49 protein-coding genes and 7 pseudogenes (2 of these 56 cut by a window edge) are annotated in these 56264 nt (G+C 70.6%); 23 read left to right on the forward strand and 33 right to left on the reverse strand.

Annotated features, from left to right (window positions below):
* The 4 genes in view from OHB56_RS04770 to OHB56_RS04785 are tightly spaced (at most 3 nt apart) and all read right to left on the reverse strand, a layout consistent with a single transcriptional unit that may run on beyond the window.
* Positions 1–2364: the 5' portion of a vWA domain-containing protein gene (locus tag OHB56_RS04770; protein WP_406351786.1), read on the reverse strand. 1452 nt of this gene lie to the left of the window's left edge; 2364 of the gene's 3816 nt are visible here — the first part of the coding sequence; it begins with the start codon at positions 2362–2364; its stop codon lies off the left edge, out of view.
* 3 nt (positions 2365–2367) lie between these two features.
* On the reverse strand, positions 2368–3591 hold the full coding sequence (locus OHB56_RS04775; protein ID WP_326756375.1) for an AAA family ATPase: 1224 nt from the start codon (positions 3589–3591) through the stop codon (positions 2368–2370).
* Positions 3588–8768: a hypothetical protein gene (locus tag OHB56_RS04780; RefSeq protein ID WP_406351788.1), complete on the reverse strand. Its 5181-nt coding sequence runs from the start codon at positions 8766–8768 to the stop codon at positions 3588–3590. Before OHB56_RS04780 ends, OHB56_RS04775 begins: the two co-directional genes overlap by 4 nt.
* The gene (locus OHB56_RS04785; protein ID WP_406351790.1) at positions 8765–9625 is read right to left on the reverse strand and encodes a DUF4132 domain-containing protein; all 861 of its coding nucleotides are present in this window, start codon (positions 9623–9625) and stop codon (positions 8765–8767) included. Before OHB56_RS04785 ends, OHB56_RS04780 begins: the two co-directional genes overlap by 4 nt.
* Positions 9626–10000: 375 nt before the next feature.
* Here OHB56_RS04785 and OHB56_RS04790 point away from each other — a divergent pair.
* A pseudogene (locus OHB56_RS04790) lies at positions 10001–10216 on the forward strand (transposase); the annotation flags it as partial.
* Between the two features lie 114 nt (positions 10217–10330).
* Positions 10331–11062 (forward strand): SDR family oxidoreductase, encoded by a 732-nt coding sequence (locus tag OHB56_RS04795; RefSeq protein WP_326756372.1) that lies wholly within the window; start codon positions 10331–10333, stop codon positions 11060–11062.
* Between the two features lie 139 nt (positions 11063–11201).
* Here OHB56_RS04795 and OHB56_RS04800 read toward each other — a convergent pair whose 3' ends face one another.
* From OHB56_RS04800 to OHB56_RS04815, 4 genes are all read right to left on the reverse strand, one after another.
* Positions 11202–11708 (reverse strand): isochorismatase family cysteine hydrolase, encoded by a 507-nt coding sequence (locus OHB56_RS04800; RefSeq protein WP_406351792.1) that lies wholly within the window; start codon positions 11706–11708, stop codon positions 11202–11204.
* Positions 11709–11784: 76 nt separating this feature from the next.
* On the reverse strand, positions 11785–11928 hold the full coding sequence (locus OHB56_RS04805) for a hypothetical protein (protein WP_326756370.1): 144 nt from the start codon (positions 11926–11928) through the stop codon (positions 11785–11787).
* A gap of 20 nt (positions 11929–11948) precedes the next feature.
* Positions 11949–12539 carry a VOC family protein gene (locus tag OHB56_RS04810; RefSeq protein WP_326756369.1) on the reverse strand — a complete coding sequence of 197 codons (591 nt, stop codon included), beginning with the start codon at positions 12537–12539 and terminating at the stop codon, positions 11949–11951.
* A gap of 84 nt (positions 12540–12623) precedes the next feature.
* Positions 12624–12953 carry a putative quinol monooxygenase gene (locus OHB56_RS04815; RefSeq protein ID WP_406351795.1) on the reverse strand — a complete coding sequence of 110 codons (330 nt, stop codon included), beginning with the start codon at positions 12951–12953 and terminating at the stop codon, positions 12624–12626.
* Positions 12954–13234: 281 nt separating this feature from the next.
* On the opposite strand from OHB56_RS04815, the gene OHB56_RS04820 reads away from it, so the two are divergent.
* On the forward strand, positions 13235–14371 hold the full coding sequence (locus OHB56_RS04820) for an alpha/beta fold hydrolase (protein ID WP_406351797.1): 1137 nt from the start codon (positions 13235–13237) through the stop codon (positions 14369–14371).
* Between the two features lie 18 nt (positions 14372–14389).
* Here OHB56_RS04820 and OHB56_RS04825 read toward each other — a convergent pair whose 3' ends face one another.
* On the reverse strand, positions 14390–15148 hold the full coding sequence (locus OHB56_RS04825) for an SDR family oxidoreductase (RefSeq protein WP_326756366.1): 759 nt from the start codon (positions 15146–15148) through the stop codon (positions 14390–14392).
* A gap of 21 nt (positions 15149–15169) precedes the next feature.
* The gene (locus tag OHB56_RS04830) at positions 15170–15880 is read right to left on the reverse strand and encodes an SDR family oxidoreductase (protein ID WP_406351799.1); all 711 of its coding nucleotides are present in this window, start codon (positions 15878–15880) and stop codon (positions 15170–15172) included.
* Between the two features lie 291 nt (positions 15881–16171).
* Here OHB56_RS04830 and OHB56_RS04835 point away from each other — a divergent pair.
* Positions 16172–16450, forward strand: a pseudogene (locus tag OHB56_RS04835) (transposase); the annotation flags it as partial.
* Between the two features lie 33 nt (positions 16451–16483).
* Here the strand turns inward: OHB56_RS04835 and OHB56_RS04840 are convergent.
* Positions 16484–17080, reverse strand: a complete 597-nt coding sequence (locus tag OHB56_RS04840; RefSeq protein WP_406351801.1) for a hypothetical protein — start codon at positions 17078–17080, stop codon at positions 16484–16486.
* 791 nt (positions 17081–17871) lie between these two features.
* Between OHB56_RS04840 and OHB56_RS04845 the strand changes: the two genes are divergently transcribed.
* The 5 genes from OHB56_RS04845 (at position 17872) to OHB56_RS04865 (ending at position 23442) form a co-directional block, all read left to right on the forward strand.
* Positions 17872–19302 carry a selenium-binding protein SBP56-related protein gene (locus OHB56_RS04845; protein ID WP_406351803.1) on the forward strand — a complete coding sequence of 477 codons (1431 nt, stop codon included), beginning with the start codon at positions 17872–17874 and terminating at the stop codon, positions 19300–19302.
* 65 nt (positions 19303–19367) lie between these two features.
* Complete coding sequence (locus tag OHB56_RS04850; protein ID WP_406351804.1) at positions 19368–20135, forward strand: hypothetical protein; 768 nt, start codon at positions 19368–19370, stop codon at positions 20133–20135.
* A gap of 1455 nt (positions 20136–21590) precedes the next feature.
* Complete coding sequence (locus OHB56_RS04855; RefSeq protein WP_406351806.1) at positions 21591–22793, forward strand: IS110 family transposase; 1203 nt, start codon at positions 21591–21593, stop codon at positions 22791–22793.
* A 44-nt stretch (positions 22794–22837) separates the two neighbouring features.
* Entirely contained in the window at positions 22838–23035 is a 198-nt protein-coding gene (locus OHB56_RS04860) for a hypothetical protein (protein ID WP_406351808.1), read from the forward strand.
* Positions 23036–23265: 230 nt separating this feature from the next.
* Positions 23266–23442: a hypothetical protein gene (locus OHB56_RS04865; protein ID WP_326756363.1), complete on the forward strand. Its 177-nt coding sequence runs from the start codon at positions 23266–23268 to the stop codon at positions 23440–23442.
* A gap of 63 nt (positions 23443–23505) precedes the next feature.
* Here the strand turns inward: OHB56_RS04865 and OHB56_RS04870 are convergent, their stop codons facing one another.
* On the reverse strand, positions 23506–24498 hold the full coding sequence (locus OHB56_RS04870; protein WP_406351810.1) for an LLM class flavin-dependent oxidoreductase: 993 nt from the start codon (positions 24496–24498) through the stop codon (positions 23506–23508).
* Between the two features lie 221 nt (positions 24499–24719).
* Here OHB56_RS04870 and OHB56_RS04875 point away from each other — a divergent pair, with 221 nt between their 5' ends.
* Entirely contained in the window at positions 24720–24896 is a 177-nt protein-coding gene (locus OHB56_RS04875; RefSeq protein WP_406351812.1) for a nitroreductase/quinone reductase family protein, read from the forward strand.
* Here the strand turns inward: OHB56_RS04875 and OHB56_RS04880 are convergent.
* Positions 24850–25263, reverse strand: a complete 414-nt coding sequence (locus tag OHB56_RS04880) for a pyridoxamine 5'-phosphate oxidase family protein (RefSeq protein ID WP_406351814.1) — start codon at positions 25261–25263, stop codon at positions 24850–24852. The two genes, OHB56_RS04875 and OHB56_RS04880, sit on opposite strands and share 47 nt — an antisense overlap.
* A gap of 1181 nt (positions 25264–26444) precedes the next feature.
* Here OHB56_RS04880 and OHB56_RS04885 point away from each other — a divergent pair.
* On the forward strand, positions 26445–27572 hold the full coding sequence (locus OHB56_RS04885; RefSeq protein ID WP_326756360.1) for a hypothetical protein: 1128 nt from the start codon (positions 26445–26447) through the stop codon (positions 27570–27572).
* A 110-nt stretch (positions 27573–27682) separates the two neighbouring features.
* Positions 27683–27880 (forward strand): hypothetical protein, encoded by a 198-nt coding sequence (locus OHB56_RS04890; protein WP_326756359.1) that lies wholly within the window; start codon positions 27683–27685, stop codon positions 27878–27880.
* Positions 27881–28309: 429 nt separating this feature from the next.
* On the opposite strand, the gene OHB56_RS04895 is transcribed toward OHB56_RS04890, so the two are convergent.
* Entirely contained in the window at positions 28310–28723 is a 414-nt protein-coding gene (locus OHB56_RS04895) for a hypothetical protein (protein ID WP_406351817.1), read from the reverse strand.
* 69 nt (positions 28724–28792) lie between these two features.
* Positions 28793–29254: pseudogene (locus tag OHB56_RS04900) on the reverse strand (ATP-binding protein).
* Positions 29255–29317: 63 nt separating this feature from the next.
* Here OHB56_RS04900 and OHB56_RS04905 point away from each other — a divergent pair.
* A pseudogene (locus tag OHB56_RS04905) lies at positions 29318–30497 on the forward strand (IS630 family transposase).
* Between the two features lie 19 nt (positions 30498–30516).
* Here the strand turns inward: OHB56_RS04905 and OHB56_RS04910 are convergent.
* Together OHB56_RS04910 and OHB56_RS04915 are read right to left on the reverse strand one after the other, a co-directional pair.
* Positions 30517–30848: pseudogene (locus OHB56_RS04910) on the reverse strand (alpha/beta hydrolase); the annotation flags it as partial.
* A gap of 88 nt (positions 30849–30936) precedes the next feature.
* Positions 30937–32445, reverse strand: a complete 1509-nt coding sequence (locus OHB56_RS04915) for a DUF4246 domain-containing protein (protein WP_406351819.1) — start codon at positions 32443–32445, stop codon at positions 30937–30939.
* A gap of 313 nt (positions 32446–32758) precedes the next feature.
* On the opposite strand from OHB56_RS04915, the gene OHB56_RS04920 reads away from it, so the two are divergent.
* Positions 32759–33475, forward strand: coding sequence for an IS6 family transposase (locus OHB56_RS04920; protein WP_406351821.1), 717 nt, complete (start codon positions 32759–32761; stop codon positions 33473–33475).
* 42 nt (positions 33476–33517) lie between these two features.
* Here the strand turns inward: OHB56_RS04920 and OHB56_RS04925 are convergent, their stop codons facing one another.
* From OHB56_RS04925 to OHB56_RS04940, 4 genes and pseudogenes are all read right to left on the reverse strand, one after another.
* Positions 33518–33814: a hypothetical protein gene (locus OHB56_RS04925; protein ID WP_326756356.1), complete on the reverse strand. Its 297-nt coding sequence runs from the start codon at positions 33812–33814 to the stop codon at positions 33518–33520.
* 71 nt (positions 33815–33885) lie between these two features.
* Positions 33886–34836: pseudogene (locus OHB56_RS04930) on the reverse strand (PAS domain S-box protein); the annotation flags it as partial.
* A gap of 117 nt (positions 34837–34953) precedes the next feature.
* A pseudogene (locus OHB56_RS04935) lies at positions 34954–35649 on the reverse strand (caspase, EACC1-associated type); the annotation flags it as partial.
* Positions 35646–35993, reverse strand: coding sequence for an effector-associated constant component EACC1 (locus tag OHB56_RS04940; protein ID WP_406351823.1), 348 nt, complete (start codon positions 35991–35993; stop codon positions 35646–35648). The pseudogene OHB56_RS04935 and the gene OHB56_RS04940, both read right to left, overlap by 4 nt.
* Positions 35994–36468: 475 nt before the next feature.
* On the opposite strand from OHB56_RS04940, the gene OHB56_RS04945 reads away from it, so the two are divergent.
* Positions 36469–36645 (forward strand): hypothetical protein, encoded by a 177-nt coding sequence (locus tag OHB56_RS04945; RefSeq protein ID WP_326756353.1) that lies wholly within the window; start codon positions 36469–36471, stop codon positions 36643–36645.
* A gap of 641 nt (positions 36646–37286) precedes the next feature.
* The gene (locus OHB56_RS04950) at positions 37287–38051 is read left to right on the forward strand and encodes a BlaI/MecI/CopY family transcriptional regulator (protein ID WP_406351824.1); all 765 of its coding nucleotides are present in this window, start codon (positions 37287–37289) and stop codon (positions 38049–38051) included.
* A gap of 259 nt (positions 38052–38310) precedes the next feature.
* Here OHB56_RS04950 and OHB56_RS04955 read toward each other — a convergent pair whose 3' ends face one another.
* The gene (locus OHB56_RS04955; protein ID WP_406351826.1) at positions 38311–38532 is read right to left on the reverse strand and encodes a hypothetical protein; all 222 of its coding nucleotides are present in this window, start codon (positions 38530–38532) and stop codon (positions 38311–38313) included.
* Between the two features lie 307 nt (positions 38533–38839).
* Between OHB56_RS04955 and OHB56_RS04960 the strand changes: the two genes are divergently transcribed.
* Together OHB56_RS04960 and OHB56_RS04965 are read left to right on the forward strand one after the other, a co-directional pair.
* Entirely contained in the window at positions 38840–39049 is a 210-nt protein-coding gene (locus OHB56_RS04960) for a hypothetical protein (RefSeq protein ID WP_326756350.1), read from the forward strand.
* Between the two features lie 237 nt (positions 39050–39286).
* On the forward strand, positions 39287–41581 hold the full coding sequence (locus OHB56_RS04965) for an FUSC family protein (RefSeq protein ID WP_326756349.1): 2295 nt from the start codon (positions 39287–39289) through the stop codon (positions 41579–41581).
* Between the two features lie 228 nt (positions 41582–41809).
* Here OHB56_RS04965 and OHB56_RS04970 read toward each other — a convergent pair whose 3' ends face one another.
* Positions 41810–42562 carry an IS6 family transposase gene (locus OHB56_RS04970; protein WP_406351828.1) on the reverse strand — a complete coding sequence of 251 codons (753 nt, stop codon included), beginning with the start codon at positions 42560–42562 and terminating at the stop codon, positions 41810–41812.
* A gap of 485 nt (positions 42563–43047) precedes the next feature.
* Between OHB56_RS04970 and OHB56_RS04975 the strand changes: the two genes are divergently transcribed.
* The gene (locus OHB56_RS04975; protein ID WP_406351830.1) at positions 43048–43731 is read left to right on the forward strand and encodes a haloacid dehalogenase type II; all 684 of its coding nucleotides are present in this window, start codon (positions 43048–43050) and stop codon (positions 43729–43731) included.
* 149 nt (positions 43732–43880) lie between these two features.
* On the opposite strand, the gene OHB56_RS04980 is transcribed toward OHB56_RS04975, so the two are convergent.
* Positions 43881–44129 (reverse strand): hypothetical protein, encoded by a 249-nt coding sequence (locus OHB56_RS04980; RefSeq protein WP_326756347.1) that lies wholly within the window; start codon positions 44127–44129, stop codon positions 43881–43883.
* Positions 44130–44262: 133 nt separating this feature from the next.
* Positions 44263–44973, reverse strand: a complete 711-nt coding sequence (locus OHB56_RS04985; protein ID WP_406351832.1) for an IS6 family transposase — start codon at positions 44971–44973, stop codon at positions 44263–44265.
* Positions 44974–45364: 391 nt separating this feature from the next.
* Here OHB56_RS04985 and OHB56_RS04990 point away from each other — a divergent pair, with 391 nt between their 5' ends.
* Together OHB56_RS04990 and OHB56_RS04995 are read left to right on the forward strand one after the other, a co-directional pair.
* On the forward strand, positions 45365–46729 hold the full coding sequence (locus OHB56_RS04990; protein ID WP_406351834.1) for an FAD-dependent oxidoreductase: 1365 nt from the start codon (positions 45365–45367) through the stop codon (positions 46727–46729).
* Positions 46730–46912: 183 nt separating this feature from the next.
* Entirely contained in the window at positions 46913–47671 is a 759-nt protein-coding gene (locus OHB56_RS04995; RefSeq protein ID WP_326756344.1) for an IS6 family transposase, read from the forward strand.
* 194 nt (positions 47672–47865) lie between these two features.
* Here OHB56_RS04995 and OHB56_RS05000 read toward each other — a convergent pair whose 3' ends face one another.
* The 4 genes from OHB56_RS05000 to OHB56_RS05015 all read right to left on the reverse strand — a co-directional run bounded on the left by OHB56_RS05000 (position 47866) and on the right by OHB56_RS05015 (position 50145).
* On the reverse strand, positions 47866–48930 hold the full coding sequence (locus OHB56_RS05000; RefSeq protein WP_326757261.1) for an NAD(+)/NADH kinase: 1065 nt from the start codon (positions 48928–48930) through the stop codon (positions 47866–47868).
* Positions 48931–49039: 109 nt separating this feature from the next.
* Complete coding sequence (ykgO, locus tag OHB56_RS05005; RefSeq protein ID WP_019525784.1) at positions 49040–49162, reverse strand: type B 50S ribosomal protein L36; 123 nt, start codon at positions 49160–49162, stop codon at positions 49040–49042.
* 46 nt (positions 49163–49208) lie between these two features.
* Positions 49209–49373, reverse strand: coding sequence for a 50S ribosomal protein L33 (rpmG, locus tag OHB56_RS05010; RefSeq protein WP_109383499.1), 165 nt, complete (start codon positions 49371–49373; stop codon positions 49209–49211).
* Between the two features lie 331 nt (positions 49374–49704).
* On the reverse strand, positions 49705–50145 hold the full coding sequence (locus OHB56_RS05015; protein ID WP_326756343.1) for an OsmC family protein: 441 nt from the start codon (positions 50143–50145) through the stop codon (positions 49705–49707).
* A 173-nt stretch (positions 50146–50318) separates the two neighbouring features.
* On the opposite strand from OHB56_RS05015, the gene OHB56_RS05020 reads away from it, so the two are divergent.
* Entirely contained in the window at positions 50319–51137 is an 819-nt protein-coding gene (locus tag OHB56_RS05020) for a methyltransferase (protein WP_326756342.1), read from the forward strand.
* Here the strand turns inward: OHB56_RS05020 and OHB56_RS05025 are convergent.
* Positions 51049–51642 (reverse strand): P1 family peptidase, encoded by a 594-nt coding sequence (locus tag OHB56_RS05025; RefSeq protein ID WP_406351838.1) that lies wholly within the window; start codon positions 51640–51642, stop codon positions 51049–51051. The two genes, OHB56_RS05020 and OHB56_RS05025, sit on opposite strands and share 89 nt — an antisense overlap.
* On the opposite strand from OHB56_RS05025, the gene OHB56_RS05030 reads away from it, so the two are divergent.
* Positions 51583–52287 (forward strand): IS6 family transposase, encoded by a 705-nt coding sequence (locus tag OHB56_RS05030; RefSeq protein ID WP_406351840.1) that lies wholly within the window; start codon positions 51583–51585, stop codon positions 52285–52287. The two genes, OHB56_RS05025 and OHB56_RS05030, sit on opposite strands and share 60 nt — an antisense overlap.
* 546 nt (positions 52288–52833) lie before the next feature.
* Here OHB56_RS05030 and OHB56_RS05035 read toward each other — a convergent pair.
* The 3 genes in view from OHB56_RS05035 to OHB56_RS05045 are tightly spaced (each overlapping or abutting the next) and all read right to left on the reverse strand, a layout consistent with a single transcriptional unit that may run on beyond the window.
* Entirely contained in the window at positions 52834–53583 is a 750-nt protein-coding gene (locus OHB56_RS05035; protein ID WP_326756341.1) for a hypothetical protein, read from the reverse strand.
* The gene (locus OHB56_RS05040) at positions 53570–55159 is read right to left on the reverse strand and encodes a vWA domain-containing protein (RefSeq protein WP_326756340.1); all 1590 of its coding nucleotides are present in this window, start codon (positions 55157–55159) and stop codon (positions 53570–53572) included. Before OHB56_RS05040 ends, OHB56_RS05035 begins: the two co-directional genes overlap by 14 nt.
* On the reverse strand, positions 55132–56264 hold the 3' portion of the coding sequence (locus OHB56_RS05045; RefSeq protein WP_406351842.1) for a hypothetical protein. It continues 73 nt past the right edge of the window; the window shows 1133 of its 1206 coding nt (coding positions 74–1206); its start codon lies beyond the right edge, outside the window; its stop codon occupies positions 55132–55134. Before OHB56_RS05045 ends, OHB56_RS05040 begins: the two co-directional genes overlap by 28 nt.

The following is a 56264-nucleotide window of genomic DNA, read 5'->3' on the forward strand; positions in this document are numbered from 1 at the left end:
CTCGACGACCCGGTGCAGCAAGGGGTCCAGGGCACCGACGCCGACGGTCAGGAGCGGGCCCGCCACCGTCAGGACGCCGGTGAGACGGGCGGTGAGCGCGGCCCGGGAGGTGCTGTCCACGGCTCCGTCCACCCAGGAGGCGACGCGCCCCCCGAAGGTCTCGGCCTCTTCGTGGCCCGTGAGCACCCTGACTGCTCCGGCGGCCGCGGCGATCAACGGGGTGCCGTCGGCGGCCAGCCGGGCGAGGGCGTCGGTGAGCCGGATGCCGCCCACCCGGTCGGCCCGCTGGGCCAGTTCGAGCAGCGCCCGGGCGTCCTCGGGCTCCTCGGAGCCGGTCAGGCCGTCGACCTGGCGGACCGCGGCCGAGGTCAGGAGTTCGGCCGCGCGCGCGGTGCGGGCGGCACGGGCGGAGGCGGTAGCGGTGGCGTCCGGGGCCGAGGGGTCGTCGGGCGTGGCCGGGCCCGGCAGGTGGCCGGCGTCGATGCGATCCAGCAGGTCGAGCCCGGCGAGGAGTTCGGGAAGGGTGCCGCTCGCGGGGAGTACGGCCGCCAGTTCCGTCAGCCGTTCGTCGGCCAGGGCGGGGAGCCCGCACTCGGCGGCCTCCGTGAGGCCGCGGACGACCTGGGCGGCCGTCGGGCCGTCCTCCGCGCGTTCGGCCGCGTGCCGCTGCCGCAGCACGCCCTCGGCCGCCTGGGCCGGGGTGACGCCGCGGGCCCCGGCCGCGGTGAGCATCGCGGCCGTCGCCGGGGTCCACCGCACCTGCCAGCGCGTCGTGAGTCCTTCCGTGCCCGCCGCGCCGGTCACCCCCTGCTCCTGCGCGTATGGGATGCCGCACACCGTCAGCCTGCGCAGCAGCAGTTCGCGGCGCCGGTCCAGGGTGGAGCGCGCCGGGTCGAGCCGGAGGTCGCGCGGTGTCTTCTCGTGCGCGTCCTCCGGACCGGGGAGGGAGAGCGCCACCGTCTCGGCCTCGACTGCGGGGCCCAGCCCGCTGCGCGGAGCGGCGGGCGCGGGCCGTCCGGTGCGGGCTCCGACGAGTACGCGTTCGAGGGCCCGGGCGACGGCGCGGCCCGTGCCGTAGGTCTCGCCGCGCCCCAGCACCGTCTGGACGGCTTCCAGGAGTTCACCGCGGCCGGGGGCGGGCAGGTCGCGCAGGCGGGCCAGGTCACCGGCCACCCGGACGATCTCCCGGCCGTCCGCCGGGCCGTAGGGGTGGCCCTGTTCGCGCAGGGCTGCGCAGACGCGGACCGCGGTGCGGATCAGCGCCTCGTGCAGCGCGGCCGGGTCCCCGGCGGCGTCCAGGACGGTGTGCTGCCACTCCGGGTCCCGGATGCCGGCCGGGTAGCCGGACCGTGAGTCGAGCAGCGGGTACGTGTACGGGACCAGGGAGACCGTGCACGCCGCCGTCCCGGCAGCGCCGTTCACGTGGCCGTCCGCGCCCGGCTCGGGCGCGGCGGCGGACGCGTCCGGCGCGTCCGGTACGGGGCCCCCGTCGGCCCCGGCGGCGGACGGCAGCAGCGCCGGGGTGTGGAACGCTCCCACCACCACGGCGGGCCGCCGCCCGCTCGCCAGGGCCTCGGCGACATGTCCGCGCATACATGCCTCGCGTACCAGGTCCGTTCCGTGCACCCCGCCCCGCGCCTCGGCCTCGTAGCGCAGCGCCCAGCCGGTGAGCAGGGCGGCACGGCGGAGCGCCTCGGGTGTCGAACCGGGCGCGAGGGCCTCCACCAGCCGGTCCCACAGGTCGTCGCCGTCTCGGCCGGTGAGCCGGGACCGGAACGCGGCGGACAGCCCGTGTCCCTCCCCGGGCATGGGCGCGGAGTCGGCGCCCGGGACAGGGGCGGGGGTGTCCGGACGGCCCTCCGCCCACGCCCGGTCGGCCAGCGGCAGATCGCAGGCCACAGCCGGGACCCCGTTTCTCGCCGCCCAGCGCAGAGCGACCAGTTCGGGCGAGAAGTCCGCGAACGGGTAGAAGGCCGGCCCCCGTTCGCTTGCCGAGCTGGGCCCGGGCCCGTCGGCGGGCACGGCGGCCAGCGCCACCGGGGCCTCGGTCTCCTCGTGGGCGAGCCAGCCCAGCCAGGGCTGGAACTCGGCGGGCAGTTCGACGAGGAGGACATCGGGGGCCGCCGCGTCCAGCAGTGCCGGGAGGGCGGCCGCCAGCGAGGGCGCGTGGTGGCGTACCCCGATCAGGAACGGCGACCCGGGTCCGGTCGCCGCGAGGGCCGCCACCGCGGCTTCCGGGGTGGCGGGCCCGGCCGCCGGGCCCTGCGCCGGGGAAGCGGCCGGCGCACCGGCGGTGGGCGACACCTCGGTGGTGGATCGCGTCTCGGGGGTGGACCGCGTCTCGGGGATGGTCGACTCGCTCATCCGTCAGTTCTCCAGCACCGCGCGCAGGTCCCACAGGGCACGCCAGGTGGCCGACCCCTGCTCCGCGCGCCTGCGCACCGGCCCGTCCCAGTACCCCAGCAACCGTGCCGTGTCGGCGGGGTCGTCCTTTCGGACGACCCCGAGCAGATGGCCGGGCAGGAGGGAGAGCACGTCCCGGTCGCCAGGGAAGTAGGCGGCGGCCAGGCCCAGGGAGCCCGCGACGGAGACCGCCTCCGCCGTGCTCATCACTGTGGAGGGGCGCTCGACCTCCCAGCCCTCCACGGAGCGGCCCTCGCGCAGGTCCCGGAAGGCGGTGACGAGGACTTCGAGGACCGCGTCGTCCACCTGGTAGGCGGCGCCCACGCGTTCGACGGCTGCCCGCGACTGACGCCGGACGAGCGCGGTCTCGGCGTCCACGTCCCCGATGGGGCCCACGGTCTCGAAGTTGAAGCGCCGCTTCAGCGCGGCGGACATCTCCGAGACGCCCTTGTCCCGCAGGTTGGCGGTGGCGATGAGGGTGAACCCGGGGGCCGCGTGCACCTGGGCGCCCTCGCCGCCCGCGAGTTCGGGGACCGCGATCCGCCGCTCGGAGAGCAGTGACACGAGGGCGTCCTGGACCTCCGGCAGGCAGCGGGTGACCTCCTCGACGCGGGCGACGGCCCCCCGGGTCATGGCGGCGAGTACCGGGGAGGGCACCAGGGCCTGCTCGGTGGGGCCCTGGGCGAGCAGCAGCGCGTAGTTCCAGCCGTACTTGAGCTGGTCCTCGGTGGTGCCCGCGGTGCCCTGCACGGTGAGCGCGCTGGTCCCGCAGACGGCCGCCGACAGCAGCTCGGAGAGCATGGACTTGGCGGTGCCGGGTTCGCCCACGAGGAGAAGTCCGCGCTCTCCGGCAAGGGTGACCACGCACCGTTCGACCAGGGCGCGCTCGCCGACGAACTTCTGCTCGATCACCAGGCGGCGCGGCCCCCCGGCTCCGGGCCGGGCGCCCTTCGGCAGGCTCAGTGCCTCGCTCGCGCTGCCCATCACGAAGGTGACGACGGCGCGCGGGGTGAGCAGCCAGCCGGGTGGGCGGGGCCCGGAGTCGTGGGCGGCGAGGAAGGCCAGCTCGGTGGCGTACCGGTCCTCGGGCGGCGTGACCTGGCGGTGCTCCCGGCCGGGCGCCGTCGCCTGGTCCGGGACGCCGCCCGTGGTGGTGCTGTCCCTGGTGGTCGTGGTGTCGTTCGTCATCGGCGGCGGCCCTTCCGGGGTGCGCGGGTGTCCAGTTCTTCGAAGGCGGGGGCGTCGCCGCCGCGGACCCGTGCCCAGGCGGCTGCGAACAGCGCGGGCACGGGGAGGTGGGGCAGGGTCCGGGTGGACCCTGCCACGGGGTACAGGCGTTCCTTCCAGGTCTCCAACGGCAGTCCGGGGGCGCCGCGTTCGAGCCAGCCGCAGGGGAGGAACAGGGTGCGGCCGGCGCGGGAGCGCTTCGCCTCCACGACGAGGTCGGTGGCGGCGAGTTCCGCCCGGGCCTTCTTGACCCGTGCCGGCTTCCACTCGGTCCAGCGGACGCAGTTGCGGTCCGTCGGGTCGGGCAGGGCGAGCAGCATCAGGTAAAGGGCGGCGGCGTCCGCGCTCAGGCCGAGGGCGTCGACGGCCTCGGCCACCAGGTCCGGCACCGCACGCGTCGGGTCCTGGGCCGGGTGGTGCGGGGAGCCGTCGGGGGCGCCCGCCGAGGCCAACGCGTCGGTCTCCTCGCCCAGCAGTGCGCGCAGGGCGAGCAGATCGCCGGTGCCGTGACGGCCGACGGTGCCCTCGACAAGGCCGAACGCCGGGTCGTCGGGGCCTGCCAGGCCGGCCGGGCGAATCAGCAGCTTCTCGTTGCTGCCGTGGCCGGGGGCGAGGAGCAGCGCCGTGCCGGCCCGGACCAGACCGTCGGCGCCGGCGCCGCCGGACTCGGGAAGCCCGTGGGCGGCGCGGACCGCGGGGCCGATCGAGCCCCCCGACTCGGTCCAGTCCAGACCGAGGTCCAGCACCAGGTCCGGGTCGGCGAGGCGGCCACGCAGGGCCGCGAGCCCGGCAGGCAGGTGCGCCCGCAGGGGGTGCCCGTACGGCAGCGTGTAGGCGAGGGTGCTCAGGGCGGTCAGGGCCGAGGAGACCGCACCGCGTGCGCCCACCCGGTGCAGGCCCGGGCGACCGGTGCCGTCCTGGACATCGGTGCCGTGGGCGAGCCAGGTCCGGGAGCCCGCGTTGAGGATCAGGTCGACGGCGCCCGAGGTGGTGCCCGACAGGTCGAGGTCCAGTTCCTCGGGGACGCGGACGAGGGAGGTCAGGCGCTCCTGCCAGACCTCGGCGGCGGCCCGGACGTCGGGGCCCGTGGACCACAGCTCGGCCGGGTCCGCGGGCAGCAGTGCTTGGAGCAGGGCGTGCCGGTCGTCGCGGGGCAGGGCGTCCAGCCTGGCCCGGGCCGCCTCGAAGGCACGCCTCTTGGCCCCGAGCAGCGCGAGCGCCTCGGCGCCGGGCTCCTCGACGGCTGCCGACAGCAGGGCGGCGGACTGGAGGGGACCGATTCCGGTGGCCGTGTGGAACGCCTCGGCGGCCTCCGGACGCCAGGGTGCCGGGCCCTGCTCCCGTACCAGGGCGGTGAGCCGGGTGAGCCGGTCGCGGGCGATGCCCTTCCGGTGAACGTGCTCGTGGTCCAGGGTGAAGCCGGGGACGGGGCCGAAGGCGCCGGTCGGGTCGTGGTCCAGGGCAAGCCAGCGTGCCGCGTCGTTCCGGGAGTTCCGGCCGCGGCCGGCGACGACCACGACGGTGCGGGCGCCCTTGCGCAGCACCTGGCCGAGGCGGTGCACGGCCTCGTGGCGTCCCGGCCCGGGTGTCCCTCCGACGAACGGCTCGACGAGCTCCACCTGCCGGACCGTGCCCGCCGGATCGGCCAGCGGGCCTGCGGCGAGGGTTTCCAGCAGCACGAGGAGCCCGGTGCGGTGCTCGGGGGAGGTGGTCGCCGAGGCGGCCCGGTAGGCCAGTTCGGGCAGCTTGTCGAGGAGGGAGGTCCAGGCCAGGGAGTCACCGGGCACGGTGTACTCGTCCCGCTGCCAGCCGTCCACGGGAAGGAACGGGACCTTGGACGGCGTGGGTGGGCCGAACGCCGGCTCGCCGCCGAGGACATGGTTGACGGCGAGGATCTGCCGGATCACGGTCCACCGGCTCCCGGCTCCCCACCAGCCGCCGTGCATCCGCTCGGAGCCCCAGGCGGAGGCGTTCCGCAGGGTCGTGTCGTCGCCGTGCTCGGGCTCGTGCTCGAAGAACATGCCCCGGGTGCGCGCGGCGTTCCGGGGAGTGGCCGGCTGCACGGGCTTGGGCGGTTCCAGGTACCGGGCGACTGCGGCAGCCCGGTCCACCGCGTTCCGGACGAGCGCGGTGACGCCCGCGAGGAGCCGTGCGTCGGACACCTCGGGCAGCACCCGGGCGACGGCCTCCTGGCTCAGCTCCCGCGACGAGGGTCCGGTGTACTCCTTGACGGCCCGGAACGCCTCCAGGTGCCGGGCGACCGCGGCGGCGACCTCCTTGAACAGCTCCCCCGCCCGGGAGTCCGTCAGGTTCCGCAGGGCGGTGGAGCCCCGCTCGTCCCTCGGGCGCAGGGCGTGCCAGTAGGCGACGGGAGGCACGTAGGGGGTGCCCGCCGCGTCGTTCCCACCGAAGGAGTCGGGGGTGACGGACCACAAGCTGCCACCGGTGCCGTCCGTGTCCGCCGGGTGCGCTTCGACGGAGCGGTGGTGCAGGGCCACGACCGGCCGTGACCCGCCGGGCAGGGTGAGGGCGCCGAGCGGCACCGGGGAGCCGCCGCCGGGCAGCGGGTGCGGCAGGGTGACCGTGTGGCCGTCGGGGGTGCCGGCAACGATCCGGTGCCCGTCGGCGGGGGCGGCCGTGCCGGGCTCGGTGACCGTGCGGCGGACCCAGCGGCCGAGGACCGTGCCGTCCGTGCCGAACGGGGTGGTCTCCAGACCGGGCTGGAGCGGCAGCACCTGGCAGTGTTCGGTGAGCAGCCGGGTGCCGTCCTGCACCCCGGAGCGGAGGAAGGCGGGGAGGGACGCGCGGCCGTGCGTGCCGCCGACCGGGTCGTACTCCAGCCACACCCGCTGCGTGCCCTGGTGGCCTTCCCGCCAGTGACCGGTGCCGTCGGAGATGACGGCGCGCTGAGGCGGGAGGGAGGTGTCGCCCGCGTGCAGGGCCTTGCCGCCGGTGGCGCGGCCGCCGCCGGGCAGCGGCAGGCAGACCTCGTCCGAGGGGCCGGAGCCGCCCCAGCGGGGGATCTGCTCGCCGCCGACGGCGAACACCTCGGCGGGGCGGTGCGACCAGTAGCCGCGCTGCTTGCCGTCCTCCCACCAGATGACCAGCAACTCGCCGTCGACGTAACGGAAGGCGAGCGTCCGCCAGTGGTCGACGGTGGCGGGCAGCCGCAGGGTGTGCCGCAGCAGAACGCCTTCCGGGCCGACGACGACGGCGCGTTCTCGGGTGTTCAGGATCAGCGCGGGCCAGGCGCCGGTGACGCCGACGCCCTCCGACCGGTCACGCCGCTGACGCGCGGCGGCCGCCTCCGTGGCCAGTTCGGCGTAGGTCTCGTCCAGCGCGGGCCAGCCCAGTTCGTCGAGGACGCCGGTGCGCAGGGTCGAGGCGAGCAGCGGGACGACATCGTGGCCCTTGAGGAGCCGCACCGCCTCCGGGGCGACCTCTGCAACCACGGAGCGGTACGCCGAGAGCTTGTTGAGGGCGACGGACAGCCCTGGAAGCCCTTGCGCGGCCGTGTACTCCTCGGCGCAGGCGGTCAGCCACTCCCGCAGGATCCCGGACAGCACCGGATGCGCCGCCAGTTTCGCCATGCCGGTGTCGCCCAGCCGCTGACCGCGTCCGCCGCCGAGGTCGCCGACGGTCCGGCTCAGCAGGGCGCGGAAGACCGGCCGTTCGGCGACGGCGGTGAGGTCCCGCGCTCCAGGCGCGGTGTCGGTGAGCCAGGAGCCGAGCGGGACACCGGGGCCCTGCGCGGTGCCCGTGTCCTGGTCGTCCGGCTCGGCGACGGGGATGCCGGAGGCCAGGCAGAGGTCGAGGAGGTCCAGGTCGGCGGTGCGCTGCCAGCGGCCCTGGAACAGCTCGACGGGGCGCCCGTCGGCGCGCAGCCGGTTTGCCATCCGGGCGGCCAGGTCAAGGGTCTGCGGGCTGCGGCCCGAGGTGGCCCGGTGGCGCCGTCGGTGCGCCTCCCAGCGGGCGATCCAGTCCGCCGGGGAGACGGACGGGTCACAGGGGGCGGCGGAATCGGAGGTGTCCGGGAGGGCGGTCAGCAGGTCCTCGGCGCCGGACTCGGCCAGCAACGCGAGCCAGCCGGGTTCGCCGTCCGTGTCCCGGCCGCTCTCGCTAAAGGTCTCCGGGAAGAAGCCGAGGAGCCGGGCCCGCACGGCCGCATCCCGTCGAGCGAGGGCGATGAGCGCGGAGCGGTAGGTCGCCCAGAACGAGGCGGGGGCGCGGACGACTCCCGGGGAGCCGATCAGATCGGCCACCAGCTCGCGTTCGGCGGCCTCGCGGTCCAGACCGGCGGCCTTGACCAGCGCGCGCACGTCCTGCGGCAGCGCCGCGTACGGCGGCATGCCGGCGGCGCAGCGCTCGACCAGCAGACGGCGGAACTGAGCCCAGGCGTCCGCCGGTGCGAGCCGGGCCACCAAGTCCCGCACGTACTGCCGCAGCGCCTTGACGGTCAGCGCGCCGGCGAAGGCGAACTCCAGGAAGACGGCCCGCTGCCGGTCCTCGTCCACGACCAGCCCGTGCACCCGTTCGGCCTCGCGGGCCTTTCCGAAGAAGGAGGCGGCGTAGGTGCTGTTCTCCGCCTGGAGGAAGAGGCGTGCCACCTGCTCGTAGTAGGTGGGGAGGAAGTGGGGAACGGCCCGGCCGAGCCGGGTGCCGAGTGCGTCGAAGCCCTCCTTGGCCGCTCCGGCGCGGGTCCTGGCCTGCCGGCCCAGCCGCTCGATGTCCTTGACCAGGGCCAGGGCGTGGTGCCCGTTGGCCGGGTCGTTGACCAGCGCCCAGGCCGGGAAGCCCAGCGTTTCGCGGCACACCTGGCCCACGACGGGGGTCTCGGCGGTCCGGAGCAGCCCGAGGAACTCCAGGGCCAGGTCCTCGGCTTCGCCGAGAGTGCCGGGCACGAGCCGGACCACGGGGCGGTCGCCGAGGGCGATGTGCGTGTAGGTGCGGGCGGTCAGCGCGTCGGCGTCGTCCCGGTCGGTGGTGCCGACCGGGAGGATCGTGCCCGCGTCCAGCAGGGCCGCCACGCGGGCCTCGGCGGCGGGGGTGGAGGTGCTCTCGCCCCGGGCCTGGGCGGGGAGGGACACCGCGCCCGCTGCCGTCGTGTTCGCGTTGGTGTTCGTCGTCGTGGTGCTCATGCCGCCCGCTCCTCGTCCTCCACGTCGCGGCCGGCGTAGAGCGCCGCCGCCATGCGCATGCCCTCGGACCACGCGACGGGGCCGACCTCGGCGGCCGTCAGCGCGCGCCCCGCAGGGTCGGTCCAGCCCAGGGGGCCCGTCTCGGTGCCGTACTCGTCGTATCCGTCGTGCTCGCCGATCCAGATGCGCGCCTCGGCGGTGGCGCCGTCCTCGACGACCGGGCAGACCGCGTATCCGCCGCGCGACCGGTAGCCGAGTTGGGTGACGCGGCCGTGCAGGAAGCGCAGTTCCTTGAACGCCCCGCCGGCGTAGGTGTCCACGGAGGTGGTGTCCGGGGCGAGGCCCGGCGGGCGGCGCCACACCTCGCGGAACAACTGCTCCACGTTCTGGCGCACCCCCAGTTCGACCGCGAACTCCCGCAACTCGTCGAGGTCGTCGAGGAGGACGGGGTGGGGCACGCTGACGACGTCAGGGGTGATGCGGACCGTGTCGCCGTCCAGGTCGACAAGGCCGAGACCGCGGTCGGGGTCGACATCGCGCAGGAACCCGGCGACCCCACCGTCCCCGCCGGTGACCACCACGTCCCGCAGGACCGCCTGCCACGCCGGGTCGGGCCAGACCCGGGCGAGCACGGCAGCGGGGACGGGCAACGAACGCACCATCCACTGCTCGACGTCACTCAGGCACTGGCGTTCGTGCCGCTCCAGCCACTCGGTCAACTGCCGGAGTCCGACGACCGTCGGGTCGTCCTTCAATCTGGCCGGGACGGACTTCAGCCGCCGGCCCTTCCCGTTGCGGCACACCACCTTGCCCGCCTCCAGGGCGACTTCGTAGTCGCCCGCCGGAACCCACCCCATGCGCTGTTCTCCCCGTTGTTCCGGACGGCCGCCGAACCGGCGGCACGCTGATGAAACCCGTCAACGGCAACGCACCGTGACGAGTGGGAGAGACTCTAGGCGTCCCCAGTGACAATGAGTTCGACTCCCTCCGCTTCGTCGTACGGACCCGCACCCAGAAGGGACCGCCCGGCCGTGCCCCCCGTCCCGCCGAAGCCCGCGACGCCACGGAACCCGCCGGCGCAACCGACGGAACGCCAGGAGTGAGGGGGCGCCGGCGACCGGGGGCTCGCGCGGGATCGGACGGGCCGCCACGGTGGTCTGCGCCGAGGCGGGCAAGCGGGTGGCCGTGCGCTACGCGACCCACCTAGAGCCTGTCTGACAATTGATCTTGCGATGGGTCGTGGTGAGCTGACGGATGTGGCGTGGGAGCGGATAGCGCCGTTGTTGCCGGGGGTCGATGGACGGGGCCGTCCGTAGCGGGATCATCGGCAGGTGATCAATGGTGTGTTGTGGCAGTTGCGGACGGGTGCACCGTGGCGTGATCTGCCGGAGCGGTACGGGCCTCGGCAGACGGCGTACGAGCGGTTCGCCCGCTGGGAGGCGGACGGCGACGGTGTGATCGTGCTCGCCGGAGCGAGAGCGTCCGAGTTGGGGCGTACGTAGAGTGAAGTTATGGTCACATAAGTCACATGTCAGGCAATATCACCGAAGGAAGGCCAGAGCATGAAGTTCGCAGTCATCGGCGGAACCGGGCTGATCGGGTCACGGGTCGTGGAGAACCTGAACGCGGCCGGGCACCAAGCCGTACCGCACTCCCTGTCCACCGGCGTGGACATCATCGCCGGCCAGGGGCTGGAGGCGGCCGTGGCGGGTGCCGACGCCGTCATCAACCTGACGAATTCCCCGACCTTCGACGACGCCTCGCTCGCCTTCTTCCAGACTTCGATGAGCAATCTTCTTGCCGCGAGCGAGAAGGGCGGGGTCGGGCACTTCGTCATCCTCTCGATCGTCGGCGCGGACCAAGTGCCCGATCTGGACTACTACCGGGCGAAGGTGCTTCAGGAAAACATCCTCAAGGCCGGGCCGATCCCGTATTCCATCGTCCGCGCCACGCAGTTCATGGAGTTCATGGACGCGACCCTGGCCATGACCGCCGACGGCGACACCGTCCGCCTGCCACGCACGCCGATCCAGCCGATCGCCGCTGCGGACGTCTCCGGCATTGTCGCCGAAGTCGCCGCAGGCAGCCCTCTGAACGACGTCCTCAACATCGCAGGTCCCGACGTCTACCCCCTCGACGAACTCGGCCGACTCACCCTGACCGCCAAGAGCGACGGGCGCTCCGTCGTCACCGACGACAGCGCCGGCATGTTCGCCGCCGCCCACGGCGATGTCCTCACCGCCCCGGGCGATGCCCGTATCGCCCCTACCCACTACACCGACTGGCTCTCCTGAACGGCCCCCCTCCAGCACTCGACTTGCTGCGCCAGTCCAGGGCGATGCGCGCGTCGCTCCCACTCTGATTGCCTCAGAAGAAGAGCAAACGCCATGTCGCACAACGATTCGTCTGGCGGCGCCCTCCTGCCGGTCCACGTCAGCAAGGTCCTCGCACAAGCAGGGGGTTGAGACTGGTAAGCCCGCATGGCGAGGTGTTGCGTAGCGGCACTGCAGCCTCGACGCGGGCGAGTCGACCGTCATCACGGGACCCGTTGAATGCGGTGATGAGTTGGTTCGTGGTGACGATGGCCTGGGCGTAGGTGGGGCCATTGAGTTCGTGAGCGGCGTGCGTCATCTCGGGGCCGAGAGCCGCGGTGGCGTCGCTGACCAGCGTCATGTGGTAGCCGAGCTCCATGGCGAAACGAGCGGTGGCCTCGACGCAGGTGTTGGCCAGTACGCCCACAAGAATCACGTGGGTGACGCCGTGCTGCTTGAGCTGCATGTCCAGGTCCGTGTTGGCGAACCCGCTCGACCCCCAGTGTTCCTGAACGACGATTTCGCCCGGCCGCGGCTGGAAGTCAGGGGGGACTCCCCACACCAGGAACCCCGGGCGAAGTGGCGGAACTCCTGGATCTTCCGCTGCGAGGGGGTCGGATGGTCCCACGTCTCGTAGTCGCCCGGCTCCCAGCGGCAGTACGGCACGAACACCACGCGCACACCGCTCTCGCGGGCGGCGGCGATCACGGAGCGCAGATGGTCCAGAAGACCGACGCTGCCGGCCACGGGCTCCAGGCGCGGCAGACCTTGCCGCCCTCCGAGAGGAAGTCGTTGTAGGGGTCGACCAGCAGAACGGCCGTGCGGCGGAGATCGTAGGTCGCGGCCATGGTTCCTCCCTGTGCCGGTCCTACTTGGGCGGTTCGGTGCCGGTCTGCTCGCTGACCATGTACAGGGCGTACCAGTCGGGCCAGTCCGGATCCTCCCGGCCGATGAGTTTCTCGTGTTCACCATGGGCGGCGGCCGCGCGCCGCAGCGCACTCGCCAGACCGGTCGTAGAGGTGAAGGACGTCGGGCCGGGATCGACGCGCCCGGGGAGCCGGGTAGTGATCTCCTGCAGCAGCCAGATGTTTCCGTCGGGATCACGGAAGGTGGCGCGCGAGAAGTAGCTGCGCCGCTCCGGGTCGAGGCCCTCGATCGGGCCGTCGGGCCCGAGGTGGAAGACCACGCTCACCTCGATTCCGGCGGCAACCAGCGCGGTGCGGGCGGCTTCGATGTCGGAGACGATCAGATACCCCTTGCCCGAACCGGGCGGCGCCGACGTCAGGTCCGTGCCGAACTGGACCGAGCAGGCGGAGCCGTGCGGGGTGAACTGGACGACTGAGGGCGGTGTCCGGTCCAGCCTCCAGCCGAGGCGGCCGTAGAACTCCTTCGCCCGTTCGATGTCCGAGACCGGTATGACGAGCACTTCGACCTTCATGTCGATGTCGTTCACGTTCATGAATCCGCCCTCTCCGCCGGGGTTTCACTGGTGGGTGCAGGGCACCATCGTCGCGTCGGCACGGCGGTGCCGCACCAGGAGGCCTCACGGCCGGTACCGGAAGTCTGGGCCTTGCGAACCACTATGCGGATGTGGAGGGGGACTTGCCGGCATACGGTCGGAGGCGGTCGATGCTCCGTTCCCCGCGTACTTCCCGCTTGCGCTCCGGAAATGACGGACGTGCGGCTGACGTCCGTGGTCGTCGAAGGCTACGCGGTCGGTGTACAGCTCGAAGAAGAGGCGCTGGTTCGGCGCTCCCCCGACCTCGCTGCAGGCGTACGCCAGGGTGCCCGGCTCCCGTTCGAGGACCGCCGCAGCGGCCTCCCGGACCAGCTCGTCGAACGCTTCACCAACACCGTCACGTAGAGCGGACACAAAGCGCCGTCTGGCTCATTCCTGCCTCCTTCTTGCCACTCCCAGTCTCTCCACGCACCCCGCGACCCGCGCGCGGACAGCAGCCGGGCCATCACGCGTGGCTCCGATTGCGGGGGCAGGGGGCGCACCCCAGCATGAGCTCAGCAGACGTGCGACCTGCGCTCATGCTCGTCCGCAGGCGTGGTGCGCTGTCGCGATCCCCACCACGACGCCAGAGACGACCGATCCGACGCGTCACTGCATGTCACTGAAAATGCCCGTCAGGAGCGGAAAGGGAGCCCATGTCTCAGGTATCCGGGAACGGCGACTCCGACGACCGGACCAACGCCGGGTTGCCCCGGCGCCACGTGCTGCGCACGGCCGGTGCGGGTGCACTGGGACTCGGCCTGGGAGGCATCGCGCTGACCGCCGTCACAGCGTCCCGCGGCGGGGCCCCGCAACCCCAGGCCACATCCATACCCACGCCCGAAGGCCTCGGCTCCGTCGGGCAGGCGCCGCACCTGCCGGCTGGGTTCACCAAAACCTTCACCAGCCGTTTCGTCCAAGCCAGTGGAATCCGCCAGCACGTGGTCGTCGGAGGCGAAGGGCCGCCGCTGCTCCTGATACACGGCTGGCCCGAGACCTGGTACGCCTGGCGCCTGGTGATGCCGGCACTGGCCAAACACTTCACGGTCGTCGCCGCCGACCAACGCGGCATCGGGCTGACCGAGAAACCCACGAGCGGGTACGACACCCGCACCCTGGCACGCGACATGGTCGCTCTGATGGACGCACTCGGCCACCGGCGGTTCGCCGTGGTCGGCCATGACACCGGAATGCCCATCGCCTACGCGCTGGCCGCAGACCACCCTGAGCGCGTCGCCCGCCTGGCCGTCGCCGAGGCGTTCCTCCCGGCAGTGACCCCGTCGCCGCCCATGCTCGGCACCGCGCAGGCCAACAACCGGCTGTGGCACATCCCCTTCAACCGGCTCACCGACGTGAACGAACAACTCGTCCGGGGACGCGAGGGGATCTACTTCGGCTGGCAGTTCGCCACCAAGGCCGTACGAAAACTCCCCGACTACGCCGTCGACCACTACGTCCGCATCCTCGCCTCCCAGCACGAATCTTTGCGCGGCAGCTTCGGGTGGTACCGCGCGCTCGACACCACCAGCGCGCAGGACCAGCAACGCAAAACACGCCCGCTGACCCTGCCCGTCCTCGCGATCGGCGGTGCGGGAAGCCTCGGCGAGAATGTCGCCGGCACCATGAAACTTGTCGCACACGACGTGCGGAGCGTAGTCATCCCCGGCACCGGCCACTGGGTAGCCGAGGAGGCCCCCCGGGAAGTGCTCGCGGCGCTGACCACGTTCCTGGCCCCGTACCGCACCCAAGGCCGGAGCGCACGGCCCCAGCCGGCCGCGGCGCTCGGCAAATGACCGCCATCGATGTGTGGCTCAGCCGACGAGTTGTTGGCCTCCGTCGATGTCGTAGGTCGCACCCGTGAGTGCGGTGTTGGTCATGATGTGCACAGCGAGCGCCGCCACGTCGTCGGGTACGACTACACGGCCGATGGGCAGCGCGGCGCGCAGCTCCTCGCGACGGGCGTCGAGCGCGTCGCCGAGCAGGCGGGCCGACAACGGCGTGTCCACGAAGCCGGCGGCGATCAGGTTCACCCGGACTGGCGCGAGCTCGAGTGCGAGACCGGCCGTGAACGCGGGCATCGCGGCGGTGACCGCGGGGGCGACACCGAGAGCGGCCCGGATCCGGCGGGCTCCCGTGCCGCCCAGGAGCAGCAGCGTGCCGCCCGGCCGTACGGTGCCGGCGCAGTGGCGCGCGACCTCGAGTGCGAGCACCATGTGGTCGCTGATCGCCCGGCGTGCCTGCTCGGCGTCCATGTCCAGAAGGCGGCCGTACGACGGGCCGCCCGCGGTGACCATCACGTGGTCGATCGGCCCTGGCAGCTGCTGGAAGAACCGCTCCAGTTGCGCCGCGTCGTGGGCGTCGAAGGCCGCGGTGCTGAGCGCGTCGGCCTCCATGGCCGCGGTGCGCAGCCGTTCCGGGGCCCGTCCGGTGAGGACCACGGAGGCGCCCTGGTTGCGGGCGAGTCGTGCGGTAGCCAGCCCGATGCCCGCGCTCCCGCCGATGACGACGAGGGTCTGCCCGAGCAGGGACAGACCGCCGGCGCTGTGCCCCCCAGGCGGTTCAGAGGTCATGAATCCTCCTGTGCTGTGACGTCACGGTCCCGTCCGGGTTTCTTCTCGCTGTTGGAGTGGTTGCGCCAGGGCATGCTTGATCTGCTTGGTCCGCTCGTCGGCGAGCACCTCGACCCGGTCGTTCGCCAGGGCGTCCATCGTCTGCTCCGCCACGTCCGCCGCGCTGATCTTCGGCGCGTCCGTGAAGCTGCTGAGGTCCGTCTCCACGAAACCGGCGTGGACCCCGATCACGAGCGTTCCCTGCTCGCGCAGGCCCTCCCGCAGCGCGCCCGTCAACGACCACTGGGCTGCCTTGGACGCCGCATACCCGGGGTACTCCGGCCGGGGGATCCAGGAGGCAGCCGACAGCATGTTCACCAGTGCGCCGCCGCCGTTGCGCGCCAGGACCGGGGCGAAGGCGCGGGACACGGCCCACGTGCCGAAGTAGTTGACCTCCATCGCCTCGCGTGCGCCGTCGAAGGAACCTGTCAGCAGTTCGGTCTCAAAACCAGCCACGCCCGCGTTGTTGACGACGATGGTGACGTCACCGGCGGTCTCGGCCGCCGCGGCGACGTCCTCCGGCTGGGTGACGTCCAGGCGCAGCGCAGAAAGGTCTGCGTCGCTCACGCTCGACGGATCGCGGACACCGGCGTATACCTTGGCTGCTCCCCGCTCGATCAGCGCCCGGGCGAACGCGTGTCCGATACCACGATTGGCCCCCGTCACCAGGGCGATCGATCCCTTGATCTCCATCGCGTTTCCTTCCCGCTGCCGCCTGCCAAGCACAGCAGGCACTGGGGCGAGCGACGACTCTGCGATGGGAGGCCCTGAACCGGACCGCGTCCTGGGACGCCCCCAGGCCCATGCGCGACTCGCACAAAGAGGGACTCAACACCCGGAGGCCGGTTCTCGGTCTTCACCTACATTTCGGGCCAGTGCCGGGGCGACCAGGCCGTCGCGCACGCAGAGTCCCACGTAAAAAATCCTCTCCATCACCAGCGTGCACCGGACACCGCAGCGACGCATGCGAGACGGCGCTCGGCCACCGCCGGCCTCGCCCCGACAACAAGGTCGTCGGGGACCTCGATCCACGGCGAACACGCGCCCAGAGGCGGCAACCGCCGGCTCAAACGCGCGATGTTCCTGTCCGCGTTCACCGCCCTGCACGATCCCGCCTCCCGCCCCTACTACGACAAATGCCGGGCCCACGGAAAGACTCACACGCAGGCTCTCCTCCGCCTGGCCCGCGACCGCATCAGCGTGCTGTTCGCCATGCTCCGCGACGGCGCCTTCTACGAACCCAGAACCCCACGCCTCGCTTGACGAAAGACATGGAGGCACCCCCCGGAGAGAGGTTCACTCCTCCCACAGGTACCAGCCCACCCGGTACGGCGAATAGCTGGTGATGGTCTTCTTCGGCGAGGTGGTGCAGTTGCTGTACATCTTGTAGCTGACGCCGGTGTGCTTGAGCCGGTAGACCCCGTACTTGGCGTTGGTGGTCTTCTTGGCGGGGGTGTTGACGGCGATGGTGTTACCGAGCTTGGCCGAGAGGTTGACATCGAACTTTCCCTCGAGCTTGGCCAGCATGACGTTGACACCGACGGTCAGGCCGCTGGTGTAGCTCACGCCCACCTCGCCGGTCACCTCGGAGGTGAAGGTGGACTTCGCGGTTCGCGAGGTTCCGTTGTAGTTCGACAGCACCGGCCCCACCCCCTTGTGGTACTTCTTGCCCTGGGTCTTGGGCGTGTAGACGTTCGTGGTGCCCGGGCCGCAGTACTCCGCGTCCGGCCAGTCCGCCGGTGGGGTGGGCTTGCCGGTCGGCTCCGGCTCCGTGTTGTCCTCCGGCGCGTCGGTGATCTCCTCCTCCGGCTCGGCCGGTGGTTCGGTGTGGACCAGGGTGTCCTCTTCGGGCCCGCTCGTGGTGCTGATCGTGGGCACGGTGTCCTGAGGCATGGCGGCGGCGGGTACGGCCGCGCCCGTCAGGGCAACCAGGGCGAGGGCGGGGACGGATGACTCCCCGGGTGATGCGGATGCCCATGTGGGGCCTTCCTCGATTGCCGCTCCCCCTTGGTGTGCGGCTGGCGTGCGGCACCGAGGATGATCTCGTGAGCACTCGTGGTGAGCAAGTGGAAGAAGTTGAGAAACCTTGAGCGGAACTTGAGGTTTTCTGATGCGCCGGTCCTGTCGATGGTGGCTTTCCGGCTCGGTCGGCGGCGTCGCGCCGGACCGGTCCGAAGCACGCCGCCGCTTCACCGACGAGGAGCCGGGTACCGTCGTCGAATTCTTGGCCACACTCAACGACGGACTCAGGAAACTACGTCCAGCAACTCTGGATCCGTACAAGCCAGTGGTTGACGAGATCCTCCGGACGGACCTTGATGGCGCCACGCAAGCAGTGGTATACGATCATCCGGATCTTCCACCAGCTCATCAGCCCGCTGGATAGATCCTGTCCGGTCGATCAGGCCTGATCAGCGAGCAGCGTCCGACACGGTCGACCGCCGGGGCGGCCGGAAGGCCCGGTGTTCGCTCGGTGCCTCCGCTCCCGGGCGTGCCGGAGACGGGCCGCACACTGAGGCGGCCCGCGCCGCCGCACTGCCGCGTTGGCAGTGCTTCGGGGCTGTGAAACGCTGACTTCAGGGCGTATATATCCGGTACCTCCATATCGATCTCGAACGGGTGAGACCGGCTACCTCCCGGGAGTCCCCCGGCTCCAGGCTCCCGTTCGGGAGTAAGGAGCCGTCATGACGACGACCGAGCACGCTCACGACCGCGGCGAGCACAGTGACCCCACCTTGTACCGCACTCCGGCGGACGCCGTCGCCGCACCCCCGGAGAAGCTTGCCTATGTCGTCGGTTTCGACCCGGCCGCACAGCGCGCGGACGCGTTGTTCACCGTCGGCACCGACCCCGAATCCCCCATATACGGCCGCGTGACCTCCCACGCCGAGCTGCCCGACCTGGGCAACGAACTGCACCACTTCGGCTGGAACGCCTGCTCGAGCGCGCTGGCGCATGCCGGTCATCATCACGCTGCGCGGCGCTACCTCATCGTCCCCGGACTGCGCTCCTCCCGGCTGCACGTCCTCGACACCGGCCCCGATCCCGCCCGTCCGCGCCTGGTCAAGGTGGTCGAGCCGGAGGAGCTGGCCGCCAAGGCCGGATACTCGCGCCCGCACACACTCCACTGCGGCCCCGACGGAATGTTCCTGTCCTGCCTGGGCGGCGCGGACGGGGCGGACGGGCCCGGCGGCGTTGCGCTGCTGGACCACGAAAGCTTCGAAGTGCTGCGCGCCTGGGAGAGCGACCGCGGACCGCAGCGGCTCGCCTACGACCTCTGGTGGCACCTGCGCCAGAACATCGCCGTGACCAGCGAGTGGGGAACCCCCTCGATGATCGAGGACGGCCTCGTTCCCGAACTGCTGCTGGATCGCCGCTACGGCCACTCACTGCACTTCTGGGAGCTGGACTCCGGCCGGCACCTGCAGCGCGTCGATCTGGGGGACGAGAACCAGATGGTGCTGGAACTGCGCCCCGCGCACGACCCCGAGGCCACGTGGGGGTTCACCAACACCGTGGTCAACGTGGAGGACCTGTCGGCGTCGGTGTGGCTGTGGAACCGGGAGGGCGAGGATTTCGCCGTCCGCAAGGTGCTCACCGTCCCTGCCGAGCCCGCGCAGACGGAGGACCTGCCCCCGGCGCTGCAGCCGTTCGGCGCCGTGCCCCCATTCATCACCGACATCGACCTGTCGGTGGACGACCAGTGGCTGTACGTATCCGCCTGGGGAACCGGCGACCTGCTCCAGTACGACGTGAGCGACCCGTTCCATCCCAGGCAGACGGCGTCCGTGCGCCTTGGCGGCGTCGTCGGCCGACAGCCGCACCCCGCCGAGCCGGACACTCCGCTGACCGGCGGAGCGCAGATGGTCGAGCTCAGCCGCGACGGGCGGCGCGTGTACCTGACGAACTCCCTGTACGCCGCCTGGGACGCGCAGCTCTATCCCGAGGGCATCGACCCGTGGATGGTCAAACTCGACGCCGACACCGCGCACGGCGGGCTCTCCGTCGACAGCCGCTTCTTCCCGCACGGCCCGGACTTCCTCGGTCTGCGCGTGCACCAGATACGCCTGCAGGGCGGCGACGCCTCCTCGGATTCGTACTGCTACCGCCGCTGACGGAGCCGGTTCACCCAGGCACTGCGCACAGAAGCCCGCCACCCTCACCCTCGTAGGAAGGGGGCATGCTCTCCGTGCTCTACGCAGCAGGCGCGCACGCCAACGACGGAACCGGGTGGCAGCTGCCCTCCACCGCAACGCTGGTGGCCGTGATCCTGGTGACTTTGGCCACAGTAGTGGGCGCCTGGCTGGCGCGGCGTGGATTCGGCCGGCCGACGCTTCTGCTGGCCGCCGCGTCAGGGATTTTACTGATCATTGCGGTCCTCGACCTTCTGCCCGACGCGTGGAACGAAGCCCATGAGACCGGCGTACCGCAGTGGACGGTGCCGCTCACCGCACTCGCCTCGTACGGGGTAATGGGCGCCGTGGTCCGTATGGGCTGCCCGTGCGAGCCGGGTCGTGCAGGCGGCATCGGCGCGGCATCGGGGCTCGCTCTGCACCGCTTCCTGGAGGGGGCGACCCTGGCGCTAACCGCCTCAGTCGCCGTGGTGGCGGCGCTCCTGGCGCACGCGGCCGGCGAGGGCCTGGCGCTGGCCGCTCTGCTGGGGGCGCAACCGAGGCGGCGCGTGGCTCCATGGATCGGGCTGGCCTGCTTGAGTCCGGTCGCGGGAGCCTTTGTGACGAGCGCTTTGCCGATTCCGGACGGCCTCATGCCGCTGCTGCTCGCCTTCGTTGGCGGCGTAATCGCGCAGGCGGCGTGGGTGGCGCTCAGACTCGCCCATCAGCAGCGGCCCGGGGACCGGCGAGTCCTCGGCCTCCCGGCTGCGATGGCGATGCCTCTCGCAGCCGTCCTCACCGCGCTCGTCGTCCTTTTCGGGGCAGTCAACCGCTGAACGCGACCGGTCGCACGAGGGCGATGAAGGTCGCGGGAACCAGCGGGCGCGGCCGTACGATTTTCTACCCTCGGCCCGCGAGGTGGTGGTGCTTGGCCTTTTGGGCTTGCGCGTGCACCAGACGCGCCTGCAAGCCGGCGACACCTCCTCGGGTTCGTACTGCTACCGCCACTGACCGCTTGTGCTCCGCGAGCATCGGCGCTGGCGCTCGCGGCGGTTGCCGCCGCGGTGGCGAGGCCCCTGCCTGTCATGTCGGCCCCTGGGCGTTCCGGGCGGCGGACAGCACGACAAGCCCCTGGATGCCGGCAGCTTCGCACTGACCGCGTGCCCCACGACGCCAGGCCACGCCGATCTCAGGCGTGGTCGACCCCTGGCAATGTCCGCCCGGAACAGCCGCAGCCTGCACAGTGAGCTGATTCCAACCTGCCGGCGACGTCCGCCAGTTGGGCGGCTCTGCAACGCGATGAAGCTCCTGATAGGAGGTGTCACGACCAAGATCCACCGTGCCCTGCGGTGACAACGAGCCTGCCTTTGTGCCACCTATCGTGCTTCGGCGAGGAGTGCGCACCCCTCGTACGGACGGGTGGGCCGGGTGCGATCGCAAATCAGGCGCACCCCCGAAAGCGTCACAGGCACACAGACGCATGAGGCGCCGACCGCATCGTGCGCGCCAGCGCAGCCGATCTCACGACGAAGCCGCGCCGGAGCGCTCGGGCGCGGCTTCGTCGTCTCACGGCTCCGCGCAGAGGTCCCGTCAGGATGGTCCCCCGCGGGGCCTCGCCGTATCACCCACTGTCACACAACTATCACGAACTGGGCGGACCCTCCTGGACCAGGAGGCCCTGACCTGCGATTTCGAGCCTGCGCTGGAGTGGCTGGACGCCCATGGGCGGCCCTTACAACCTGCGCCATGTGGTACCGGCACGCGCCGGAGGCGCATCTCCTTGAGCGCCGTCCTTCCCGCCGCACCACAGGGCCCCAAGCACGCGAAGGTGTCTCGCCTTCCCCCATCGGTTGCAGCCGGGCCCGGAGTTCTCGCCCTCACCGGCGGATGAGAGAAGCCAAGATCCGGACCATTGACGGGCCAACGAAGTCGTATCAGGAGCAACTTATGTCATCGACACAGGCCAGAGACACGCAAGCGCCGTACCACCAGCAGACGAAGAACCTACTGGGAGCACTCCGACACGGCCCCCGTTATGTTTTCCGCGGTCCTGCAAGAGGGCCGCCGGCCTCCGGGCCCGGCATGACTGTGTCCCCCTGTCGAACGGATGACCTGGGGGGTGGTGTCACCGGGCCCGAGGGGTGCCGTCGGAGACGCTGATCAGAGACCCGACCACCGCCCGGCCGGGCGCAATGCCCGGCCAACCGCGGGCGGCAGGTCTGCATAACGTGGATGCGCGAGAACGGACCCACCGCCGAGGCCGACACCGGATCGAACGATGCGGGGGCACGGTGATCGAGATCGACCAGGTGGGCGTCTTCCTCGGCCTGGACATCGGCAAGAGCACCCATCACGGCCACGGGCTGACCCCGGCCGGGAAGAAAGTGTTCGACAAGCAGCTGCCCAACAGCGAGCCGAAACTGCGGGCCGTCTTCGAGAAACTGGCCGCGAAGTTCGGCACCGTCCTCGTCATCGTGGACCAGCCCGCCTCCATCGGCGCCCTTGCGCTGAGCGTCGCCCGCGACGCGGGCTGCCAGGTCGCCTACCTGCCCGGACTCGCGATGCGGCGGATCGCGGATCTCTACCCGGGCGAAGCGAAGACCGACGCCAAGGACGCCACGGTGATCGCGGACGCGGCCCGCACCATGCCCCACACCCTGCGGTCCCTGGAACTCGCCGACGAGATCACCACCGAACTGACCATGCTGGTCGGCTTCGACCAGGACCTGGCCGGCGAGGCCACCCGCACCAGCAACCGCATCCGCGGCCTGCTCACCCAGTTCCATCCCAGCCTCGAACGCGTCCTCGGCCCGCGTCTGGAGCACCGGGCGGTCACCTGGCTCCTCGAACGCCATGGCTCCCCGCAGGCCCTTCGCAAAGCAGGCCGCCGCAGGCTCGTCGAGGTCATCCGCCCCAGAGCCCCGCGCATGGCCGAACGGCTGGTCGACGACATCTTCGACGCCCTCGACGAGCAGACCGTCGTGGTCCCCGGAACCGGCACTCTCGACGTGATCGTGCCCTCGCTGGCCAAGTCGTCGGCCGCCGTCCACGAGCAACGCCGGGCCCTGGAAGCCCAGATCGCAGCCCTGCTGGAGGCCCACCCTCTTTCCAAGGTCCTGACGTCGATGCCCGGTGTCGGCGTCAGGACCGCCGCAGTTCTCCTGACAACCGTCGGCGACGGCGGCTCCTTCCCGTCCGCCGCCCACCTGGCCTCCTACGCCGGCCTCGCCCCCATCACCCGCCAGTCGGGCACCTCGATCCATGGCGAACACGCCCCCAGAGGGGGAAACCGCCAGCTCAAACGCGCGATGTTCCTCTCCGCGTTCGCCGCCCTGCACGATCCCGCCTCCCGCACCTACTACGACCGATGCCGGGCCCGGGGCAAAACCCACACCCAGGCCCTCCTCCGCCTCGCCCGCCACCGCATCAGCGTCCTGTTCGCCATGCTCCGCGACGGAACCTTCTACGAACCCAGAACCCCACGCCTCGCTTGACGAAAGACATAGAGGCCCCCCCGCCCGGACCGGCCGTCACCGGCATGGCACTGCGTACCGCGACCGTGCAGCTGATCCGCGCTGCGAGCGTGGCGGGCCTGCCGGTCCTGACCCTGCCCGGAGTGCAGAGCCCGGTCGGCCCCGTCGGGCTCAGTCTCGTCGCGACCGTCGGAAGCGATCGCGCCCTGACCGCCGCACTCGCCGATCACACCGCCGGCTCCGCGTCCCTGACACCGTCCTGACACCCCTGCCCGCCTCCCTGCCGGAAGCGTGGAGTGCTGCCCCGATGACCGCACCGGCCGGCACCGTCGCCCTTGCCGGGAACGTCGTCCATCCGGCCCGGCGGCCGCAGCCTGTCCGGTACCTCCGACGGCAGCCGGTACGGCAGCGCCGCCGGGAACGCCCGGTCGCTCGGGCTGAACCGCGCCTTCTCCTCACCCTTACCGAGTCGGCACTCCGGCACCGGCGGTCGGTGACGCAGGATGAGGATCCCCACGTCCGTGTTCCGATCGCCCATCGGCATCGGGGCGCCGTCCGCGAGGCCATCCGAGTCCTTCAGGTCCTGGACCGCACCCTTCCCACCGGCGCCATCACCGTGACCACGTCCGACCGACTCACCGCCATCGCCGGCCACGCGCTGAGCCGATGAGCCCGTACCCGGAACCGAGGAGTCGTTTTACCGAGGAGTTGTTTTTCGACAGCTCCCGGCCCGTCAGGCGGATGCCTGTCCGCTGATTTCCGCCAGCAACTCCAGCGACCTCAGCCATGCCTTCCTGTCGATGGCCGAGGAGACGACGATCAGCTCGTCCGCCTGGGCGAGCTCGGTGAAGCGGTCCAGGTAGTCCTTGACCTCGGCGGGGTTGCCGACGGCGGTGTACCGGAGCATCTGCAGAACCTGCTGTCCGGCGGGGGTCTCGAGGATCATGTCCGCCTCCTCCGGCGTGAACGTCCGGCCGCCTCGGCCGAGCATCTGGGTCACGCGGTGTCGCTTCGTGGCATGGAGATGCTCCTGGGCGTCTTCCGTCGTGTCCGCCGCGATGAGGTTGACACCGGCGATGACGTACGGCTTGTCCAGTTGCGCCGACGGCTGGAATTCGCGCCGGTAGAGGGCGACGGCGTCCCGCAGCGCGTTCGGGGCGAAGTGGGAGGCGAAGGAGTACGGAAGCCCGAGTGCGGCGGCGAGCTTCGCACCGAACAGGGACGAACCGAGAATGTACAGCGGCACGTCGGTGCCCTTGCCCGGTGTGGCGTCGACACCCGGTATGCGGGACTCACCTGCCAGGTAGCCCTGCAGCTCCAGCACGTCCTGCGGGAAGGTGTCCGCCGACCCGGGGTCGCGGCGCAGCGCACGCATCGTCTGCTGGTCGCTGCCCGGTGCCCGGCCCAGGCCCAGGTCGATGCGGCCGGGATGCAGCGTCGCCAGGGTTCCGAACTGTTCGGCGATCGGCAGCGGTGCGTGATTGGGCAGCATGATGCCGCCGGCGCCGAGGCGGATGGTCCGCGTGTGCGCGGCGATGTGCGCGATGAGCACGCTGGTCGCCGAGGACGCGATGGTCGGCATGTTGTGGTGTTCCGCGTACCAGATCCGCCGGTAGCCCCACTCCTCGGCGTGCTGGGCCATGGTCACGCTGGCCTGGAAGCTGTCGGCGGCGGTTTCGCCCTCGCCGATCTGCGCCAGGTCGAGGATGGAGAGCGGGACAGTCACGGGGAGCGGACCTCTCGGAGAGACGGACGCCGGTACATGGCGCGGGCACTTCGAATGCCGACCGTGCCCGTGTCCGGGAACCCTGATGAAGCCCGGGATATTTCGGTGCTCCTGTCCACCGGCCCGTCAAAGGCACCGAGCGGTAAGCCGGTCGCTACCGCGGGGACGGTGGCGGGAGGGGGACGGTCACGTCCGGTATGCGCTCGAAGGGGCGGACAGGGATGCGGGTCGAGCACGAGGGGCGCTGTGCGGTGGCGGCTTCACCGGGCGGAGCGCCCAGGCACCCGGTCCGGTACCACCACCTCAAGGCCCATCCGCAGGTCGAACTCCGGGACGGACCGACGAGGCACGTCACCAACCGGGCGGCCGCACCGTGCCCATCACACGGGTCACGGTGATCTCGATGACCACGCGCTCGGGGTTGGGGCGGGGAGGCCGGTAGCGCTCGGCGTAGCGCCGTTCGGCCTCGGCGACGGAATCCGGATCGTCCTTGACCAGCGCGGTGCCTTCGAGGGTGCACCAGCGGCGCCCTTCGACCTGGCTGACCGCGACCGTCGCGCCGGGTCCGGCCGCCCTGACGTTGCGGACCTTCTTGCTGCCGACGCTGCTGATGACGCGTGCGATGCCGGCCTCGGGATCGAAGGTGACGCCCACGGGGACGAGATGAGGGCTGCCGTCCAGGCGGTGGGTGGCCAGGAAGCAGATCCGTCGTTCCTGCCAGAAACGGTCCTCCTCCGCCCCGGGCGGAGGTACGTCGGTTGTCATGGTGGTCCTTCGTCGAGCCAGTAACGCGCCGATCCTCCCCCAGCCCTGCAGCCTCCGAGCACCGGGTCTCTCCGGTCAGGCGAGAGGGAAGGGCCAAGAGGGTGGAAAAGGCAGGGCAACCTTCCACGACCGCGGCGGCCGCCGAGTGATCGAGATCGTGTCCCGGCCGTGTACGAGTGAACGTCGGCTCGTCCGCCGGCCACCCCCGCCGCAGCACGCACGCGTTGCCGCCTTCGACGCTCTCACCGCGCGCCGCGAACAGTTGGAAGCACAGCACGAGGCCAGGGTCGGCGGCATCGCCCACGAGCTGCGGACCCCGCCGACTCGGGACAGTCGCATGATGTCCGGTTCGTGATCATGCGAGTCCCGGGAGAGCGATCGGGCGTCGTGTGCCGCGGACGTGGTACAAGGCCTCCACCGGGTGATGTGCCCCGGGTCCGGTGGATCCACCTTGCTGGACGGATGATGCTCCAGACGCTCAAGAAGGCTTCTGTGCCCCGCAGTCACCCGGCCGGGTTCCGGCGCAAGGTCCTCGGTCCCGTCGAAGCCGGCCGACCGGTCCGGTAGAGCCCGCGCCCGAGCCGAAGGCTGGGTCGGTGAGATCGAAGGGCTCGACCTCACCCTCCGCCTCCTCGGCGCCAGGCGCGACGACACCCGCCGTCGCGCCCAGCGCCCCGTCGTCGACCTCGGCATCCCCACCCCAAGAACCACAGGAGCCCCATGACTGGCTGGAGCCCGTCCGGCAACTGATCACAGGGCGGGCTCGTGGAGGCACAGGATCAAGAAATCAGAACAACTCCGGCACGGCAGGGGCGACCGGCTTGCCGAACCGCGTGGCCGAGCGTACGGAGCCGCTCGCCCCACGGCCCTGCCGCGCTCAGCGACCGAACGGTCATCGTCGCAGGCGTAGCGGGTGAGCGTCGCAACCAGCCGTGCCGGCGGTTGAACGAGGGCCGCCCGGTGGCGCCGCGGAAGGCAGGGGAAGGATGGGGCCGCCCCTGGCCGCACAGGGCCCGGATGTGGAACGTTCTCGACCAGGCCCCGGCGTGCACCGCGCTCTGGATGTCTGATACATCTGACCTCGTTGTCATGCACCCGTCGACCAGGTGGGGGGAAGCCCGCACGTGTCGGCAGGCGTCGGACGGGAGCCCGCGCGTGCGGGCGGATGGGGGAAAAAGACGATGACGTATCGACGTGCGCTCGCACCCGCGGTCGTCGGGGCGCTTGCGCTGGCGGGGCTGCTGTGGTGGGCGGGGAGCAGCGCCCACGCACTCAGCCTGCCCGGCGCCACACGGTTCTTCGGGCCCGACCAGGCGAACCGCCTGGCCGCTTGGACGATGCCCTGGTCGACCGGCTCCCCGTCCTCAGCCCGGTTAACCGACCCCGCGGGCGCACCCGGCCACGGCGCGGACTACGCGGCCCTGAGGGAGACCGCCATGCGGGTGCGCTACACCGTGCTCGTCTTGCTCTTCGCGTGCGGCGCGGTGCCCCTGCTGCGCCGGCTGTCGGACCGCGGCGCCGGGCGCGCGGCCGTCGCCGTGGCGGCCCTGTGGGGCTGGGGCATCGTTGCGGCCGTGCTCGCCGTCACTGTGTCCGCACCCTGGATGGTCGCTTCCGGCGGCTCCGCCGCGTTCCGGCTGCTGCCCGGCCTCGCGAGCGCCATGTCCCAGGGCCGCGAACTGCCGGTGGGCGCCGCCCTGGTCGCCGCCGCGGCCGCCGTCGGCCTCATGACCCTGCTGCGGCCCGAGGTGACACCCCCACCTGGCCGGTCCGTGCCGACCCCGGCCACCGCGCGGCTCGCCGCGACCCTGGGCACCACCGTGGTCGCCATCGCCCTCGCCGTCCTGTCCAACGACCGGGTGGCTGGGCGCATACAGACCGGGTCCACCGGCAACGGTCAGCTGTCCGAACCCGGTGATCTGCTGCGGCAGTGGATCCAGCTCGGCGCCTGGACCCTGCCCACCGGCTCCGCTCCCGGGCGCTGGCTGCTGTACCGGCTCGGCGACGTGGCACTGCTCGCCCTGGTCTGGTGGGGGCTGCGGCTGCTGACCGTCCTGCTCGACCGCGTCACCTACCCCGCCTACTCGCTCGGCGCCGTCGCCGCCACCACCCTGGGCGTGGTGGTGAGCGGCCTCTGGCACTCGCTCCTCTCCTATCAAGGCAGCACCGGTGGGCCCCTGCTCTACTACGTCTCCGTAGGCTCAGGCGTGTCGGCGGCGCTCGTCTTCGGCATCCTCGCCGGCTGCGCCGGCACGTTGACCGTCCGGATCCGCAGCCGCGCGCAGCAGCCCGCCCCGCCAACCCCGTAAACCCGACCGGCCTGACCGGGCCGGCTGAACGGCGAAGCACCGAAGACCCACAGGACACCGCTGTCCCCGCTCGCGGTCCGCCGGACGGGTAAAGCCCGGACGTGGCACCGATGGGTGACAACGCCTCCGGGCCCCGGCTCACCGTTACCGTGTGCGATCCGAGCTGGATGCCTCGTCGGTCGTTCAGCGAGCAGTGGCTGCTCGAGGATGTTCTCGGCATCCGGGAAGCCGTCGAGGACGACCGGCAGGGGCGGCGCACGCAGGGCGTTCCAGACCTCTTGGTACTCCAGCGGCGCTTCATGTCCTGAACCGCGTCTTCGGCAGGGGCAGCGGCGGGCGGCGGGCGGCGGCCTGGCGACGTCTTCTCCAGGCCGACCGGTTCAGTGCGTGGGTGACGGTCGGCTCGCGGTCGGAGGTCCGGGCCTTCGGCAGGCAGAGCTCCCGGTCCACCGGGGCCCGGCCCGAGGCGGTGGCGTGGGCGGCGAACCGGCCACCGAGCGGGAGCGCGTCCTGTGCGCGGCCTTCGCACGGGTACTGAACGTGCCCACGGTGGGTGGGGACGACGGCTTCTTCACCCTCGGCGGGTGGCCGCCCGGGGATCCCGCCGGCCGGAGACACGGCCCGTGCCGCGGCGAGTGCGGAGGCCGGAGGGCGAGTGAGGCGCGGTGCGGCCTCCCGGCACCCTCGTGCCGGGAGGCCGCACGCCTCGCTCCGCCGGCACCGCGCCGCGCCGCGCGCTACTCGGTGCGCAGCGCGGTGGCCGTGCGGGTCCTCGCCCCCCAGCCGGCCGGGGCCAGCGCGCCCAGCACCACCGCCGCCCGCCGGGCACCCAGCCCGTCGGCTCCCGCCTCCCCGGCGGCAGCCATCAACGCCTGGTAGTCCACCGACAGCACCTCGGTTCCGGCCGCGTCCTGGCGGTGAGGTACTGCCTGGCGCGGCCCCACCGGCTTCCTCTGCGACACCCCGTCGGCCACCACGGCGGGCGCATCCGCCTCGGCCAGCGCCTCCAGATACTGCTCCAGACCGATCACCCGGCACCGGAGCACCTCTTCCGCCTCCGCCAGAGCCGCCCGAACCCGCTCCAGCTCGGCCTCGAGTTCCTCCACCCGCACCGCCGCGGCCATCCGCCGCGTCTCCAGAACCGCCCGCATCGATGGCACCCGCCACCCCCACAACATCTCGACCAGCAACGGACCGAGACTCCCGCGAAAACCGCGCTCTCATGCCTGACCAGCAGAAACCACACACGAGGTTCGGAAAGAGAACGACCTCTGGCAGCCGCAGTGCGACAGGACAGCCTCCGCGATCTGCTGGGCGGGTGTGAGGTGCGTGGTGTCCACGACTTCGGCCTCTGCGTGCAGCCACGTGCGGGCCGCCTCGGCAAAGGGCTCAAGCTATCGGAGGCGGAACGGGAAGTTGGGGCCAAGAACGGTGTCGCCCGCGATGCGCCCGCGGACGGTGTCCTGGTCGGCATGGAGGACGAAGTGCCGGACCGGAATATCGTGCTGGGCAAGGCCCGAGCTGATCTCGCGTCCGTACCGTTCGACCAGGACCGTCATGGGCATCACCAGGGCGCCGCGTGCAGTTCAGGACGCTTCGGGCGATCTCGACCACGAGGGCCACCACAGCGGCCAGTGCTGGAAGTTGTCCGTCGTGGGCAGCCCTGGATCGATGATGTCCATGAGTGTCTAGTGCTGTGACCGCATAGGTTCGCCGGGTTGGTGGTCGTGGCGGTTGGATGTGCGGTGACGTCCGATCCGACTGCTGGAGGTGCGGTAGCCGAGCCTGTCCGTGTGCGCAGGTTGACCGACCAGGAGGGGCAGAAGCTGCAGCAGATCGTGCGCCGGGGTAGCACCAGTTCGGTGCGATACCGGCGCGCGATGATGCTGCTGGCCTCAGTCGGCGGCAACCGGGTGCCGGTGATCGCCCAGCTGGTCCAGGCCGACGAGGACACCGTCCGGGACCTGATCCATCGGTTCAACGAGATCGGCCTGGCCTGCCTGGACCCTCGGTGGGCGGGAGGCCGTCCTCCCCCAGGCTCCGCCCGGGGGCACCCCCAGCCTGCTCAGCCCTGACGACGAGGACTTCGTCGTGGCGACGGCCACTACCCGCCCGACCAAGCTCGGTCAGCCCTTCACCCGCTGGTCCATCCGCAAACTCGCCGCCTACCTGCGGAAAGTCCACGGCCGTGTGATCAGGATCGGACGAGAGGCGTTACGGTGCCTGCTCGCCCGCCGCGGCATCACGTTCCAGCGGACCAAGACGTGGAAGGAGTCGCCCGACCCGGAGCGCGACGCCAAGCTGGACCGGATCGAGGAGGTGCTGGAGCGTTTCCCGGACCGAATGTTCGCGTTCGATGAGTTCGGGCCGCTCGGGATTCGCCCCACCGCCGGGTCGTGCTGGGCCGAGCAGGGCCGGCCCGAGCGGCATCCTGCGACCTACCACCGCACTCACGGGGTGCGCTACTTCCACGGCTGTTACTCGGTTGGCGACGACACGTTGTGGGGCGTCAACCGTAGGAAGAAGGGCGCCGCGAACACCCTGGCCGCGCTGAAGTCGATCCGGGCCGCCCGCCCGGACGGCGCCCCGATCTACGTGATCCTGGACAACCTGTCCGCCCACAAGGGCGCCGACATCCGCCGTTGGGCAAGGAAGAACAAGGTCGAGTTGTGCTTCACCCCGACCTACGCCTCGTGGGCGAACCCCATCGAGGCGCACTTCGGGCCGTTGCGACAGTTCACCGTCGCCAACTCCCACCACCCTAACCACACCGTGCAGACCCGGGCTCCGCACGCCTACTTGCGATGGCGCAACACCAACGCCCGCCACCGCGACGTCTTGGCCGCCGAACGCAAGGAGCGTGCCCGCATCCGCAGCGAGAAGGGCCTCCGCCGGGGCGGCAGACCCCTGCCGACCGCGGCCTGACCACCCAACCCGGGCGCCGCTAGGAGTTGGCAGCCTTTGCCACGACGCGGGCGAGTTCGCGGGGGCGGGTGGCCATCGGCCAGTGGCCCGAGTCGAGTTCCACGTACTCAAGGTGGGTAGCGCGGGCGAGCTCAGGACTCTCACCGGCGGCGATCCACTTCTCGGCCTGGGTGGGGGTGAACTCGGGACAGACAACCACAACGGGGACGTCGAAGCGGCGCTCGTCGGTCAGGCGCACGACTCCCTGGCGACCGCCTCGGGGACAGGAACGGCGGCGGACGCGAAGCGGTCCCGGGCCTGCTGGTCCAGGTCAGCGGCGTCCGCGCCCTCGAAAAAATCCCAACCCGGAAAGCTGGCCGCTCTGGCACTCCAGCATGCGTACGACGTCGACTTCGGATGGGGAGACGGGTTCTCAGTACCGCGCCCCCGCCGTAGTGGTTCAGTGCTCGCAGAGGGAGAACTCGCGTTCGTAGAGCTGCTCGTTGTGTTCGTCGACGAAGAACTTCCTTTCCTGCATGAGCTCCTCGCGGTACGTCTTGGCCTGCTCCAGCGTCATGGTCGCGGTGTCGGACCAGGGCTGCTGCGGCGGTACGTCCGAGGTCGAGACGATCCGCTGCGTCGGGTCGACGAGGAAGAACACGAGGATCTTGCGGTGGCCCGGGCGGGTCGGGTCCGCGAGGCGGAAGGCGTCCACGCGGTGCTGGAGGACGTTGGGAAAGGCCAGGCAGCGGCCCTCCGGGGTCGGTACCGCGCCCAGCGCCTGGTTCAGGGCATCCTCGTCTTCGAGGCCGTAGACCTCGCGCAGCCCGGTGTCGTCGTTCTGTTCGTAGTGCGGGTCGTCGAGGGCGGCGCGGAATCCCAGCCGGCTCTCGGTGATGTTCTCGCTGTCCCAGTAGTAGATGCCGGTCGAGACGATCCGCTCGTTCAGCATGCCCTCGACGTGCCAGGAACCGCCGGCGTACTCGGGCTGGTCCGGGGTGAGGTGGACGGTGGCCAGCTTGACGATGACCTGGAGGCGGCGGCCGCGCAGGTCGATGCGGGCGGAGGCGTCGGGCAGGGCGGGCGGGCTGAACTCCGGGGCGTCCGGGACGATCGGGTGGCGGTTCTCGAACCACTCCTCGTACGCCTCGTCCCAGGCGGCGCGGGCCTCCAAGTAAACATCGTTGTCGGGGTAGGACGACTTGTGCGGGTACTCCGGCTCGGAGTCGTACCAGCTGTAGGGGTCGGCCTTGATCCGCAGGGGCCGCGGGTGCCGCAGATCGGTGAGCACGTTCTCGAACAGCGGGCGCAGGCGCGCGAACAGGTCCGGCAGGACGGACTCCAGTGCGCGGTGCTCTTCGGGGTGGACGTTGTTGACGTACGAGCGGAAGGCGACGGCTCCGTCTTCGCTGACGTCGGCGTCCGTGGGCAGCCACTGGAACCGCTCCGAGAACTCGTACTTCGCGTAGTGGTTCGTCGGGTTCTGCCACGCCTGCTCGGGACCTCCGCTCGCCTCCCTCACCAGACAGAACAGGGAGGGATGGACGAGGTCCAGCACCTGGCCGTCGGATCCGGGGTGCCAGTCCCGCGCCACTTCGGGGGCCTCTTCAAGGACCCGGACCGCCTCGCGCAGCCGGGTCCTGAGCTGCTCGTTGACGAGGGTGTCCGACTGCCAGACGCCGTCGACCGCGGAGACTTCGATGCCGGTGCGCGCGTCCCGCAAGGCGGCGTAGTGCTCCAGCTCGGCGAGGACGTAGCGCACCTGAGCTTCGGTCATGCCCTGCGCCATCGCCTCCTGCGTCCACCGGGCGGCGATGTCGGCGTCGTTCATTTTGTCGAACCACGCGGGCTTGGCGCGCAGGTGCGAACTGCACTGCACCATCTGCAGCTCCCGCAACGTCCGGGGCGTCGTGAACGCCGGGGAACGGGTGCTCTGGAAGGGAAGCGGGAAGGCGGACAGGCCGGTCACTGCTGATGATCCTCACGGTCGGTGTGCGGTGCCGGGAAGGATAGCCCGGGGCGCTGACACCCCCGCGGCGGCCCCGGGGCCTCCCCACACGGCGCGGGGCTGAGGGTGGCCACGGGCGATCCAGCCCGATGGCCGGGTGGTTCCCGGCCACGATCAGCGGCACCTCGGCGCGCATGCTGCAGCCGGCGTCGTCGTCGGGGATGCCAGCGTCAGGTGCGGCAACGGGGTCTCGCTTTCTCCAGCCAGGGTGCTGTCACGTTGGCTGTCCGGGTGGGATGATCTTCGGGTTGGTCATGGTGGAGGGGGACCGCCCGTGGACAGTGCGCCGTCGTACAGGGGGCACCGGTATCCGGTCGAGGTGATCTCGCACTGCGTGTGGCTGTACTTCCGCTTCCCGCTGTCGTTCCGGGAGGTCGAGGAGCTGATGCTGGAGCGCGGCATGATCGTCTCGTACGAGACGGTCCGGCGCTGGTGCCTGAAGTTCGGTCAGCAGTACGCCAACGGCCTGCGCCGCCGACAGCCCCGGCCCGGCGACAAGTGGCATCTGGGCGAGGTCTTCATCAGGATCAACGGTGAGCGGAAATACCTGTGGCGGGCTGTCGACCAGGACGGGATGGTGCTGGACATCCTGGTGCAGAGCCGCCGGGACACGGCTGCGGCCAAGCGCTTCTTCCGCCGCCTGTTGAAGAAGACGGGCTGGGTGCCGCGGGTGATCGTCACGGACAAGCTCTGCTCCTACGGCGCGGCCCACCGCGAGGTCATGCCCTCCGTCGAGCACCGTTCCCACAAGGGCTTGAACAACCGGGCCGAGAACAGCCACCAGCCCACCCGGCAGCGCGAACGGGCGATGAAAGGCTTTCGCAGTGTGGGCGCCGCGCAGCGGTTCCTGGCCGCGTTCAGCGGCATCTCACCCCACTTCCGGCCCCGCCGCCACCCGATGACCGGCACCCAACACCGCGCCGAGATGACCGTCCGCTTCGCCCTCTGGGAGCAGGTCACCGGCGTCACCGGCTGGCCTGCCGCGGCCTGAGCCCAGGGCCGGCACCCGGCCCCACCACACCTCGACACGCCGTCAGACACCCACACACCCAACAACGTGACAACGCCCGTAGCCGGGATCGTTGGCGCTGAACAGGCGGAGCCACACGGCGCCGATCGGCTGCCCGCCAGCGTCGACGGCGACCGCCCCAAGATCACCTGCCCGGGGCCAACCCTCGACGTAGTGGGCCGTCTGGCGGTCTCCCAGGACCTGCTCACGGCTGACCTGCTGCCGAGCGGGGTCCCAGTTCACAGCGGCTACCAGCATGTCCGCGAGGAACTCCGCGTCGTCGCCTGTGGCTGTCCGCAACGAAAATCCGCTGTCGCTCATACGGCAGATCTTCTACGACCAGCCGTCAGATTGCACCACCTTCCCGGCGAACCTTCCCGGTCACAGCACTAAACGTTATTCACATGGGCTAGGAGCGCTCGGGGGCCATTGTCTGGGTCGGCGATAACCGAGGTGCGCATGGTCACCGGGATGAACGTCCCATCCCGACGTGCGAGCCGCAGCTCGGCCCTGCCACCCTCGGCAGGCATCCGTAGCAGTGTCCCGATGTCATCCGGATGCACAAAATCAGCGAGAGAGTAACGGCGCATCGCTGAGGCAGGACGGCCCAGCAGACGGCACAGTGCGTCGTTGACACGGAGGATCCGGCCGTACTCGTCTCCGCCCATCTCCGTCACGGCGATCCCAGACGGTGCGTACTCAAAGATCTGTCGCAACGACTCTTCGTTGGCTCGAAGGACCTTCTGCTCGCGCTCCAGCCGGACCAGAGCCCGCTGCATGTTCGCTCTGAGGCGCGCATTGGTGACGGCAACGCCAGCGTGGAAGGCGTACGCGCGCACGGCCTCTCGTGCAGCCCGATCGGGCAATCGGCCTTCGCGCGGTCGGCAGAGGGATATCACACCGATCAACTCGCCCTGGTTTCCGCCGGGTGGCCCACTGGTGAACATGGACGCGTACAGTCGGTCCTCAGGATGCCACTCACCGGCCGTGGTCGGGTTGGGGGCGTCATCGATCCATTCGGGGACACCGTCCTCCGAGAGCCCTTCGCTATCGCTGTGAGAGATGAAACGCAGTCCGTCCCAGTCCTCACCCATCGATAGACGCTGGTCCCACGCGAATCGTGCGCCAACCCGCCCGGTCAACAACATCTCTGCCTCGCTGTCGCCTGCCATGGCCGCGACGACGAGATCGCCGTCGGGCCGCACCAGGTTCACCAGGGCGCATTTGAAGCCGAAGCCATTGACGATGCCATCAGCGACGGCCTGAAGAGTTTCGGCCAGCGACCGAGCGGTGTAGAGGTCGGCGATCGCCACATCGGCCAGAAACGTTTGGGGCGGGGTCAGTTCAGAGACGGGGGAAGTGGTGGCCAGTGGCACAAACGCCGGATTTCGAACGAATGGAACCTGACCGAGACGGTTACGGCACAGCCGGTGCGGCCGTGGCCGGTCCCGGGTCGCCAGGCGTGTGCTTAGTCGGGCGAAGACGGTGTCGAGGTCGAGGAAGGGCGGTCCGCTCGGCACACCGTCTCGCAGCACGGTGATCAACTCTCCGGTAAATGCAGTGAGAGGCTCGCCCGGCGGTGACAGCGCGACAGCTGTCTCAGCTGCTGCTGCCAGGAGGAATGTTCCATCTACCTCCAAGGCGGCGGCGTCCGACTGGACACCAAAGGCACGCGCGCTGTAGCAGCAGTCGAGGACGACAATCCGGCGAGCCGCTCGGCTCTTCTCAATCTCCCATCGAATCCATTCGTACGGCACCGCGGAATCGTGCACAGACGATCGCTCCGTACTTTCAACGGCCAGATGCAGCTGGCCCGTCCTTGGGTCGATCAGGCCGTGTCCCGCGTAGTAGAGCAGCAGAGTGTCAGTTGCCTCGCTCACAGCTTGCTGGACAGCTCTCGACAGGTCACGGGGAATAATCGGATTGGACAGGGCCGTGCAGTGCTCCGGCGGCAGTCGCCAGGCGGCCTTGAAGAAGTCTGCCAAGGCAAGGAGGTTGCCGCGCACAGCTGGCAGATCGTCCAGCTCCGTGAACTCGCTGGCTCCGGCAAGCACAATCCGTGTCCTGGCTGGATCAGGCAGTTCTAAACCTTCTGGGACTGTCGACGCCTGCCCGCTCACCGCCATAGCACCCGTGTTCCACCCATTCGTGCTCATTCGGCGAGTACGCGACGCATGATCTCTTCGGCTTCGGCGGAAGAGTGACCGGCAATTTCCACCTTCACACCATCGGGCCGTTCGACGATCAAGGTAGGGGGCTGTGGCCGCGTGGCGCGCCAGGAAGCAATCGACACAGCAAGTGAGGCCGCGCTGAAGCCACCACTGAGCAGGAGAGAGACGATGTCGATGACATCACCCTGCTGCCCGGGTACCGCGGGCCCGGCTGTCCCCGGCACGGCCTGAACATGACGTCGCACACCGGGATCGGCATTCAACCACTGCTCCAGGGAGCGCAGTTCTCCCTCCGCTCCATCACTGCTGCACTGAACGGTGATCTCCACGGATGCCCCCACTCCTTGTTGCTGATGATCCATCAACTATATGCTCGATAAGGAACGGGACTGCTGCAGGAGACGGTGGCGGAGCGGTCGCTGTGGCCGGTGATCCGGACGGTCCAGGCCCGTCCGGGGACGCGCTCGGTGGAGGGTTCGCTGTAGGCGGTCGTCACGGCCGTCCGTTCTGGTTGCTCGAGGGGTGTCGGTCCACTACGGGCTACCCGCTCGGTGGCCGGTAGCAGGCATCGATGGATGTCGGGCGCTGTCCCGGGAGAGGGCGCACCGGGATGGGCGGGTGTTCCGCCGGGCGGGCCCGGGCAGGGCTCTCCACGGGCTTCGGACAGCGACTGGATGAAGGGGCCGCGGGCGGTGTCACTGCTGCTCCACCCTGCCTGGCATGTCTGCAACTGCTCGCCTCTCCTGGGCCCTTGGCGTGTTGTCCAGGCTGTGAAGAACTTCGGGCACGTCCACTTCGTGCGGCATGAGAAGGGTACGGAAGGCGTGCAAGTCACCGCGGCCGAGCAGGAACGGCAAGGTCAATGGCACCACGCGACAGCGCTTCCCGGAGGAGGTGCGGCGCATGCAGCAGCTGCCCCGGGGCCAGGTCGCGGGTGCCGTGCCGGTGCTCGACGCCGGCCCGGGCGATCCACCGCAGTAATTCGTCATGCCGAAGGCCGTGAAACTGCCCGATGTTCTCAGCCCTGATGGGCGGCCGGCCGAGCTGCGTGAGGTGGTGGGGCGCTCCGCCAGGTGGCCGGCACTCTGGCCGGGCCGGCCGAGCGGGATATCTCGCACCGGGACATCAAGCCGGACGGTCGCGGGAGGGTGGCGACCGGCAGTGGCGGTGGAGAACGGCCAGGCCCCGGGCCGGTGGCCCGCCGCGCGGTGTGTGTGCCATGACCGGGTCCGGCCAGGGCGGCTGATGCGGAAGCGTAGGAAGGCGGGCAGCTCTCCCCTGCGCCGCACGGCCGTGATGTCGTCGGTGGTGAAGCCGTCGCCCACGGCACTCCCTTCCCCGCTGTGCGTCGCAGCGGCACGAAACGGCGCGTACCGGCGGTCACGGCAGTGTCGCCTGCGCGGGCAGGGCGTCTGTGCGGGCCGGCTCCGGGCGGACCGTGAAGCGGGAGACGATGAGGTGGTCTCGCGTCCGGTGCCCCTTCCGGCGGACCGGTGCCGGGAGGTGCGGCAGGCCGTGGGCGGCTGTCCGCAAGGGTGGTGTGTGCCCGGGACAGCGGCGACGGTCCCGTTTGGGTGGGTAGCATCCGGCAGCAACAACCCCCGTATGAAGGAGCGTGCCGCGTGGCCGCTGAGCCGGAAGAGCCCACCACCCAGAGCCTGCAGAGCCAGTACGCGGCCCAGTTCGCCGACCACCTCGCGGCCAACCGGGAGGAACAGGCCCGTCTGCGCAAGCGTCTTGAGCAACTCGAGGCGGACGAAGCCTGGCTGATCAAGGCGCTGGAGACGGTGTCCGCCCCGGCCGAGGCCGGTGCCGGCGCCCAGGCGCCCGAGGGCGAGCCGGCACCGCCGCAGGACAACACGTCCGGGCCCACCGAGCCGACCGAAGCGACCGAGTCGGCCGAGCCGTCCGAAGCGACCGATGTTGAGGCTTCCGCGGCCGTGCCCCAGCAGCGGCAGGACCAGCCGGCCGAGGCACCCGCGAAGAAGACCACGGCCAAGAAGGCCACGGCGAAAAAGCCGGGGATGAAGAAGACGGCGAAGCAGGCACCGGCGGCCAAGGCCGGTGAACCGTCCCTGGGTGAGCTGCTGTTGACCGTCCTCGGCAAGCACGCCGGGCAGCCGCGCACCGCGGGCGAGGTCACCGGCGACCTGGAGCGGGAGTACCCCGAACGGGCCCGTGACATCAACACCGTGCGCAACACCCTGGAGCGGCTGGTCGCCAAGAGCCGCGTCGAGCGGACCAAGCAGAAGAACACCGTGCTGTACACCGCCGTGACCGAGCCCGCGCCCGCCGCGGACGACGCAGCCGCAGAAGCGTCCCCGGCCGCCGAGACGGCCGGCGCCGCGGAGACCGCGAACACCGAGAAGGTGCCGGCGCAGGCCTGACTCCCTCACCCGACGCGGTGGCACCGGCCGGGCCGGACGCCAGTCCGCAGCGTGATGCGTGTGGCCGGACAACAGCACTCAGCTGGTGAGGAGTTGGAAGTGCGCTGCCGGGCGCCTGTGCGTGGCCGCCACGTGGCTGCCACGCACAGGCGCCCGGCGGCATCCCGCCGCGAAGGGGGACCTGGTTCAGGTGGGCCGGACGGCGGAGCTGCGCCGCGCCGGAGGCATGTTGTGCCGCTCGAGAAGTCATCGTCGCCGGTCAAGCGGTGCAGCGGTACTCGCTGATCACGCCGCCGAGGAGCCGGGTCCGCAGCACCCGGCGGACCTCGCGGGCGTGCACTGCGACGTCGGACCGTTCCTCGGCGTCAGGGGGTAGTCGGCGACGGGCCCGGTGAGGGCGGTACGCGGTGAAGTGCCGTGGGTGGGCGGCCCGGACGTGGCGGGCGTGGGCCCCGTTCATGATCAGGACGCGGTCGAGCATCTCGCGCCGGATGCTGCCAATGATCCTCTCGCCGTGGGCATGCGGCCGAGGGGCGCTGCCAACCTGCCCACCACGGCCTGAACACAGGCCCGGGCCGCGGGCCCACCACGTCCCGACGCGCCACCAGACAGTCACGCACCCAACAACGTAACAACGCCCCCCGCCGACATCACCGCTCGACTTTGCGGCAAATCGTGATCATGCAGGTCAACGCCTTGCGTGATCCGACACGGCGAGTCGGCTCCGAGGTACGATTCATACCCGAATACTGCGACTTGCACCCTGTGTAATGAGTCGATAACGGTTCATGAGCGCGATTCGCCGCAAAGTCGAGATCACCGACCGCCGGACACACCAACCGTGGTACACGACCAAGACGACCCCGGCGTTCAGCGACATGGTCGTCAAGCTCCACCGGACGATCATCACCGCCCGTCATATTCGCAACCCCGCAGGTCGACCCAGCCGCGAGGAAATCGCGGCGGTCATCCGCGCCTGGGAAGCCGCAGCGGCATAGAGCACCCCGCACCAAGATCACGACCCGCTGCAAAGTCGAGCAGACGGCCGACAACGGCACCCGTCTCATTTACCACTCTGCCGCCGGCGCCCTGTCCGTCCATCAAGACGGACACTCCGTGGCCGCTGCCTGTGGCGTCGCCCCGAGGTCCTCGCCCTACTGCGGCACATCGCGGCTCAGGATGGATGGAAGACACTGCTTGGTTGCCGTGCCACCACCTCACCGAGGCGGATTGCGATGATTCAGATGCGTCAGTTCACCGCGTGGTTGCGCCGCCGGGATCCGGGCCTCGCCGCCATGCGGCGGGCGGCCAGGACCGCGGTGGTGATGCCGTCCCTCTTCGCGCTGTGCACCCAAGTCTTCCACGCGCCGGTCACGGGCACCTTCGCCGCGTTCGGCGCGTTCGCGATGCTCTTGCTGGTCGAATACACCGGCCCCGTGGTGCAGCGGCTGCGCGCGCATGCGGCGCTCGGCGCGGCCTGGCTGGTGCTGGTCTCACTGGGCACCCTCGCGTCGCGGTCGGTCTGGATCGCGACTGCTGCGACGCTGGTGGTGGGCTTCGTCGTGCTCTTCTCGGGCGTGGTCAGCTCAGTCCTGGCCGGCGCCACGACGTCGCTGCTGTTGGCGTTCATCCTGCCGGTATCTTCGCCCGCTCCCCTGGCCCAGCTGCCCGACCGGCTGATCGGCGTGGTGCTGGCGGCCGGGACGTCCCTGATCGCGGTCTGGCTATTGTGGGCGAGAACGCAGGCCGATCCGCTCAGCGCGCCGGCGGCTCGGGTCTGCCGAGCTGCGGCGGTGCAGTTGCGCACCGATGCGGACTACTTCACGGGCCGTGCCGCCGGTCCCGCCTTCGGGGAGTGCCGTGCCTGCGCCCAGGAGACCAGGTCGAGCACACAGAAGCTGCGGCAGGCGTTCACCGCCACCCCCTACCGGCCCACCAGCCTGTCCACCGGGTCCCGGGCACTGGTCCGCCTGGTCGACGAGCTGACCTGGCTGAGCGCGATCCTCGCGGAGGCCGCCCCCGCCGTCGAGGACGGTTCGACGGGTACCCGGCAGTCCTCAGTGGTGCGCAGGGCCGCTGCCGCCGTACTGGAACTGGCGGCGGAGATGCTCGATGATCCGCGCATCACGCCGGACCGCCTGCGCGCCGGGGTGGAGGAGCTCCGTCATGCATTGACCGCGCTGGAGGACGGGGCGGTCAACCGGCTGCCGATGCCGGACGGCGGCTCCGGTGGCAGGCGTGGCCTCGACACCTTGGTCGACAGCCTCGACGTCACCTTCCGGGCTCAGGAGGTGGCCTTCGTCGTCCTGCAGATCGCCCGGAACGTCGACATCGCCCGGACCGCCGATCACCGCAGCTGGCCGGACCGCCTGCTCGGCCGCGAGCCCGGATCCCCTACCGGTCGCCTGACCAGCGCCACGGAACGCGCCGCCGCACATGTCGAGCCGCACTCCGTATGGCTGCACAACAGCATCCGCGGCGCCATCGGCCTGGGCCTCGGCATCGCACTGGCCGACGTGACCGGCGTCCAGCACGGCTTCTGGATCACGCTGGGCATCCTGTCGGTGCTGCGGTCCAACGCTCTCAGCACCGGGCAGAACGTCTTCCGCGCCCTCGGCGGCACCCTGGTCGGCTCGGTCCTGGGCGCCGGTCTGCTCCTGCTCATCGGACACAACACGACCGTGCTGTGGATCCTGCTGCCCGTCGCAGTGATGGCCGCGGGCGTCGTCCCGGCCGTGATCTCGTTCGCCGCCGGGCAGGCGGCCTTCACGCTTGCCCTGGTGATCCTGTTCGACATCGCCCAGCCAGCGGGCCTGTCGGTCGTCCTGTTCCGTATCGAGGACATCGCGCTCGGCTGTGCGGTGAGCCTAGTCGTCGGCCTGCTCTTCTGGCCGCGCGGCGCGTCCGCCGCCCTCGCCAGGACGTTGGCGGAGGCGTATGTCGACAGCGCGCGCTATGTGCTCGGGGCAGTGGGCTATGCGGCGTCCTGCTGTACTTTCAGGCCCGAAACCATCGAGCGCCCGCAGGAGGGCCGCCGGGCGGCGGCCGCGGCGCGCCGACTGGACGACGCCTTCAGGACCTACCTGGCCGAGCGCGGAGCAAAGGACGTCTCGTTGTGCGAGACGACGACTCTGATCACCGGTGTCGTAGGGCTCCGTCTGGCCGCCGACGCGGTCCTGGAGCTGTGGCGGCGGGCCCCGGGCGGCCGACCGCTCGAGGACCGCGCCGCCGCGCAGAGGGAGCTGCTGGTCATGGCGGAACGGGTCTTCCGGTGGTACGAGACCCTGGCCGAGGGGCTGGAGAGCGAAGGGCCGGTGCCGGAGCCTCTGGAGTCCGACCGGGAGCACAACGCCCGGCTGGTCGAGGCGGTCCGCCGGGACCTGCGTGATGCGGACGGGCGGGCGGCGGGGACCGGCATCCGCATCATCTGGACCGGCGACCATCTGGAAGCAGTGCGGCGGCTCCAGTCGCCCATCGCGGCGGCAGCCGGTCACGCCGACGCGCGCGTTGCCGTAATCAAATCAGTTTGACTCCGCAGGTGTCGACAACCCACTCGGTCGCGCTCGGCATGCTCCCACCCATCGAGTTCGAGCTGAGGGCAACTCCCTCGCTCGCCTAGAGTCCAGCAACTCGACTCCACGTAAGCCGGGGCACATCAGAGCCTCCATCAGACCCGGAGCGGCGTTGTCATGTTGTTGGGTGTGTGAGTGCCTGGCAGTGTGTCGGGGTGTGGTGGGGCCGGGTTCCGGCTTTCGTGCTCAGGCCGCGGCAGGCAGGCCAGCGATGCCGGTGACCTGGTCCCAGATCACGAAACACGTGGTCATCTCGGCGCGGTAGCCGGGGGCGGTCATCAGGTGGCGGCGGGGCCTGAAGTGGGGTGAGATGCCGCTGAACGCGGCCAGGAACCGCTGGGCTCCACCCACGCTGCGGAAGCCCTTCATCGCGCGTTCGCGTTGCCGGGTGGGCTGGCGGGAGTTCTCCGCCCGGTTGTTGAGGTACTTCGACTGCCGGTGCTCGACGGAGGGCATGACCTCGCGGTGGGCCGCGCCGTAGGAACGGAGCTTGTCCGTGACGACCACCCGGGGCACCGCGCGCGTCTTCGTCAGCAGGCGGCGGAAGAACCGCCTGGCCGCGGCGGTGTCCCGGCGGTTCTGCACGAGAATGTCGAGGACGCTGCCGTCCTGGTCGACGGCCCGCCACAGGTACTTCTGCTCGCCGCTGATCTTGAGGAAGACCTCGTCCAGGTACCACTTGTCCCCAGGACGAGGCTGCCGGCGGCGCAGCGCGTTGGCGTAGTGCTGCCCGAACTTCGCGCACCAGCGGCGGACCGTCTCGTGGGAGACGAGCACGCCGCGCTCAAGCATGACCTCCTCCACCTCGCGGAAGCTGAGCGGAAGCTGAGCGGAAGCTGAGCGGAAGCTGAGCGGAAAGCGGAAGTACAGCCACACGCAGTGCGCGATCACCTCCACCGGGTACCGGTGCCCCTTGTACGACGGTGACGCACTCTCCACGGACGACTCCCCCCAGCATGACCAACCCGAAAATCATCCCGCGCCATCAGCCAACGTGACAGTGCCGCTCGTAGTCATCCATGACCAGCGCAACGACTCCCGGGCGCCACGGTCACCCACAAGTTCTGGGGCGGCCCCACCGATAAACGATCACACCGACCAATGGCGGATATGGGAACGGGCATGCAGCATGGAAGACGGGCAGACCTTACGGGATAACGGTTTGAGCGCTGCCCCTGTCGAGGATTGCGCGCTGCTCTCGGACCGGCACTCGGCATTCTCCTGAACCTGACCGTACGATCGACCGGCTGTGCTTTCTCCTTCTCGAGAGTCGGTCGGCTTCCGCACGACCCTCGACGCCGGGCCCGGGCGTCGGCCCATCCGTCCGGTCGCCGGGCCGGCGCGGAGCGGCATCCGGGAGGTCCGCGGCCGCCCCGCCCCGGCTCTGCCCGTCCGACGTGAATCCCGGCGCAGGAGAGGATTCCATGGCCGAAGTGATCGCCTTCGACGTGAACGAGACGCTGCTCGATCTGCGTGCTCTCGACAAGCCGTTCCAGGAACTGTTCGGCTCGGCGGCGGTGCGCCAGCAGTGGTTCACGCTCATGCTGCAGCTTGTGTTTGTAGGGGGCCTGACCGGCTCGTACGTGGACTACACAACGGCCCAGCGTGCGGCACTAAACATGCTCGCGCGCCGCGAGGGAGTGCCGCTCACGGATGAGGAAGCGGCACGGACGGTGGAGCTGATGAGCTCGCTGCCTCCGCATCCCGAGGTCCCGGCAGCACTGGCGAGACTGGCGGACTCGCCCTTGCGGGTCGTGACGCTGACCAACTCCGTCGAGAGGGTGGGGGAGGCACAGCTGCGGAACGCGGGGATCCGTGACCTGTTCGACCGTGTGATCTCGGCCGACAGCGTGCGCCGCCTCAAACCCGCGCCCGAGCCCTACCTCAGCGTCGCCGACGCCTTCGGCATCGGGCCCGGGGACGTGCGGTTGGTGGCCGCTCACTCGTGGGACGTCACTGGAGCCCTCAGCGCGGGATGCAAGGCGGCCTTCGTCAGCCGACCGGGGGCGGTGCTGAGCCCACTGGGCCCACAGCCCGACATCGTTGCGCCGGACATCAGCGGCGTAGTGGACCGCATCCTGGCAGCCGCAGGCTCGGAAGGCCGATGATGGAATGATCTTTTGGCCTCCCTGACCTGATGCCTTACGCCGCGGTTCGTGCGCAGCCCAGAGGGATCACGCGCGCCGTGGCGGTCGCCGTAGCGATCACCGCCTCATCGGAATCAAGGAGCAAAGCCGCCAGGTACGCCATATCCTCATCACGCCGGACGACACGTCCTCTGCCGACGACCCGGCCGGGCCGGCCGCAAGAAGCTGACGTCGAACCGCAGAGTCGTTTGGAACTGGTCGGGCCCAAGCGTTGCCAGCAGCGCGGGCCCGACCGTGTCATAGAGCATCGCGGCGACGAAGGCGCCGAGCACATTGCCCGCGGGGTTGGCGAAATCCTCCGTTGCCGCGAACGCGGGTTCGACCGTGCCGGTCTCGACATCCGCGTCGATGAACTCCAAGCCCAGTGTCACCGCCGTCCGAGGCATCGGCGCTCGCCCCTCGACTGCGTCCCAGGGCGTTGTCACGTTGTTTGGGTGTGTGGGTGTCTGACGGTGTGTCGAGGTGTGGTGGGGCCGGGTGCCGGCCCTGGGCTCAGGCCGCGGCAGGTCGGCCGGTGACGCCGGTGACCTGCTCCCAGAGGGCGAAGCGGACGGTCATCTCGGCGCGGTGTTGGGTGCCGGTCATCGGGTGGCGGCGGGGCCGGAAGTGGGGTGAGATGCCGCTGAACGCGGCCAGGAACCGCTGCGCGGCGCCCACACTGCGAAAGCCTTTCATCGCCCGTTCGCGCTGCCGGGTGGGCTGGTGGCTGTTCTCGGCCCGGTTGTTCAGGCCCTTGTGGGAACGGTGCTCGACGGAGGGCATGACCTCGCGGTGGGCCGCGCCGTAGGAGCAGAGCTTGTCCGTGACGATCACCCGCGGCACCCAGCCCGTCTTCGTCAGCAGCGTGCGGAAGAAGCGCTTGGCCGCAGCCGTGTCCCGGCGGCTCTGCACCAGGATGTCCAGCACCATCCCGTCCTGGTCGACAGCCCGCCACAGGTATTTCCGCTCACCGTTGATCTTGATGAAGACCTCGCCCAGATGCCACTTGTCGCCGGGCCGGGGCTGCCGGCGGCGCAGGCCGTTGGCGTACTGCTGACCGAACTTCGCGCACCAGCGGCGGACCGTCTCGTACGAGACGATCATGCCGCGCTCCAGCATCAGCTCCTCGACCTCCCGGAACGACAGCGGGAAGCGGAAGTACAGCCACACGCAGTGGGAGATGATCTCGACCGGATACCGGTGCCCCTTGTACAACGGCGACATGCCCTCCACGGATGACCCCCTCCACCATGATCAGCCCGAGGATCCTCCCACCCTGTCAGCCAACGTGACAGCGCCATCGCGAACGCCCGCCCGTTGTACCCGTTGCCCCGCCGATCGCCGATCCGGACCAGATCGCCTGCCTCGGGGTACGACGACGCGATCGCCTCGGCGGCCTTCTCCACGAGTACGAGCATGCCGCCTGAACCTGCCAGGACGAGGATTTCGGCAAGGGCAGCCTCAAGCGCACACGCAACGTAAGCGTGTGGTCACTTTCCAGGCGAGCGAACACGCACCCCTCGTGGCGGACGGCACCCTGTCAGCGGAGCACCGGTGGTGCGATGCTGGAGACAGCAGCGATCTCCTGTCGGTCCGTGGGGTGAGGAGTTCAGCCGTGCTGCGTGTCGCCGTCGTAGGTTCCGGACCGAGCGGGTGCTACACCGCACAGAGTCTGGTCCAGCAGGACGCCCAGGTGCGCGTCGACGTCCTGGACCGACTGCCGTGCCCGTACGGGCTGGTCCGCTACGGCGTGGCACCGGACCACGAGAAGATCAAGTCGCTGCAGAACAACCTCCGCGCGGTCTTGGAGCACGAGCGGGTGCGCTTCCTCGGCGGGGTGGCGGTCGGCCCCTCAGGAGTGTCGGTCGCCCGGCTGCGGGAGTTGTACCACGCGGTGGTGTACTGCGTGGGCGCCGCCACCGACCGGCGGCTGGGCATCCCCGGTGAGGACCTGCCGGGGAGCTGGTCGGCGACCGAGTTCGTGTCCTGGTACAGCGCCCACCCGGACTCCCCCGGGCAGGGAGGCACCCCCACCGACGACGGGTTCCTTCGCGGGGTCAGGTCGGCCGTGGTCATCGGCGTGGGGAACGTCGCCGTGGACGTCACACGGATGCTGGCCCGGGGGGTGCCGGAGCTGAGCCCGACCGATGTGCCGCACGCCGCCCTGACCGCGCTCGGGGTGAGCCGGGTGACGGACATCGCCATGGTGGGCCGGCGCGGTCCGTCCCAAGCCCGCTTCACCACCAAGGAACTGCGCGAGCTGGGCATCCTGCCGGACACCGGGATCGCCGTGGACCGGGCCGAGTTGGCGCAGGATCCGGCCTACGCCGATCCCTCCGGGCTGCCCGCCCCGCAGCGCCGCAACGTGGAGGTGCTGCGCGGCTGGGCCGAGACCCCCGCACCGAGTGCCCGGCGGCGGATCCGGCTGCGTTTCTTCCTCCGCCCGGTCGAACTGCTCGCCCGGGACGGCCGCGTGGGCGCGGTGCGCTTCGAGCGGACGGTGCCGGACGGGCACGGTGGCGTGACGGGCACGGGAGCGTACGAGGACATCGAGGCGCAACTGGTGCTGCGTTCGGTGGGGTACCGCGGAGTGGCGCTGGAGGGTCTGCCGTTCGACGCCTCGGGCGGCACGGTGCCACATCTGGCCGGGCGGGTGCTGCGGGAGGGTGCCGTGGCGCCGGGCGAGTACGTGGCGGGCTGGATCAAGCGGGGCCCGACGGGTGTCATCGGTACGAACCGGCCGTGCGCCAAGGAGACGGTGGCCTCCCTGCTGGCGGACACGGCCGCGCTGGTCCGCCGGGACGTGCCCGGGGATCCGCTGGTGGCGCTGCGTACCGAGGAGATCGAGCCGGTCGAGTGGGCCGGGTGGCGGGCGATCGAACGGGCCGAGGCGGAACTCGGCGCCTCGCTGGGCCGGAACGTGGTCAAGCTGCCCGACTGGGCCTCGCTGCTCGATGCGGCGCGGAGGACGAGAGCGTAGCGGCTCGGCGGGCGCTGCCGCCTGGCCGACCCCCAACGACGGCCAGGGCTCGCGGCCCCCGCGGAACATCCCGATTGTCCGAGACAGCGACAAGCCGCCGTCTCAGGTACCGCCCACACGCGCGCGTACCTCCCCGGTCAGCTCCCGCTGATAGGCGTTGTCACGTTGGCTGACCGGCCTGGGATGATCTTGGAGTTGGTCGTGCCGTGGAGGGAGTCGTTCGTGTCGTCCGCGCCGCCGTCGCACAAGGGCCACCGGTACCCGGTGGAGATCATCTCCCCCTGCGTGTGGCTGTCCTTCCGTTTCCCGCTCAGTTTCCGTGAAGTGGAGGAGCTGATGCTGCAGCGCGGCGTCATCGTCTCCCATGAGACGGTCCGCCGCTGGTGTATGAAGTTCGGCCAGGCCTATGCGAACGGACTGCGCCGCCGTCGGCCGCGGCCCGGGGACAAGTGGCACCTGGACGAGGTCTTCCTCAAGATCAACGGGGAACGGAAGTACCTGTGGCGGGCCGTCGACGCCGACGGCAACGTGCTCGACATCCTGGTCCAGTCCCGCCGGGACAAGGCCGCGGCCCGGCGCTTCTTCCGCAGGCTACTGAAGAAGACCCGCACGGTGCCGAGGGTGATCGTCACCGACAAGCTCCGCTCCTACGGCGCGGCCCACCGCGAGGTCATGCCCTCCGTGGAACACCGCTCGCACCAGGGCCTGAACAACCGGGCAGAGAACAGCCACCAGCCGACGAGGCAGCGCGAACGCGCCATGAAAGGCTTCCGCAGTACCGGTGGGGCCCAACGGTTCCTGGCCGCGTTCAGCGGCATCTCACCGCACTTCCGGCCCCGCTGCCACCTGATGACCGCCCCCGGCTACCGCACCGAGATGACCATCCGCTTCACCATCTGGGACCAGGTCACCGGCGTCGCCGGCCTGCCGGCCACGGCCTGAGCACGGAGCCGGAACCCGGCTCCAGCACACCCGACACACCGTCAGGCGCTCACACCCTCAACAACGTGACAGCGCCCTTCTTCGGGCCGGGCTCCCTGACGCTGATGGGCCTGCTCCGCCGACAGTCCGCACCGAGTGCCGCGTCCCCGGGGGCGCGGGAGGTTCCCAGGTGGGGTAGGGAGTGACGGACCCCGTCACCCGGATGCCGTCGGGTCGTCCGGCATGGCGAGGTGCGCCAGGTCTCCCGGCGGCGCACTGCGGACCGGCCAGAGCGGTGCGGGCGTGCCGTCGGCGACCGCGGCAGGCGCGTCGGTGAGGTTCATACGGTCACGGAGGCGGCCGTAGAAGTCCATCGGGCCGAGCCGTACGGCACGCAGCCTGCGCGGTGCGGCGTAGACGCCGATCCAGTCACCGGGGCCGATCACGCCGCGGAGCTGGCCGTCGATGCTGACGGCGGCGCGGCCCGAGCGCTCGAGCACCCGCAGCCCGACGGGCTCGTCCGGGGCGGCGACGACCGACCGGTTGAACGTCATGTGCGGTGCCACCGGTGTGAAGACCAGTGCCTCGGTGCCCGGCGAGACCACGGGGCCGCCGGCGGCAAAGCTGTAGGCGGTCGATCCCGTCGGCGTGGCCACCAGCAGCGCGTCGGCGGAGTACGAGGCCAACAGCCGGCCCGCGATGTAGACCCCGACCGAGATCTGCCGGTCCCTGGCGAGCTTCTCCAGTACGACGTCGTTGAGGGCGGTCACGTCCAGCGGGATGCCCCACTCGCCGCCCGTCTCGCAGTCGGAGCGCACGCTGGTCGGGGGCAGGAGCGGGCCTCGGCCGTAGCTCATGAGCGCCTCGATGTCCGAGGGCACCTCCAGGCGGCACGAGGCACGCATGGTCAGCAGCATGCGCTGCTCCACGTCGAGCCGGTCGTCGTGCACGGCGTCCAGCGCCGTACGCACCATGGTCATGGGCACCTCGGTCAGGAAACCCACGCGGCCGAGGTCGACACCGAGGACCAGCGCGTCGATGGCGGCCGCGAGCCGGGCCCCGCGCAGAAAGGTGCCGTCCCCGCCGAGGGTGACGACGAGGCCGGGGTCGCCGGCCGCCGCCACTTCCTGCCGGGCGCTGCGCCGTTCGCCGTCGTTCCACACGTCGATGTCCTTGCAGGCGACGGCATGTTCGGCGCACCATGCACGGACCGTGCGGGCCGCCTCCGCGGCCTCGGGACGTCCGCCGTGTACGACCATGCCGACCCGGTCCACCGCCATCTCCGCCTCCTGGACGTCCGCTCGCCCCGACTGGGCGTGGGGCTCCATCCTGGCCAGGCGCGCGTCGACCGGGCGCGGTACCGGGCCGTCCGGGTGGTGCGGTGGCTGGTCAGCCCTGGCGGGCCTTGAACCGCGGATCCTTCTTGTTGATCACGAAGGTCACGCCCCGTCGGCGCACCACCTGGGCGCCGGGCCTGGACTTCAGCGAGCGCAAGGACTTGCGTACCTTCATCACGGTCTCCTTCCGCGGGGCTGCACGAGGGCGAGGGAGGCGGGTGTCATCGTTCTTCGCGGAAGAGGACGTGCTCTCCGGCGACCGGATCGTACTTGCGCAGGACGAGCTGGTCGGGGTCGTTCAGACGGTTCTTACGGGTCACGTAGGTGACTCCCGTACCGGCTGCCGACTTCAGCCTGACGACGGGCCGCGCTGTGCTGCGTGCCATGAGGTGCTCCTTCCGCCACCGCCCGATCCTTTTGACTCGGGCATGCCGGCATGGGGGTGCAACGGCGTCGGCGGGCGGGATATTCCGATACGGGGCCCTGGCACTGCCCCTGGCGATGACCGGCCCGGGTTCCTGGTCGGTGGACCATGCCGTGGGCGCGGACGCGATGTCCGGCGTTCCCTGGGCTCTGGCCGCGGCGGCCGTCGCCGTGGCAGTGGCGGCGCCCGCCCTGCTGCTGCGCCGGCGCAACCTTCGCGCCCCGGCCGCGGTCCCGGGCCCCTCGGACGGGCTCGTAGGGCGGGATCCGGCGCACGGTGTCGACGAAGCCCGCTCAGGCGTCCCTGATGGTCGTCCTGACGGGTGTACCGATCTCGATCGTGCGGCTGACCGTGCAGAGCCGGTCATGAGACGTTTGCACCGCGCGAGGAAGAACCGCGCGGGCCCGGTCCGCACCCTCGCCGTCCGGGAAGGTGACCGCGAAGGTGACCTCGAGGCCGGTCATGCGGTTGCCCAGCTCGTCGCTGATCTTGTCGCCGGTCACCGAGACCGAGAACTCGGCCGGCTCGGCGTGTCGGGCGGTGGCCACGTCGACGTCCGCGGCCGTGCAGCCACCGATCGCGGCGAGCAGCAGTTCGACCGGAGTGAACTCGGCGTTCCCGCCATCGCCGGAGGCGGTACCGAAGTGGATCGTGCCGCCACGGGCGTTGGTGGCGACGAAGTGGCCGGTGCCGGTTCGCTCGACGACGACGGAACACCTGGGTGCTTCACCCATGCGTCGACAGTAGTGCCGCCCGAGCCCGGAGGGCGGGGCCGGCCGCCCACGCGCCGCCCCGCGCAGGCTGTGAGACCGTGGAGGCGAAAGTCCGGCCGCGCGGGCACCGCGGCTTCCGGGACCAGTCGCACCTCGGGTTCCGGGTGGAACGCGGGGGCGACGGAGGTCCGGTCATGATCGACTCGCGAATCCCGTACGGCGCTCCCGCCGATGGCGGCCGGTACGGGGAGGATCTCTTCGAACCGGAGCGCCCGGGCGAGGCCGCGCGCATCGACGCCGGTGCGCTGGTGTATGACCCCTTCACCACACACCGTCTGCGGATGCTGGGCGCGGGGCCGGGTCTGCGCTGCCTCGAGGTGGGCGCGGGGACCGGAACGGTCGCGCGGTGGCTGCTGGAGGAGGCGGGCGTCGAAGAGGTGGTCGCCCTGGACAGGGATACCGACGCACTCGCCGCTCTCGGGGATCACCGGCTGCGGGTGCTCACCGCGGACCTCACGGACGAGCACCTCAGACCGGGGGCGTTCGATCTGATCCACGCCCGGTTCGTCCTGATGCACCTGCCCGACCGCCGGCGGATCGTCTCCCGGCTGGCCGGCTGGCTGAACCCCGGCGGAACACTGGTGCTCGGTGACACGGTGGAACTGCCCGACCTTCTCGGCACCCGCTCCGCATACCGGCGCACCATGGACGCTATGTGGCAGGCCCTTGGGACGACGATCGGCACCGACATCTCCGGTGTGCCGGCGTATCCGCGCTTCCTGAGCGAGGAGGACCTGCGGAACGTCGCCGCGGAAGTGTTCTGTCCGCCCTTGCTCCCCGGCAGTCCCCTGGCCCGGTTCTGGTCCGAGACCTGGAGTCGTATGCGGCCGGCGCTCGAGGCGACGGGGCAGGTCGACGCCGATGTCATCGAGGAGGCTCTCGCATACCTGGACTCGCCGCGGCTCGCCGAACTCGGGCCGGGCATGGCGATGGCGTGGGGACGACGGACTTGATCGGCCGGGGCCCGCGTACTCGTGCGCGCCGCGGGGCCGGCACGGTCCGGTCGTGGAATCCGGTGGTCGTCGTCGCGGCGAGCAGCGAGTCGAGCACCGCCTCCTCCACCCCGTCGAAGACCGCTTCGAACAGCGGGCCCGGTTCGGCGTCGGCCGCGCAGGCGACGGCGTTCGGCCGGGTGCCGAAGGCCACGGCGTAGTCGCAGCTGCCGTGGCCGTAGGCCGCGCCCGTGTGTGCGAGGGTGAACGCCGCCCTTCGCGCGACACGGGTGAGCTGCCGGGCGTCGAGCGGGGCGTCCGTGGCCACCACGATCATGCAGGAGCCGGTCTCCGCCAACGGCGCCGGCGCCGGATCGTCGGGCTCGAGGCCCGGAGACGGCGTTGTCACGTTGGCTGACCGACCTGGGATGATCTTGTGGTTGATCGTGCCGGGGAGGATTCGCTCGTGTCGTCCGCGCCACCGTCGTACAAGGGGCACCGGTACCCGGTGGAGGTGATCTCCCACTGCGTGTGGCTGTACTTCCGCTTTCCGCTCAGCTTCCGCGAGGTGGAGGAGGTCATGCTTGAGCGCGGCGTGCTCGTCTCCCACGAGACGGTCCGCCGCTGGTGCGCGAAGTTCGGGCAGCACTACGCCAACGCGCTGCGCCGCCGGCAGCCTCGTCCTGGGGACAAGTGGTACCTGGACGAGGTCTTCCTCAAGATCAGCGGCGAGCAGAAGTACCTGTGGCGGGCCGTCGACCAGGACGGCAGCGTCCTCGACATTCTCGTGCAGAACCGCCGGGACACCGCCGCGGCCAGGCGGTTCTTCCGCCGCCTGCTGACGAAGACGCGCGCGGTGCCCCGGGTGGTCGTCACGGACAAGCTCCGTTCCTACGGCGCGGCCCACCGCGAGGTCATGCCCTCCGTCGCGCACCGGCAGTCGAAGTACCTCAACAACCGGGCGGAGAACTCCCACCAGCCCACCCGGCAACGCGAACGCGCGATGAAGGGCTTCCGCCAGCGGTTCCTGGCCGCGTTCAGCGGCATCTCACCCCACTTCAGGCCCCGCCGCCACCTGATGACCGCCACCGAATACCGCGCCGAGATGACCATCCGCTTCACCATCTGGGACCAGGTCACCGGCATCGCTGGCCTGCCTGCCGCGGCCTGAACACCGGCCCTCACCACGCCCCGACGCGCCATCAGACACTCACACACCCAACAACGTGACAGCGCCCTGGTAGGTGTTCTGGCCCGTCAAAGCGGTATTGCAGCGTTTCGATCTTGCCTTCGGTCACGGGGTCACACCTTCATCTGTCATGATCTGTCACACGCCCCCTGCGAGACCTCCCCATGCCTCCGCTGCTGGAAGCAGGTCCGCCACGTCCGGCTTCACGTACCACTTCTTCGTCGTCTTCACGTTCGGGTGCCCGGCCCACATGGCGAGCGGGGGATCCGGCACCCCGTTGTGGGCGAGGTATGTGAGGAGGACGCCCGAGCATCGTACAGACGGACCCTGCGAAGGCCATTTGCGTCCATTGTTTTGTCTGCGCGCGTTCGAAGCTGCCGACCGTTCAGCGCCCTCACGTTCATCCACGAGCACTTACCCGCCGCCCTCGTACCCCTCGCCGGCCGCCAGGCGTTCCACTGCCACAGACGCCCCCAAAGGCGTTGTGCTTCGCGGCGGTGAAGGACATGAATTCCCGGTGAGCGGCGGTCACCAGAAGATCGCGATCGCCTCCAGCGTCACCTCGCGGGTGTCCTCCCGCCAGCCGGTCATCTTGCCGAGGCAGCGGGCCGTGAACGTGCCGTCCGGGATGGAGCGGCGCGCGTTCCCGGGAGCTACGACGCGCATGTAGACGGGAGGCTGCTCGTCGCCGTACTCGGCCCGCAGGACAAATCCCTCCGTCACGGTCGGCACGCGCGAGAACATGCCTTTGACCGAGACGAATTCGCCGATGCGGCTCAGGGTCACCGCACGGCCGTCGGCCAGGTTGTCGGCGAGGTTCCGGTTCGGGACGACGGTCAGTGTGATCAGGTCGGCGTGGACGATGGCGTCGGCCCGGTCGAAGGCCTCCATGACCACGCCGATCACATTGATCGGTTTGTCCTTGCGCACGAACTTGCGGAACGTCTCCTGGCTGACGTCCCGCTTCAGCCGGAACCGGAACAGCCACGTCAGCATCCGGCTCCAGAAGCCGACGCTCGTGTCGACCTTCGTCCGCAGTTCGACGGCCTCCTCCAGCGCGGACCGGTAGTTGCCGAGTTCGTACAGGTCCATCACGGCCTGCTCGTCGAGGTACAGGCAGATGCTGTACGCCGACTGCCAGCGGCGCAGGTGCCTGCGCCGCTGTCGGGCATGGCGCACCAGGGTCACCGCGAGCACCACCGCGCCGGCGGCCGTCACTAGCCAGACCGTCATCCACGGCCACCAAAGGCTCCACCACAGTGCGTCAGTGACAGCCACGGATCTCCTTGAAAGCCTCGGAAAGGGACGAGTCGGCGGCTTCCACCATCCGTCCGCCCGTCCTCGCCGCCGCGCGCCGCAGTTCGCCTGCGTTGGCCTCGCCGAAGTGGACGGGGTAGGTGGGGACGGTGGCGCGCACGGCGGCGGGCAGTTCCTTGTGGCGGCGTACGAACTCGGCGTAGGACAGGCCCGCGTTGTTCTCGCCGTCCGTCATCAAGACGAGCGAGACGGAGCGGTCGGGGTCGGCGGCCAGTTCGAGGGCTGCGGTGCGGTAGCCGTGGTCGAGGGCGGACCATACGGCGGTGGCGTCGCCGTAGCCGCCCCGGACGACGGTGCCTGCGAGGGCGGTCAGATCCTTCGGGCCGGTGACGGTGACGGTCGTCTGCTCCAGCACCCGGCCGCCGAACCGGACGACGGTCAGTCGCTCGCCTCGGTAGAAGCGGGTGAACTTGCCGGAGGCGGAGGGGTCCGCGCCGCTGAGTCCGGCGAAGGCCTCACGCAGGGCGGCCATGCGGGCGCCGCGCATCGAGCCGGAGAAGTCGAGTAGGAAGACCACCTGGCTCGCGGTGCGGCGGTCGGGGTCGCCGTAGTCCGCCAACAGCGTTTCGATGACGGCCGGTTGGTCGGGGTAGAAGAGGGCGTTGCCGACCGGTTCGCGCAGCCGCGCGTCCCGGGTGACCGTCGTGGTCACGGGGCGGCGCACCGTGTGCCGCATGATGTGCCGCTGCACCGAGTCACGCCGCAGCCACTTCGTGACCTTGTCGTACGCGGCGCGGTGGGCCGGGTTCAGCAGGAGCAGCGGGAAGTCCGCCAGGACCATGCCGTCCTCGGGGCGAATGACCTCCAGGTGGTCGTCGAGGCGGCCGGAAGCGTTGAGGGTGAGCAGATCGGACTCGTACGTGATGAGGGCGTTGGCCTCGTCCTGGTGGTCGACGTAGGTGTCGATGAGGGCGGGGCCGGTGTCGGCGGTGAGGGCCTGGCCGGAGCGGAAGCCGCGCAGCCGGTCGCAAGAGACGTCCTCGGGGCGTAGCGCCGCTCCGGTGCCGGCCGCGGCGGTGGCGACGCCGACGAGGGCAGCGAGCCCGCTGCCGGCGTGCCGGGGGTCGGCCATGCCGAAGCGAACGGTGCCGGCGGCGGCAGCATCCGCGATGTCCGCCCAGGTGAGCCGGGAGCCGGGCACCCGGGCACGAAGCTCACGTGCCACATCCGGCTTCAGGCCGATGACGACGGGGGACGTCATGGTGGCCGTGCGCTGCAGCCCTCGGATCGCGTGTCTGTCGGTGAGACGCAGATAGTGGTCGGAGGACAGCCACGCGAGGTCGTAGCGGTCGCGGTCCGGGGTCTTGGTCTCGGCGTCAGCCCGGTGGTACAGGCGCAGGTCGACGCCGGTCTCGTCCTTCAACTCGCTCAGCAGCGGGCCCAGTACGGCGAGATCGGGGCTGGCGAGGACGCGCAGCCGGACCGTGTCGTCGCGGGTGTCGCCCGAGCAGGCGGTGAGGAAGGTGGCGACGAGCGCCAGGCAGAGTGCCAGCAGGCCCGCACCGCGCTTCACTGGCTGCCGGTCCTGTCCGGGCACTCGCCGACGATCTCGATCATCTTCTCCAGCAGGGGCAGGCTGGGCAGGACCGCGCGGGTGTCGTCGGAGGAGGTGGTGGGCACCGGGATCTGCCGCTCGGTGAGGAACCGGGTGAGTTCGTCGCTGCTCGCACCGCTGCCGGCGCTGCGGGCCCGGAAGCCCAGCTCCATGGCACGGTGCTGGAGTTCGGGGTCCTCGCTGACCAGTTCGCCAAGCCGCGCGCCGTCGCCGGTCAGCGCGACGAGTTGGGGTTCGGTGACGAAGCGCGTGGACGGGTAGAGCAGGACGCGCTCGTCGTCGGTCTCGCCCTTCTGCGCCTTGTGCCGTAGCTGATGGGCGAGGAACTGGTGCTCGTAGATCACCGAGATCGGGGCGATGCCCTGCCCGTCGGGGGACAGATACGTTTCGGCCCGTTCGGAGGACGGCAGGCCCTGTTCGACGAGGAGCGGCTTGATCTTCCGGGCGAGTTGCTCGGCCTCGGCCTCGCTGTCCGGTGCGTCGTTCCCGTGCTCGACGAAGGCCACGAGCCCGAGGTAGGTGCCGGCGGAGTTGGCCTCGCAGACGTCCGAGGTCTGGGCGAGGATCTTGTTGCCGTTGCGGACGTGGTTCTTGTCGTCGATCTCGTCCCAGCGGTAACCGTCCTCTGGATCACGCTGGACGCCCTTCCTCTTGCCGAGCGCGAGGTCGAGGAATTTCCGCATGTCGAGGGTGTAGTACATCGGCGGGCCGCCCGAGTCCGGCAGGCGCCCCGTGGCGCCTTCCGCCTCGAGCACCTCGGCGTAGTCCCGGTAGGTGGCCAGCACGATGGGGCTGACGAAGGGGCGGTACAGCAGCACCGGACGGTTCGCCCGGGCGCGTTCCCGGCTGATCAGGTCGGCGGCCGGCTGGCCGGAGGGAAAGACGACGTCGTATCCGTCGTAGTCCTGCTTGGCGATCTCACGCGAGCCCATGTTCGTGATGTGCACGCGGAAGCCGTGCTTCATGAGCAGCCGCTCGACTTCGGGGTCCTGGAAGAAGTCCCTCTTGGAGGCCATCTTGGCCTCGATGGTGACCACCGGCCGCACCGGCAGCAGCAGGTTCCCGGAGGCCACGAGCAGAACCAGCC

It is taken from the genome of Streptomyces sp. NBC_01635, from assembly GCF_045209715.1.
GTDB classification, from domain to species: domain Bacteria; phylum Actinomycetota; class Actinomycetes; order Streptomycetales; family Streptomycetaceae; genus Streptomyces; species Streptomyces hirsutus.

Bases quoted from the DNA above. Each gene is read 5' to 3' on its own strand.
- OHB56_RS04775 (WP_326756375.1), bottom strand. From the start codon at position 3,591: ATGACGAACGACACCACGACCACCAGGGACAGCACCACCACGGGCGGC.
- OHB56_RS04780 (WP_406351788.1), bottom strand. From the start codon at position 8,768: ATGAGCACCACGACGACGAACACCAACGCGAACACGACGGCAGCGGGC.
- OHB56_RS04785 (WP_406351790.1), bottom strand. From the start codon at position 9,625: ATGGGGTGGGTTCCGGCGGGCGACTACGAAGTCGCCCTGGAGGCGGGC.
- OHB56_RS04795 (WP_326756372.1), top strand. From the start codon at position 10,331: ATGAAGTTCGCAGTCATCGGCGGAACCGGGCTGATCGGGTCACGGGTC.
- OHB56_RS04805 (WP_326756370.1), bottom strand. From the start codon at position 11,928: ATGGCCGCGACCTACGATCTCCGCCGCACGGCCGTTCTGCTGGTCGAC.
- OHB56_RS04810 (WP_326756369.1), bottom strand. From the start codon at position 12,539: ATGAACGTGAACGACATCGACATGAAGGTCGAAGTGCTCGTCATACCG.
- OHB56_RS04820 (WP_406351797.1), top strand. From the start codon at position 13,235: ATGTCTCAGGTATCCGGGAACGGCGACTCCGACGACCGGACCAACGCC.
- OHB56_RS04825 (WP_326756366.1), bottom strand. From the start codon at position 15,148: ATGACCTCTGAACCGCCTGGGGGGCACAGCGCCGGCGGTCTGTCCCTG.
- OHB56_RS04830 (WP_406351799.1), bottom strand. From the start codon at position 15,880: ATGGAGATCAAGGGATCGATCGCCCTGGTGACGGGGGCCAATCGTGGT.
- OHB56_RS04840 (WP_406351801.1), bottom strand. From the start codon at position 17,080: ATGCCTCAGGACACCGTGCCCACGATCAGCACCACGAGCGGGCCCGAA.
- OHB56_RS04845 (WP_406351803.1), top strand. From the start codon at position 17,872: ATGACGACGACCGAGCACGCTCACGACCGCGGCGAGCACAGTGACCCC.
- OHB56_RS04850 (WP_406351804.1), top strand. From the start codon at position 19,368: ATGCTCTCCGTGCTCTACGCAGCAGGCGCGCACGCCAACGACGGAACC.
- OHB56_RS04860 (WP_406351808.1), top strand. From the start codon at position 22,838: ATGGCACTGCGTACCGCGACCGTGCAGCTGATCCGCGCTGCGAGCGTG.
- OHB56_RS04875 (WP_406351812.1), top strand. From the start codon at position 24,720: ATGCGGGTCGAGCACGAGGGGCGCTGTGCGGTGGCGGCTTCACCGGGC.
- OHB56_RS04880 (WP_406351814.1), bottom strand. From the start codon at position 25,263: ATGACAACCGACGTACCTCCGCCCGGGGCGGAGGAGGACCGTTTCTGG.
- OHB56_RS04885 (WP_326756360.1), top strand. From the start codon at position 26,445: ATGACGTATCGACGTGCGCTCGCACCCGCGGTCGTCGGGGCGCTTGCG.
- OHB56_RS04890 (WP_326756359.1), top strand. From the start codon at position 27,683: ATGGGTGACAACGCCTCCGGGCCCCGGCTCACCGTTACCGTGTGCGAT.
- OHB56_RS04895 (WP_406351817.1), bottom strand. From the start codon at position 28,723: ATGCGGGCGGTTCTGGAGACGCGGCGGATGGCCGCGGCGGTGCGGGTG.
- OHB56_RS04925 (WP_326756356.1), bottom strand. From the start codon at position 33,814: ATGAGCGACAGCGGATTTTCGTTGCGGACAGCCACAGGCGACGACGCG.
- OHB56_RS04945 (WP_326756353.1), top strand. From the start codon at position 36,469: ATGAGAAGGGTACGGAAGGCGTGCAAGTCACCGCGGCCGAGCAGGAAC.
- OHB56_RS04955 (WP_406351826.1), bottom strand. From the start codon at position 38,532: ATGCTCGACCGCGTCCTGATCATGAACGGGGCCCACGCCCGCCACGTC.
- OHB56_RS04960 (WP_326756350.1), top strand. From the start codon at position 38,840: ATGAGCGCGATTCGCCGCAAAGTCGAGATCACCGACCGCCGGACACAC.
- OHB56_RS04965 (WP_326756349.1), top strand. From the start codon at position 39,287: ATGATTCAGATGCGTCAGTTCACCGCGTGGTTGCGCCGCCGGGATCCG.
- OHB56_RS04975 (WP_406351830.1), top strand. From the start codon at position 43,048: ATGGCCGAAGTGATCGCCTTCGACGTGAACGAGACGCTGCTCGATCTG.
- OHB56_RS04985 (WP_406351832.1), bottom strand. From the start codon at position 44,973: ATGTCGCCGTTGTACAAGGGGCACCGGTATCCGGTCGAGATCATCTCC.
- OHB56_RS04995 (WP_326756344.1), top strand. From the start codon at position 46,913: ATGATCTTGGAGTTGGTCGTGCCGTGGAGGGAGTCGTTCGTGTCGTCC.
- OHB56_RS05000 (WP_326757261.1), bottom strand. From the start codon at position 48,930: ATGGCGGTGGACCGGGTCGGCATGGTCGTACACGGCGGACGTCCCGAG.
- ykgO (WP_019525784.1), bottom strand. From the start codon at position 49,162: ATGAAGGTACGCAAGTCCTTGCGCTCGCTGAAGTCCAGGCCCGGCGCC.
- rpmG (WP_109383499.1), bottom strand. From the start codon at position 49,373: ATGGCACGCAGCACAGCGCGGCCCGTCGTCAGGCTGAAGTCGGCAGCC.
- OHB56_RS05015 (WP_326756343.1), bottom strand. From the start codon at position 50,145: ATGGGTGAAGCACCCAGGTGTTCCGTCGTCGTCGAGCGAACCGGCACC.
- OHB56_RS05020 (WP_326756342.1), top strand. From the start codon at position 50,319: ATGATCGACTCGCGAATCCCGTACGGCGCTCCCGCCGATGGCGGCCGG.